The sequence below is a fragment of the Burkholderia sp. L-4 genome, from assembly GCF_056856535.1.
The window spans coordinates 1,983,046-2,040,716 of sequence record NZ_JBXEOX010000002.1 but is presented as its reverse complement, the minus strand read 5'-3'; the positions used below and the strand labels follow the sequence as shown (position 1 = coordinate 2,040,716).

The following is a 57,671-nucleotide window of genomic DNA, read 5'->3' as shown; positions in this document are numbered from 1 at the left end:
GCAGCGTCGTATCGACCCCGACCGCGACGAACAGCGCGCCCGCGTCCACATAGCGTCGCGCGGCCGCCTCATCCGCGCTCAGAATGCCCGGCGCCTTGCCGGCCGCCTTGATCATCCGGATCGCGCCGTCGATCGCGGCCTGCACGACCGGGTGGCCCGGATTGCCGAGATGCCCGAGATCGGCGGCCAGGTCAGCCGGCCCGATGAACACGCCGTCGACGCCTTCGACCCGCGCGATCGCATCGATCGCATCGAGCCCCGCGCGTGTCTCGACCTGCACGAGCACGGCCATCTCGTCGTTCGCGCGATGCAGGTAGTCGCCCACACGATTCCACCGCGACGCGCGTGCCAGCGCACTGCCGACGCCGCGCATCCCGTGCGGCGGGTAACGCGTCGCGGCCACGGCCGCGCGCGCTTCGTCGGCGCTCTGCACCATCGGCACCAGCAGCGTCTGCGCCCCGAGATCGAGCACCTGCTTGACGATCACCGGATCGTTCCACGGCACGCGCACGACCGGATGCGACGGATACGGCGCGATCGCCTGCAACTGCGCGAGGATCGTCGGCACCGTGTTCGGCGCATGCTCGCCGTCGATCAGCAACCAGTCGAATCCCGCGCCCGCGACGACCTCGGCGCTGTACGGATTCGCGAGCCCGAGCCACAGCCCGATCTGCGCGTCGCCGCGCGCGAGCGCGGCCTTGAAGACATTCGACGGAATCTGCATCGTTCGCTACCTCACTCGAAATGGCACTGGATCGTCCCGAGCGGGCCGTAGTCGACGCTGAACGTATCGCCCGGCCGCGCCGCACACGGCCGCGTGAACGACCCGCCGAGCACGATCTGCCCGGGTTCCAGCGCGACGCCGAAACGCGACAGCCGGTTCGCGAGCCACGCGACGCCGTTCGCCGGATGGTTCAGCACGCCGGCCGCGACGCCCGTTTCCTCGACCACGCCGTTGCGCGACATGATCGCCGCGACCCAGCGCAGGTCGACGTCCTGCGGCCGCACCGGCCGGCCGCCGATCACGACGCCCGCGTTCGCGGCGTTGTCGGCGATCGTGTCGAACACCTTGCGCGGCCGTTTCGTATCGGGGTCGATGGACTGGCTGCGCGCGTCGATGATCTCGAGCGCGGGCACGACGTAATCGACCGCGTCGTACACGTCGAAGATCGTGCAGTTCGGGCCCGAGAGCCGCTTGCCGAGCACGAACGCGAGTTCGACCTCGACGCGCGGCACGATGAAGCGGCCGGTCGGGATCGTGCCGCCGTCGTCGAAGAACATGTCGTCGAGCAGCGCGCCGTAATCGGGCTCGTCGATCTGGGACGTGTTCTGCATCGCCTTCGACGTGAGGCCGATCTTGTGCCCCTTCAGCGTGCGGCCTTCCGCGAGCTTGAGGGTCACCCACGCGCGCTGGATCGCATACGCGTCGTCGATCGTGATGTCGGGATGGTCGAGCGAGATCTGGCGGATCTGCGTGCGCTCGCGCTCGGCGTCGTGCAGACGCCGCGCGAGCTGGTCGATGAGGGCGGGTTCGAGCATGGTCGGATCGGGAATGGGGTTCAGCCGGCCCGCTTGTAGCGGGCGTGGATGTTGTTGTGCTTGTACGAGCCGCTTTCGCTGAACTCGGTCAGTTCCATCGACAGCGCGAGGTAGCGTTTCGCGTACAGCTCGGCGAAATGCGCCTTGATCGCATCGAACAGCGCATCGCACGCGGCCTTCTTCTGCGCGTCGGTACGCCCCGAGCCGATCTTCAGCGTCACGTGGACGAAGGCGTCGTCCTCCGTGCCGTCGGCGACGCAGTAGTCCTGCAGTTCGAGCGCGCGCGAGCGGATGCCGCCGGTCGGGAACACGCCGCCCTGCGCGATCAGCGTCGCGTTGATCGTGCGCAGCAGCGCGGGAATGCGCGCGTCGTCGCGGATGTTCGCGGTGTATTCGACGACGATGTGTGGCATGGCAAATCTCCGTTCGGATTCGATTGCTTGGCAGGCGGCAGCGCTCAGGCGAGCGGAAAGATCGCGTTGATCTGCCCGGTGCCCGAACTCGCGAAATAGTCGGTGACGATCTCGACGGGCTTGTCGTAACGATCCCAGCCGAGCAGCCCGAGCAGCATCGCCGTGTCGTGCATCCCGCCTTCGCCGTGGCAATGGAGGTTGTACTCGGGCAGCATCGCGCAGAAGGTCTTGAAATCGCCCTGCTTCCACAGCTCGACCACGCGCAGGTCGACCTGGCGGAAGAATTCGCGGCTGATCTGGTGGATCGATTCCTCGGGGCTGCCGTTGTCGTTGAAGCGGTGCGACAACGAGCCGCTCGCGAGGAACGCGACGTTCGAATCGCTCTTCTCGATCGCCTCGAGCAGCGCCTCGCCGAAGCGGCGGCTTTCGTCGAGCTGATGCCACATGCACCAGCCGGCGATCGACACGACCTTGAAATGCTGGTCGCCGTTCATGTAGCGCATCGGCACGAGCGTGCCGTATTCGAGTTCCAGGCTGTCGATCTCGTGCGCGCGCGTCGCGATGCCGCGCCCGGTGGCCGTCTCGGCGATCAGCCGGCCAAGCGCCGGGTTGCCTGGATACGCATACGCCATGTCGCGGATGAAATGCGGCAGCTCGTTGCTCGTGTACGTGCCCGAGAACCGCGCGTTGCAGTTCACGTGATAGCCGGCATTGACGAGCCAGTGCACGTCCGACACGACGATCGTGTCGACGCCGAGCGCGCGGCAGCGCTCGCCGATCAGCTGGTGGCCGCGGATCGCCGCCTCGCGGCAACCGTGATGCCTGCCGGGCAGTTCCGACAGATACATCGACGGCACGTGCGTGATCTTCGCGGCGAGGGACAGTTTGCCCATCGTTCAGTCTCCGTTTGGTTCGTTATCGCGGCGAAACGACCGTCACACGCCCCAGCGCGGGATGTGGTGCGAACCCATCGAGATGCACACGTTCTTGATCTCCGCGAACACCTCGAAACTGTACTCGCCGCCCTCGCGCCCGGTGCCCGACTCCTTCACGCCGCCGAACGGCTGGCGCAGGTCGCGCACGTTCTGACTGTTCACGAACACCATCCCGGCCTCGATCCCGCGTGCGAGACGATGCACCTTGCCGACGTCCTGCGTCCAGATATACGACGCAAGGCCATACGCGGTGTCGTTCGCGAGCCGCAGCCCTTCGTCTTCGTCCTCGAACGGAATGATGCAGGCGACCGGCCCGAAGATCTCTTCCTTCGCGATACGCATCCGGTTGTCGACGTCGGCGAACACGGTCGGGCGCACGAAGTTGCCGTTGCGCAGATGCGCGGGCAGCCCGGCCGGCTTGTCCGCGCCGCCCGCGACCACGCGCGCGCCTTCCTGCTCGCCGATGCGAATGTAGCCCGTCACCTTCTCCCAGTGCTGGCGCGTGATCATCGCGCCGAGATTCGTGCCCGGATCGGCCGGGTCGCCGACCACCAGGTTGTTCGCGCGGCGCGCGAATTCCTGCACGAAGCGGTCGTAGATCGTGCGCTGCACGAAGATCCGCGAACCGGCGGTGCACCGTTCGCCGTTGATCGAGAAGATCGTGAACAGCGACGCGTCGAGCGCGCGGTCGAAATCGGCGTCGTCGAAGATCAGCACCGGCGACTTGCCGCCGAGCTCCATCGAATACTTCTTGAGGCCCGCGCGCTCCATGATCCGCTTGCCCGTCACGGTGCCGCCGGTAAACGACACCGCGCGCACGTCGGGATGGCGCACGAGCGCGTCGCCGGCCGTCGCGCCGTAGCCCTGCACGACGTTCAGCACGCCGGGCGGAATGCCGGCTTCGAGCGCGAGCCGGCCGAGCTGGTCGGCCGTCAGCGGCGACAGTTCCGACATCTTCAGCACGGCCGTATTGCCGAGCGCGAGGCACGGCGCCGTCTTCCACGTGGCCGTCATGAACGGCACGTTCCATGGCGACACCAGCGCGCACACGCCCACCGGCTGGTACAGCGTGTAGTTCAGCATCTGGTCGTCGACCGGATACGTGCGGCCGTTCATCTGCACGCACACTTCCGCGAAGAAATTGAAGTTCTCCGAGGCGCGCGGAATCAGCTGCTTGCTCGTCTGCGCGATCGGCAGGCCGGTGTCCTGCGTCTCCAGCGCCGCGAGCATCGGCACGTTCTTCTCGATCAGCTCGCCGAGCTTGCGCATCAGCTTCGCGCGCGCCTTCGCGGGCGTGTTCGCCCATTTCGGGAACGCCGCCTTCGCCGCGCGCACGGCCGCGTCGACCTCGGCCTCGCCGCCCGACGCGACGTCGGTGATGACGTCGCCCGTCGCGGGGTTCAGCGTCGTGAAGGTCTCGCGGCTCTCGACTTCGCGGCCGTCGATCCAGTGCTTGATGGTCATGTGCTCTCCTTGGGCGACGGGCTCAGCCGGCGCGATAGTAGTCTGCTTCGCCGACGATCGTGTTCACGAGCCGGCCAATCCCTTCGATCTCGGTCACGACCTCGTCGCCCGGCTGCGTGTCCGCCAGCCCCTCGGGCGTGCCGGTCAGGATCAGGTCGCCCGGCGCGAGCGTCATGAAGCCGCTGATGTGCTCGATCAGCGCCGGCACGTCGAAGATCATGTCGCGCGTGCTGCCGCGCTGCGTCTCGTGGCCGTTCACGGTCGTGCGCAGCATCAGGTCGCCCGCGTCGCCGATCTCGTCGCGGCTGACGAACCACGGCCCGAGCGGCGTGCAGGTATCGCGGTTCTTCACGCGCAGGTTCGGGCGATAGTAGTTCTCGAGATAGTCGCGGATCGCGTAGTCGTTCGCGACCGTGTAGCCGGCCACGTAGTCGACGGCCTGCGCACGGCTCACGTTGCGCGCGGGCCGGCCGATCACGACGGCCAGTTCGCACTCGTAGTGCATGTGCGTCGCATCCGCCGGGCGCACGGTGCGCGACCGGTGGCCGATGAACGTGTTCGGTCCCTTCAGGAAGATCAGCGGCTCGCTCGGCGCCTTGAACGCGAGTTCCTTCGCGTGGTCGGCGTAGTTGAGGCCGAGCGCGAACGTCGTGCGCGGCGCGACGGGCGGCAGCCACGCCACCGCCTCCTCGGCGACCACGCGCCCCGTATCGAGGCGGATCGTGCCGTCGCCGGCCGGTTCGGCCGCATGCAGTGCGCCGTTGTAGATCACGCGCGCCGTCTTCATCGTGCTTCCTCCGCAATCAGCGTATGCCGCAGCGTGCCGATCCCGGCGGCCGAAATCTCGATCGTGCTGCCCGCGCGGGCGCGCGGTGCGCCGCCCGCGACGCCGAGCAACAGCACGTCGCCCGCGTCGAACGACATGAACGCGGTCACATCGGCGATCAGTTCGCGCACCGGGCGGATCAGCGTGGCGGTCGACGCGGACACGGCCAGTTCGCCGTCGATCCGCACCGTCAGGCCGATCGCGTCGACGTCGCCGAGCGCGGCGGCCGGCACGATGGCCGGGCCCAGCGGGCAGAAGCCGTCACGGCACTTGAAGCGCACGGCCGGGCGGTAGTAATCGGGGTGCGGCACCGACACGTCGCTCGCGAGCGTGAAGCCGTGCACGTAGTCGAGCGCCTGCGCGGCCGGCACGCGCGTCGCGGGCCGGGCGAACACGACGGCCACCGACGCGCCGATTTCCAGCGCGTCGACGCCGGCCGGCACGACGACGGCGGCGCCGTCGCCCGCATGCGTGTTCGCGGGTTTGATGTACAGGATCGGCGCCTGCGGCGGGCGGCCGTAAGGCGGCGCGTTCACGGCGTCGCCGAGCGCGTCGAGCGCGACGCGCTCGTTGAGCAGTGCGCCATAGACGGTACCGATGGCGACCGGCAACGGCGGCGCCGCGGCGGTCGTGCAAGACAGCTCCATGCGTCATTCCCCTGCCGCGCGTCGCGGCGCATCGTCAATAGTTAATATCTTAAGTAAACAATCGAACGCTGGCAACCTCGATTACCCTGATACGCGAAATCCATCTCCTTCGGCTGTTAAGATTGATACGTCCCCGTCCTTTACCCACCCCGATGAACCGTACGCTCGACCATCGCAACCTGGCCATGCTGCTGCTCGAGGCCCGCGAAACGCTGATGGGTCTGTTTCGCCCCATTCTCAAGGAATTCGCGTTGACCGAACAGCAATGGCGGATCATCCGCGTGCTCGACGGCGAACCGGCGCAGGCGCTCGAGGCGGGACAGATCGCCAGGCGCTGCTGCATCCTGAGCCCGAGCCTCACCGGCGTGCTGGAACGGATGGAGCGCGACGGCCTGATCACGCGCACGCGCGCGCAGGAAGATCAGCGCCGGCTGCTGGTCAGCCTGACGCCGCAAAGCAGGAAACTGGTGACGGAGATCGGTCCGCGCATCGACGAGCAATACCGGCAGCTCGAGTCGCGCTTCGGCGAGGACGGCCTGGAAGACATCTACCGCGCGCTCGACCGGCTCATCGAACTCGGCGGCAACGCATAAGGAAAGCGCCCGCTCCCGCCGCGCGCGGGAACGGGTGCGGTGCGGCGCGGGCAGTCAGTGCAACGCGCCGCGCATCAACTCGGTCACGGCCACGCCGCGCGACGTGCGCATGCACTCCTCGACGTAATCGATGAACGGCAACGGCTCGAAATCGATTTCGTCGCGCACGCGGCGGTTGTCGAACACGCGATCGACCGTCGCGAATTCCCCGCAGCGCTGCAATGCACGGCCGATCACGCGTTCGAGTGCCGGATCGGCCCGCCCGAGCACGTCTCGCACCACGAGCGGCAGTTCCGCCGGCGCGCACGCGGCGTAGCGCGGCGCACCCGTCATCCCCGCCGCCTCGTCCATCGCCCGCACGATCTGCGCGACCTGCGGCGCCTCGTCGCCGGCCGACACGTGATAGACGTCGTGGGCGAGCGTCGGCTTCACGGCCAGCAGCATCGTCGCGCGCGCCACGTCGTCCACCGACACGATGTCGATGCGCGTCATCGGCCGCGCGGTGAAGCGACGCGCGGCATGCGCGAGGCGGAACATCCAGAACGAATTCGGCGCGGGCCGCGTGCCGAGCACCGTATGACCGACCACATGCGACGGCCGCACGACGACGAGCGGCAGCCCGAGCGCGCGCAGGCGCTGTTCGGTTTCGGCCTTCGCGTGCAGATAATCGGCCGCGAGCACCGCACCCGGCAGGCCTTCGTCGTCGTGCGCCGGGTCGTTCGCCGCAGCGCCCGCCGCCTGTTCCTGCACGATCCCGCCGCGGCCCGCGTGCGCATAGGCCGTGCCGACGTACACGAAACGCTGCAGGCGCGGCGCGCGCGCGAAGCGTTCGGCGAAATGCACCGCATCAGCGATGTCGGCCTGCAGATGCGCGCCGTCGGCCGGCGACGCATGGCCGGCGCAGTGAATCACGTGCGTCGCCCCGGCGAGGCGTGGCGCATCGGCGCCGTGCCACACGTCGCCGAGCGCGCCGACGATCACGTTCGCATCGGTCAGGCGCGACGCCCAGTACGGCGCAAGCCCCGCGCGCAGCGCCGCCTCGCGCAGCCGCGCGACGGCGTGGCCGCGATCCTGCGCGCGCACGACGCACACGATGCGTTCGAGCAGCCCTGCATTGACGAGCGCCGTCAGCACGGTACTGCCGATAAAGCCGGTTGCGCCGGTCAGCACCAGGCGCCCGACGTTCGCCGCCGCGACCGGTGCGCTGGCCGGCGACACGAGGCTCGTCCGCCAGTTGAGCGACAACGCGGTTTTCCAGATCAGCACGATAGTCTCCTTCGAAGAATCGGCCGGGCGGCGCGGTGCCCGCGGTTGCGGGCCGCGCACGGCTCACGGCCAGGCTGGGGCTGACGCGGCCCCGGCAGTCCCGATCGGGCGTGCGGCCTGCGATCGCGTCGATCGCTCTCTGGCACGAGATGGCGGCAGCCGCCGCGGACGGGCGTCCGCGGCACAGAATCGGGACCTTCCCAGTGTGGGGCCCGACCGAATGCAAGTCCGTCCCGAAAGTTTCGTGAAAGTGTGCCGATTTGTACGCGATTGTCGGAGTGTGTCGTGCCGGACCCGCCGTCGGCACGACGAAACGTCCGCCCGGTCGGTGTCCCGACTGCGCCGTGTCGCATCCGTCGGCACCGTTTCGGTGGCCGGTCGCGCGCGACAGATCGACGTGCCCCGCGCGCGGGTCATCCCATCTCCCGACCGCCTTCGACGCGCCTCTCGACACCGCGATCCCCGCTAACGCCCGTGATGGCAAGTGCCGCCGAAACGACCATGAATCGTCAGACGTCGTTCCATCTGAAACCGGAATGAACTCAATAAGGATTGTTTGAGGATTATCACTTGCGTTTCACACCAGTCTATCTAGACTGATCAAGTCAAAACGGTCAAATGCGTCAATTTTTCAGGAGACGATCACAATGCGCCTCACCATTCGGATTAATGGCAGCGAATCGGCAACCCGGCACGCTTTCGCGGTTCTATGGGTCGATACCGACGAGGGACTGTGGTCGCGCGAGGCACATCAGGGCATCGATCTCCCGGCCTGGGGCAAGGTCCGCGACGTCGAGGGCGCGATGGCGCTCTGCGCGGCCGATGGCGGCAACGCCGTGTGCCAGCTGAAGGGGCTGTCGTTCGGCGCGACGCAGCGCGAACAGGGCCCTGCCGTCCTCGCCGGCGACCACGCCGGTGCATGGCGGCTGCAGGCGGTCGATCGCTGCACGACCCAGCCGGAATACCGGGAATTCATTTCCGTTGCCCGATAGCATTCATCGAGGTAAATCGTCTGCGGTTTTCGGGTTTATTCCGGTATCAGTGATATTCATTTCGATATTCATGATTATCGACGCCCCCTTTCGGGGCGTTTCTCATTTTCGGGCATAAAGAAATAATCGAGGCCCGGGCAATTGATCGCGCTGCGTCGGCGGTCGCGCTCGACCGGCACCCGAATCCACCTCCCCGGATCGCCCCCTGCCGAGCATCCCCCCGTTACCTGCCGTGACGTCGGCCGCCCGCTTTCGTCGTGCTTTTTTGCCGCCTTCGTTTTTCATGTCCGGCCAAGTCGCCGTTTTGACGTTTTTTCACGGGGCCGGAACACACTTTCCCCACACGACGTTTACTCATTTATTACAATCGCATTATCCAGACTGATTTGCCGCCGACGGGCGGCCCGAACCGGCCATTGCATGAGCGTGAAAAAGAAGACCCACCCCGCCGATCCGTACGCGGCCGCGACCAAGAATCCGATGCTCGCGTCGCGCCTGCCGATGTGGCGCTCGAGGTTGATCGTGATCGTCGTGTTCCTCGCGTTCGCCGCGCTGATCGCGCGGGCCTTCTGGGTGCAGGTCGCGAACCAGGATTTCTATGTCGGACAGGGCCAGAAGCGCTACCAGCGCACGATCGAGCTCGACGCGATGCGCGGTCGCATCGTCGACCGCAACGGCGCGATGCTCGCGGTCAGCCTGTCGACCTATGAAATCTGGGCGAACCCGAAACAGGTCGCCGATACCGACTACCCGCAGATCGCCAAGCTGCTCGACATGCCGCTCGTCGAGGTGAAGCGGCGTCTGGGCAACGAGAAGACCTTCGTGCTGCTCAAGCGGCAAGTGGACGCCGATACCGCGGGCCGCCTCGACAAGCTCGCGATCGACGGCATCACGCAGATCGCCGATTCGAAGCGCTTCTATCCGGAAGGCGAATCGGCCGCGCACGTGGTCGGCTTCACGAACGTCGAGGACAAGGGCCAGGAAGGCGTCGAACTCGCGGCGAATGCACGCCTGCAAGGCACGTCGGGGCAACGCGAGGTGATCCGCGACCGGCTCGGTCGCATCGTGTCGGATACGCGCCCGCTCGTCCCCGCGCAGCACGGCGCGACGATCGAGCTGACGATCGATCGCCGCATCCAGCAGCTCGCGTACAGCCAGCTCAAGGCCGCCGTGATCGAGAACAACGCGGTGGCAGGCAGCGTCGTCGTGCTCGACGCGCAGAACGGCGAGATCCTCGCGCTCGCGAACTACCCGACCTTCGACCCGAACGATCGTGCCCGCCTGACCGGCCAGCAGTTGCGCAACCGCGCGGTGATCGACACGTTCGAACCGGGCTCGACGATCAAGCCGCTCGTCGTCGCGCTGTCGATCGACGAACGCAAGGTCACGCCGAACACGATCATCAACACGTCGCCCGGCACCTACAAGATCGGCCCGGCCGTGATTCACGACACGTCGAACCACGGGTCGCTGACGGTTTCGCAGGCGCTGCAGAAGTCGAGCAACGTCGCGCTCGCGAAGCTCGCGCTGAACCTGCCCGCCGAAACGATCTGGAACAAGTACCAGGAGTACGGGATCGGCCGCGCGCCGGAACTGACGTTTCCGGGCGTGGCGTCGGGCCGGCTGCGCGGCTACAAACGCTGGCGGCCGATCGAGCAGGCGACGATGGCTTACGGCTACGGCCTGTCGATGTCGCTGCTGCAGATCGCGCAGACCTACACGGCTTATGCGGGCGACGGCACGCTGCACCCGGTGTCGCTGCTGAAGAACGGCACCGATCAGCAGACGATCGACGCGCATCGCGGCCACCGCGTGACGTCGCCGCAAACGGCCGCGTCAATCCGCTCGATGCTCGAGATGGCGGTCGGCGAAGGCGGTACGGGGCGCCGCGCGCGCGTCGAGGGCTACCGGATCGGCGGCAAGACCGGTACCGCGCGCAAGCAGGTCGGCGCGACCTATGCAAAGGGCAAGTACCGCGCGCTGTTCGCGGGGATGGCGCCGATGAGCAACCCGCGCCTGATCGTCGCCGTGATGATCGACGAGCCGCGCGGCAAGGGCTACTACGGCGGCACGGTGGCCGGCCCGGTGTTCGCGTCGGTCACGAGCGGCTCGCTGCAATTGCTCGGCGTACCGCCCGATGCGCCGGTCGAGCCCGAGAAGAATGCGCCGGCAAAAGCGGCTGCGCCGCAGAAGACGGTAGGCGCGCCGAAGGCCTCGCCGGCCCGGACGGCTGCCGCGCGGAAACCATCCGCGCCGCTCGAGACGGCCGCACGATCCGGCACGGCCGCGCCGGCGAAGGCTGCCGCAGGCTGACGATGCCGTCCGGGCGATGCCGGATGCGCGTCGCCCCTCCCCGCTTTCATCCCACGTTCCAGGAACGCCCCGCATCATTTGAGGGTTCCCGCCGCGTCCTCCTGCAATATTTGCGCGCCGCAGGCGGCCTTGCCGGTGCGCCCGACTACAACATCCGGCCTACAGCGCGGCCAAGGCCGGGCTGATCAGCGACACGAAATCGCTGGCGATCGAATAGGGCCGCGACGGCGCGCGCGCGAACATCGTGCTGCCCGGCACGGTGAAGACACCCGCGTCGGAAGCGCGCGTGCGGCGCAATCCGCAGGTGTTCGAGCAATCGAGAAAGGGGTATCCGCCCGACGATTTCGCGACGCCCGACGACGTCGCGCAGGCCGCGCCGTTCCTGAGTTCGCCGGCCGCTCGGATCATCACCGGCGTCGCGCTGCCGGTGGGCGGCGGCCTGCTGGCCGGCAATCGCGTGGTGATGGCGCGGGAACCGGCGCTCGAGACGTTCTACCGACACCGAAGCCCGCAGGGCCGGCGGCCGCCCGGGCCGCCGCGCGCTGCCCGGTGCGCGGCGCGATGCCGCGCGCCGTCAATGCGCGGCCGCGACCGGCTTCACCATCCGGCCGAGCACGTGCTCGGTCATCCCGCGCGCGAGTTCGGTCTCGCCCATGAACACGGTGCCGACACCCTCGCTGGACAGCAGCGCGGCCTCGTCGCCGCTGTTGGTGCACAGCACGACTTCGAGCGTCGGGTTGAGCGTGCGCGAGATCTCGACGATCTGCCGCACGTCGAACACGTCGGGCAGCGTGACGACCAGCATCCCGGCCCGCGCGATATGCGCCTGCACGAGCACGATCGGCTCGATCGCGTCGCCCGACACGGCCGCGATGCCGTCCGCGCGCAGCTTCTCGACGAGCTCGCGATTCTGCTCGACGACGACATAGGCGATCCCGCGCTCGTCCAGCGCATGCGCGATCCGCGTGCCGACCTTGCCGTAGCCGACGATCACGACCTGCCCCGTCAAGTGGGTCTGCGGCGTCGACATCGGCAGCGCGGCGAGCGGATCGTCGCGCGCCTCGAGCTTGCGCGCGAACGCCGAATGCTTGCGGATCCACACGAGCGCCGGGTCGATCATCGCGAACAGCAGCGTGTTCATCGCGATCGAAATCAGCGCGACCGCCAGGATCAGGCTCTGCCCCTCGGCCGACAAGAGCCCGAGCGCACGCCCGAGCCCCGCGAGAATGAACGAGAATTCGCCGATCTGCGCGAGGCCCGCGCCGACCGTCAGCGCGGTGTTCAGCGGATAGCGGAACGCGATCACGAGCGCGACGGCCGCGAGCGTCTTGCCGACCAGCACGATCGCCGCGACCTCGATCACGTGCAGCGGCTCCTCGAGCAGCACCTTCGGGTCGAACAGCATGCCGACCGAGATGAAGAACAGCACCGAGAACGCGTCGCGCAGCGGCAAGGTCTCATCGGCCGCGCGCCGACTGAATTCCGACTCGCGCATCATCATCCCGGCGAAGAACGCGCCAAGCGCGAACGACACGTCGAACAGCTTCGCCGCGCCGAACGCGATCCCGACCGCGGCCGCGATCATGCACAGCGTGAACAGCTCGCGCGAGCCGGTGCGCGCGACGAGCCACAGAATGCGCGGAAACACGCGCTTGCCGACCACCAGCATCAGCGCGATGAACGCCGCGACCTTCAGCATCGTGACGCCGAGCGTGCCCCACACGCTGCCGCCCGCCGCATGCGTATCGCCGGGCGGCGTGCCGCCGAGCAGCCCCGCGACGGGCGGCAGCAGCACCAGCACGAGCACCATGACGAGATCCTCGACGACCAGCCAGCCGACCGCGATGCGCCCGTTGACCGTCTCGACGAGCCCGCGTCCTTCCAGCGCGCGCAGCAGCACGACGGTACTCGCGACCGACAAGGCGAGCCCGAACACCAGCGCCGCGCCGAGGCTCCAGCCCCACGTGAGCGCGAGCCCGCCGCCGAGCAGCGTCGCGACGGTAATCTGGACGACCGCGCCCGGCAGCGCGATCTTGCGCACCGCGAGCAGATCGCCGAGCGAAAAATGCAGGCCGACGCCGAACATCAGCAGCATCACGCCCACTTCCGCGAGCTGCTGCGCGAGCGACAGGTCGCCGACGAAACCGGGCGTGCCGGGGCCGATCACGATCCCGGCAAGCAGATAGCCGACCAGCGGCGGCATTTTCAGCAGCGACGCGAGGTAACCGAAGATCATCGCGAGACCGAAACCGGCCGCGAGCAACGCAATCAGGCTGACGTCATGAGGCATCCCCCCTCCCAAGCTCTTGTAACTATTTAGTAAGGTTCAAGAGTGAAAGGATAAGGGATGAGGCGGAAGAATGGCGCGCGGCCGCGAAAAATTCACGCGGCCGCGCGCTTTTGCGGGGTGCAACCCCGGCGAAACGACGGGCGCCGCACGTCGCGGCCGGCGCCGTAAAACGGGTCGGACCGGCGGGGCCGGCGCCCCGCCGCCCGCGTCAGCGCGACGCTTGCGGGAACCGCGCGCCCGGCGGCGGCTCCGGCCGCGTCGACGGCACGCTCTTGCGCACCTTCGCGACCTGCGCGGCCGTCACCGGCGCCCCCGTGTTGCCCCAGCTCGTGCGCACGAAGTTCGACACGTCGGCGACTTCCTGGTCCGACAGGCGCCAGCCGAACGGCGGCATCGTGAAGGTCGACGGCGCGGTGCGCGTCCCCTCCAGCGCGCTGCCTTCCAGCACGACGTGGATCAGCGAGGTCGGATCGTCCCCCTGCACGACCGGGTTGCCGGCCAGCGCCGGGAACACGCGCGTGTAGCCGTGGCCGTCGCTGCGGTGGCAGGCCATGCAGTTGTCGCGATAGACGGCCGCGCCCGGCTTGCTCGCGTCGCCCGTCTGCAGCGCCTTCGCGGCGGCCGCGTCGTACACGTGCGGCTGCTCGCCCTGCACGCGCGGCGGCAGCGTCTTCAGGTAGCGCGCGATCGCGTTCAGGTCGTCGTCGGTCATGTGCTGCATGCTGTGGCCGACCACGTCCGTCATCCCGCCGAACGCGGCCGTGCGCAGCGTGCGGCCCGTCTTCAGGAACTGCACGATCTCGGCTTCGTTCCACGTCCCCAGGCCCGTGCGCGGCTCGCCGCGCAGGCTCGTCGGCACCCAGCCGTCGATCGCCGCGCCGCCGGCCAGGAAGTCAGGGCCGTCCGCATCGGTCAGCCCGCGCTCCTGCATCGTCGGCGCGCGCGGCGTGTGGCACGCGCCGCAGTGGCCGAGGCCCTGTACGAGATACGCGCCGCGCGCGACCACCGGATCGGTGTACGGCGCCGCATCGAACGGCTTCGGCGCCGGCGCGAACAGCTTGCGCCAGATCCCGAGCGGCCAGCGCATCGACAGCGGCCACACGATGTCGACCGCGCGGTTCTCGTGCTCGACGGGCGCGACGCCGTGCATGAAGTACGCGTACAGCGCCTTCATGTCGTCGTCGGTCAGGCGCGAATACGACGGGAACGGCATGGCCGGATACATCGTGTCGCCGTTCTTGCGCACGCCCTCGCGCACCGCGCGCGTGAAGTCCTCGTAAGTCCAGCCGCCGAGACCCGTCTTCGGGTCCGGCGTGATGTTCGTCGAGTAGATGCCGCCGATCGGCGTGTCGAACTTCAGCCCGCCGGCGAACGGCTTGCCGCCGCTCGCGGTGTGGCATGCGATACAGTCGCCGGCGCGCGCGAGGTATTCGCCGCGCTTGACCAGGCTCGCGTCGGCCGACCGGGCCACCGGTGCAGCCGCCGGGCCGGAAGCCGCGGCGGGCGCCGCCGGTTGCGCGACGGCCGTCGTGCCGCCGAGGCCGAACACGGCCCAGCTCGCCGCGGCCGCCAGGGCACGCGACCACGAGGACATGCGGCGCGTGGCGAGGGAATTCATCGTCCTCTTCATACGGTCACCAGCGGGGCAGGATTTTTCAGGTATTGCTCGCGGATCGCGCGTGCCGACCAGTAGGCCAGCGCCGCGATGATCCCGGTCGGGTTGTAGCCGATGCCCTGCGGCAGCGCGGACGCGCCCATCACGAACACGTTGTGCACGTCCCAGCACTGCAGGTAGCGGTTCAGCACGCTCGTCTTCGGGTCGGTGCCCATGATCGCGCCGCCGACGAGGTGGGTCGTCTGGTAGGCGCGCGAATCGAAGTGCTTGCCGAACTCGCGCGTCGACACGCTGATCGCCTTCGGCCCCATCGCTTCCGCGATCTTCTTCATCTGCCCGGTCACGTATTGCGCCATCTTGATGTCGTTGTCCTTCCAGTCGAACGTCATCCGCAACAGCGGCTGACCGTACGAATCGCGATAGGTCGGGTCGAGGTCGAGATACACGTCGCGGTACGACATGTTGGTGCCGTGCGCGTCCATCGAGATCGTGTGCGCGTAGTTGTCCTTGACGGCCTTCTTCCACGCGGAACCCCACTGCGGCGTGCCGGGCGGCGTCGCGATGCCGCTGATCGGCTTCACGCCGGCCTGGTTCACCCACAGCGGCGAACCGCCGACGAAGCCGAGCGGGCCGTGGTCGAAGTTGTCCGCGTTGAAATCGTCCACCGCGACGCCGTTGCCGCCCGCGCCGATGAACGGATTCGTGTAGGTATCCTTGTCGAAAAACGCCTTGATCGTCGACAGGTTCTGGTACGCGAAATTGCGGCCCACGACACCCTCGCCCGAGACCGGATCGTACGGCTTGCCGATGCCCGACAGCAGCAGCAGGTGCACGTTGTGATACTGGAACGCGGCCACGATCACGAGATCGGCCGGCTGGTGCACTTCGCGCCCGGCCGGATCGACGTAGGTCACGCCGGTCGCGCGCTTCTTCGTGTCGTCGAGGTCGACCCGCAGCACGTGGCACTTCGAGCGCAGCTCGAAGTTCGGCGCCTGCTTCAGCGCGGGCAGGATGTTCAGGTTCGGCGACGCCTTCGAGTACATGTAGCACGCGTAACCGCTGCAGTAGCCGCAGAAGTTGCACGGGCCCATCTGCACGCCGTACGGGTTCGTGTACGGGCCCGACGTGTTCGCCGACGGCAGCCGGTACGGATGCAGGCCGAGCGACTTGGCGGCGTCGAAGAAGCGCTGCGCCGAATACGTATTGAGCTGCGCGGGCAGCGGGAAGTTGTCGCTGCGGTTCGCCTCGAACACGTTGCCGTCGCCGACCACCTTGCCGCCGACCTTGTACGCCTGCCCCGACGTGCCGAACACCTTCTCGGCGAAGTCGAAATGCGGCTCGAGCTCGTCGTAGGTCACGCCCGTATCCTGGATCGTCATCCCTTCGGGGATGAACTTCCGGCCGTAGCGCTCTTCATAGTGGCTGCGCAGGCGCAGCTCTTCCGGCGTGATCCGGAAATGCACGCCCGACCAGTGCAGCCCCGCGCCGCCGACGCCTTCGCCCGGCAGGAACGCGGCGAGCTGCCGGTACGGCAGCGCGGTGTCCTGCAGGCCGTGGCGGATCGACACGGTCGTCTTCGACAGGTCGAGGAACAGCTTCTTGCGGATGTTGTACGTCAGCTCGTCGATCGTGTTCGGATACGCGCCGTCCGGGTACGTATCGCGATATTCGCCGCGCTCGAGCGCGACGACCTTCAGGCCCGCTTCGGTCAGTTCCTTCGCGAGAATCGCACCGGTCCAGCCGAAGCCGACGATCACCGCATCGACATGCGGCTTTTTCTCTGCGGCCATCAGCTGCGCTCCCCGTTGATCGAGACGGGCCCGTACGGATAGGGCTTGCCGCTCTGGTTGACGAAATCCATGAAGTCCGCGCGTGCGCCCGGAAAGCCGATCATCTTCCACGCGGCCATGTCGTGATTGCCGCCGTGCACCGGATCGCAGAAATAACCTTCGCGCGTGTTCTGCAGCAACTGGCCGAAGAACACGCCGGGCGGGACGTCGTCGATCTGCGCGGCGCCCTTCTCCAGCGCGCCGAGCACGGTGTCGCGCGTCGGTGCGTCGAGATCCGCGAACGCCTTGCCGTGCGCCTTTTCGCAATAACGGTTGACGGCCGCGATGCCGAGCCGGTAGATGTCGCGGGGCACCAGCTTCAACTGGTAACCCAGCTCGGGCACGCCCTGCTGGAACGGCCCCTGCATGTACCACGTCGCGCCGTGCGCATACGGCGTCTCCATCTGGCGGTCGATGAATTCGGGCACGCCCGATTCGAGCGCGCCGGGGCCTTCGGCGTCGGCCGGGATGAGCCGGTCGACGGCGGCCTGGACGAACGCCCACTCCTTCGCATCGAAGAAGGTCGGCTTGTACGGGGCGCGCTCGGCGCTGGACGATGCGGCGGGCGCGCTGCCGGCCGTCGTCGCGGACGGCGACGACGAGCGCAGGTCGCAGCCGGCGACCGACGCGATCGGCACGAGCGCGACCGACGTGCGCAGGAAACGGCGGCGCGAGTTGGGTTTGTCAGGTGGCGTGGACATGGTCGGATGTTGATCGTTGGGGATCGGCGCCGGCCACGCGCATTCCGCATGCCGCGTGGCCGGCCGGAAGCCGTGCCGCATGCGGCTGGCCGTCCTGTTCTTCATATGTTGCGAACAACCTCGATGCGGGCAACGGCCGCGCGATGCACGGTGACGCCTTCATGCGGCCGCGCGTCGCGCCGGCGACGGCGGCGCGCTGCACGGATCGACCTCTTAATGGGCCCTATCGTCAGACAAATAGCGGCCTTTCGACCGGCATCTGCTGCCATCGCCATGACCCTTGTTCAACTTAGGCGCCGCGTTTGCCGACGGCAAGCGCAACGTGCACGACCCTCTTTAGGGCCCGGCGACGAGTGCGGCGAATTATAGCTGGAACCGGTTCCATTGCTACAGGGTTCGATGCAATTCAATGCATCGAAAATCGCAACAATTGAAAAATCTGAAAACCGGAATGCGCAAGGATGCGCGCGATCGCAGGTGGATGAAGGGGGCAGGCAGGCGTTCGTTGCCTGGAGGACGTACCCGGAGAGCTGTCTCTTTCCAGCCACGCGGCACCACGCGACGGCGTCGGAGCGCGCCGTACCCTGGTAGCCTCCGCCGCTCATGAACACCCGGAAAAACAAATCGCTGGCGCCCGATTCGACCAGCATCAGCAAATATCTGAGCTACCTGCTACGCCACGAGCCGCAGGCGATCGGCCTGCAACTCGATGCGCAAGGCTGGGCCGATATCGGTCGGTTGATTGCCGGCGCCGCCCGTCACGGACACCGGCTCGATCGCGCGACGATCGAAAGCGTCTGTGCAACCAGCGACAAGCAGCGCTTCGCGCTTTCCGACGACGGTCAGCGCATTCGCGCGGTGCAGGGCCATTCGACGCCCGTCGTGCAACGGCGTTATCCGGCCGCGCAGCCGCCCGAGCGCCTCTATCACGGCACGGCGACGCGCTTCCTCGATTCGATTCGTGCGCAAGGACTGAAACCCGGCGCCCGGCATCACGTGCACCTGTCGGCCGACATCGGGACGGCACAGGCGGTTGGCGCGCGCTACGGCGTGCCGGTGATTCTCGAGGTCGACGCGCAGCGCATGCACCGGCAGGGCCGCACGTTCTTCATTGCCGAAAACGGCGTCTGGCTGACCGACGCTGTGCCGGCCGAATGCCTTGCGCCGATCGATGCGCCCGCGGGTTGAACCGCCCGCCGCTCACCGCGTCCAGAACATCGACGCAATGGACAGCGCCAGCGCCGCGCACAGCGGCGAGTAATACAGCGAGTCCATCCGTGCGAAACGCGACCCGCGAATGCGCTTGAAGAAGCCGACGTAGCGGAAATCGCCGACGGCGCGCACCGCGAAGATCAGTGCGAGCGCAACGACCGCGAACGCGATCGTGCCGGGATACGCGTTACGCCCCAGCCAGCCGGCACGCGCGGCCACCACGCATGCGCCGCCCAGCAGCGCCGCCGCGACGGCAAGCGTGCCGATCGCGGTCGGCCGCAGCAGCGGCACGCCATCCAGTTCCGGAATCGCCGCACGCTTGCCGCGCCGCCCGCCCAACGCCCAGTAGACGTGTACGAGCGCGATCGCGCAAAGCGTCGGCACGCTGAAATACGCGCCGGTCATGTCGTTCGTGTCCTTGTCTCGTTGTTCTGCCGGAAGGGTTCCGGCGCGCGGCCCCGGCCCGCGCCACGCATGACGATACCGAAACCCGGCGACGCGTGCATTGCGACCTGCGGTCGCAACCCGTGGCAGCACGTGGTGCGATGCAGTGCGCGTGCCGGTCGCCCGGGCCGGCCGCTTGACTTCCCTTCGCGCGCTACTACCCTGTTATTCCAGTACCGCGGTCGGCACGCCGCAGCATCGTACCGACCGCACGACAACGATAATGAAGGCCATGGAGGCGACTCATGCTGATCGGTGTGCCGAAGGAGATCAAGAACCACGAATATCGCGTCGGCCTCACGCCGGCCGGCGCGCACGAACTCACGCGGCACGGCCATCGCGTGCTCGTGCAGCGCGGCGCGGGCACCGCGATCGGCCTGCTCGACGACGACTACACCGCCGCCGGCGCATCGCTCTGCGACGGCGCCGACGAAGTCTTCGCGCGCGCCGACATGATCATCAAGGTCAAGGAGCCGCAGCCGGCCGAATGCGCGATGCTGCGACGCGGCCAGATCCTCTACGCGTACCTGCATCTCGCGCCCGATCCCGACCAGGCGGCCGCGCTCGTGAAATCCGGCGCGGTCTGCATCGCGTACGAAACCGTGACGGGCCCCGGCGGCGGCCTGCCGCTGCTCGCGCCGATGAGCGAGGTGGCCGGACGCATGTCGATCCAGGTCGCGGCAACCCACCTCGAAAGCCCGCGCGGCGGCCGCGGCCTGCTGATGGCCGGCGTGCCCGGCGTGCCGGCCGCGCACGTCGTCGTGCTCGGCGCGGGTGTCGTGGGCACCGGCGCGCTGCAGATGGCGGTCGGCCTCGGCGCACGCGTCACCGTGCTCGACAACAACGTCAACCGGTTGCGCCAGCTCGACCTCGTGTTCGCCAACCGGATTTCGACCGTCTGCTCGAACGCGCATACGGTCGACGCAGCCGTGCGCGACGCCGACGTCGTGATCGGTGCGGTGCTCGTGCCGGGCGCATCGGCGCCGCGCCTCGTCACGCGCGACATGATCGCGACGATGCGCAAGGGTGCCGTCGTCGTCGACGTCGCGATCGACCAGGGCGGCTGCTTCGAGACCTCGCATGCGACGACGCATGCCGACCCGACCTTCGTCGTCGACGGCGTCGTGCACTACTGCGTCGCGAACATGCCCGGCGCGGTCGCGCGCACGTCGACCTTCGCGCTGAACAACGCGACGCTCGGGCATGCGCTCGCGCTCGCCGACAAGGGCTGGAAGCAGGCGATGACCGACGATCCGCATCTGCGCGCGGGCCTGAACGTCTGCGACGGGCACATCACGTACGAAGCGGTCGCGCTGGCGCTCGGCCTGCCCTATGTGCCGGCGACCGGCATGCTCGCGTGACCGTGCCGGAATGACATGAACGCACGGCGGGCAGCATGCGTTGCCGCCCGCGTTCATCCCCCCTTCGACCGGCTCCGCTTCGTCCCGCCGCCCTCGCCCATCGTCCGTGCCAGCAGCGGCCGCAGTTGCGCGAGCGTGCACGTGTTCAGCACATCCCGCCGCGTGAGCCAGCCGCGTCGCGCCTGATCGATGCCGTACGCGAGATTGTCGAATTCGTCCGTGCCGTACGCATCGGAACCGATCGCGACCCGCACGCCGGCCCGCGCGGCCTCGCGGCACCAGATGTCGGGCAAATCAAGCCGCCGCGGCTGTGCATCGAGTTCGACGAAGCAGCCGCGCGCCGCGGCCTGGGCAATCACGCGCGGCACGTCGAGTTCGACTGCCTCGCGTTCGCCGAGCATGCGGCCGGTCGGGTGCGCGAGAATCGTGAAATGCGGGTGGTCCATCGCGCGCAGCAGGCGATCGGTCTGTGCCTGGCGCGGCAAGTCGAAGTGATCGCGGACGGCTCCGACCACGAGATCGAGCCGGCCGAGCATCGCGCCGGGCACCTCGAGGCTGCCGTCCTCGCGAATACCGGCCTCCACGCCCTTGAGCAGCACGAAATCGTCGAACGACGCATTGATGCGATCGATCTCGTCCAGCTGTCGCGCAAGCCACTCGAAGTCGTGGCGGCCGCCGTCGGCAGGCGGTGCGCGATCGGTGATCGCCAGATAAGCGAGCCCGCGCGCACGGGCCGCGTCGGCCATCGCGCGCAGGCCGTCGCGGCCGCCCGACGCGTCGGTATGCGCATGCAGGTCGCCGTGGAGATGCCTGCGTTCGACCAGGGCCGGCAGCGTGCCGGCGCGCGACGCATCGATCTCGCCGCGATCCTCGCGCAGCTCGGGCGGCACCTCGTGCAACCCGATGGCGGCATAGACCGAGGCCTCCGTGTCGCCGGCAATCCGCTCGTCGCCGCGAAACACGCCGTATTCGTTGATCTTCAGCCCGCCGGCCTGCGCGATCCTGCGCAGCGCAATATTGTGCGCCTTCGATCCGGTGAAGTAGACGAGCGCCGCGCCGAACGCATCGGCATCGACCACGCGCAGGTCGACCTGCAAACCGTTGGCGAGTACGACGCTCGACTTCGTCTTGCCGTGCGCGAGCACACGCGCCACATCGCCGTGGCCGACGAACGCATCGGCGACGGCGGCCGGGTCGCGTGCGGTGACGAGGATGTCGAGATCGCCGACGGTTTCGCGGCGACGACGAAAACTGCCGGCCGGCACGGCCTTGCCGACGCCCGCGACCGCGCGCAGGCGGTCGAGCAACGGCATCAGCGACCGCGCGGCGTCGGGCAGCAGGAAGCGTTGCGGCTCGCGCTGCAGGCGATCGTCGATCGCTTCGAGCAGATGGGCTTCGGTTTTCGCGCCGAAGCCCGGCAGCTCGCGCACGTGACCGTTTTTCGCTTCGGCACGCAACTGTTCGAGCGAATCGACGTGCAGCGCATCATGCAGCGCCTTCACGCGTTTCGCGCCCAGCCCCGGCACGTCGAGCAACTCGACGATCGCACCCGGCAACGCATGGCGCAGCGTTTGCTGCAGCTCGCAGGTGCCGGTCGCGGCGATCTCGCGCAGCTTCGACGCAAGATCCGGACCGATCGACGGAATCTTGCCGAGATCGTCGCCGTTCGCGATCATCGTCGGAATATCGCGACCGTAGTCGGCAATCGTCCGTGCGGCGTTGCGGTAGGCCCTCACGCGAAACGGATTGGCGCCCTGGATCTCGAGCATGTCGGCGATCTCGGCGAATACGGCCGCGCACTCGGCATTGTGGATCGGCATGATCGGCGTGGCTCCCTTCCACGTGGATGGCGCCGCGTACTGGCGCCACGGCGCCTGCCCGCCCGTCGGCATCGCAGGTCGACGCCACCGGGCGCCCGTCCTTCATCGTACGCCCGCTGCGCATCGCGTGCAGCGCCGTTGCGGCCGCGACGTCAGAGGGAAGCGCGCGGGGTCGTCGCGTAGTGCCGCTCGTAGATCGACTGGCAATGCGTGCAGCGCTCGGCGGCCGGACGCGCCAGCAGCCGCTCGTAGCCCACCGCGCCGTCGCAATCGATGCATTCGCCGTAACTGCCGTCGCGCATCCGCTGCAGGGCGCGGCCGATCGCGCGCAGTTCGGTCAGCCTCATGCCGATCAATGCGTGATCGACGTCGACGAACAGGTCCGCGTTCGCCTCGTCGCCCTCGTCCGGCGCCGCGCCGGCAAGGTCCGCGTAGGATTCCGACGCGCGCTGGTCCTCGCTCGCGCGGATCTCCGCACGCAGCGCCTGCTCGCTCTCGTTCAGCCGCTGTTTCAGCGTCTGCCGTTGTTGTGGGTCGAGCGACATGGCCGTCTCTCCTGTTCCGGGTTCCGCGCGAAAGCGTACGGCGCGCGGTGTCGCGCCGGTGCGCGGCGAAACTGCGTGACCGCCGTCGCCGCGCGTCCGGATACGCGCCCGGCAGCACGAAGCGCCGGACGCATTCGACGCAGGATAAACCCATTGAACACGCGTGTGTTGACCGGAATCAGCAGGCCGTCCGCGCGCCCGAAAATCGGGGACGGATGTGAAACGCGGCGTCGCCGGATTCGTCCGACGCAGACGCTGCCGGGATCGACCCAGCCGTTGCGTCGGACCGCGTCACCGCCCGTCAGGTATCGGCACGGACGATATCGAGCAACGCGCGCGCCGAGCGCTGCCAGCTGTACCGCCGCGCATGCTCGCGGCCCGTCGTGCGCAGCCGCGCCCGCAGTTCGGGATCGTCCATCACGCGAGCGATTGCGGCGGCGATGTCCGGCGGCGAATAGGCATCGCAGAACAGCGCCGCGCCGCCGCAGACTTCCGGCAGCGAGCCCTCGTGCGACACGATGACGGGGCAACCGCACCGCATCGCCTCGAGCGGCGGCAAGCCAAATCCTTCGTACAACGATGGGAAAACGAAGCATCCGGCGTGCTCGTACAGCGCTTTCAGTTCGCCATCGGTCACGTAACCGGCCCACGTGACGTAGGGATCGTCCTCGCGCAGGCCTGCCTCCCGTACCCCGAATATCTTCGCATTGGCGCCGCCCGCGATCACGAAGCGCAACGTCGGGTGCGACGCCCGCATCAACGCGATCGCGGCCAGTGCGCGCACGAGATTCTTGCCCGGCGCGAGCGACCCGACGAACAGCACATAGCCGTCCGTCTCGAGATTCAGGCGCGACAGCACGCCGGGATCGGCGTCGATCCGGTCGATGTGATCCACCGCGCCCGGTACGACGGACAGGCGCGCCGGCGGTACCCCGAGCCGGGCGGCCAGCCGTGCCCGCGAAAAATGCGACACCGTCACGATATGACGCGCGCGCCGCTTCAGGATCGAGAACGCGAAGCGGTACCACAGACGGAATGCGAGCGAATAACCGGCCGGCAGATCGAAGACCGCCGCATCGTGAATCATCAGCAGCTGATCGCGCTTCACCAGCGGGCCGATGTTGCACAGGCTCAACAGGGTTCGGCCGCGCGTCGTGCGCGGCAGCGTCCATTGCTCCCACAGCGCGCCGTGCCGGCGCCCGACGGTCTGCGGCCGTGCGCCGGCCGGCATGGCCGCCGGATCGTGATCGACCGGCACGACGAGCGACGGTTCGTCACCGGCATTCGCGAGGCGCGCGAGTTCGGCCGTCAGTTCGTAGGCCACGCGCTGAACGCCGGTCATGCGCTGCGCCGTGAATTTTCCGTTGATTGCGAGGCGCCGCAACCGCGCGGTTTGCGCGGCGGCGCCGACGCCCCGTTCCGCGCGCGCTTCCTGCAGTACCGGTGCGCTGCGCTCCCGAATCGACGTTGACATGATCGTGACTGTTCCGATGGCTGCGGCACGATGAGGCGCCGCCGGACACCCCGCTGAGCGGAATGCTGCTGTGCCGTCAGTGTGTCCGCCGCCGCCGATCCGGTCGGTACGTTCGACCGCACAACGCCCGGCTTTCCGGACGATTCGCCATCCTCAGAAAGCGTTGCGGCCGATGAAGCCGCGCACGACCGTCAACAGGATGATCTTCATGTCGAACCAGAAGCTCCAGTTCTGCATGTAGAAAAGATCGAATTTCACGCGCGCCGCCATCGCCTCGACCTTGCGCGTCTCGCCGCGATAGCCGTTCACCTGCGCCCATCCGGTGATGCCCGGACGCACGCGATAGCGGTACATGTAGCAGTCGATCAGTTGCCGATAGAGGTCGTCGTGTTCGATCGCGTGCGGGCGCGGCCCGACGACCGACATCTGCCCGAACAGCACGTTGAAGAACTGTGGCAGCTCGTCGAGCGACGTGCGCCGCAGGAATGCGCCGACGCGCGTGATGCGCGCGTCGTTGCGCGAGGCCTGCCGCAAGACGCCCGGCTGCGCGCGATGCACACGCATCGTCCGGAACTTCAGGATGTCGAACTCGCGGCCGTCCACGCCCTTGCGGCGCTGCCTGAACAGCACGGGCCCCGGCGACGACAGCTTGACCGCGATCGCCAGGATCGACAGCAGCGGCAGCAACGGAATCAGCACGCCGAATGCGAACAGCCGGTCGAACGCGAACTTCGCCCACAGCTCCGGCGCCGAGCTCGGCGTGGTCGCGAGATTGATCGCCGGCATGCCGAGCACGTCGGTCGCGGAGCGATCGACGACCGCCATCTGCCGCACATCGGGCAGCAGCCGCAGCTCGACGAACTCGTCGCGCAACTCGCGCACGATGCGCTGGATCCGCCATTCGTGCGACATCGGCAACGTGAGCCACACTTCGTCGATCTCGCCGTTGCGGATCATGTCGCGCAGCGTGGCCCAGTCGTCGATCACCGGCACGCCGCCGATGCCGCCCGCGGCGGCCGGTGCGTCGTCATCGAAGACGCATGCCGCCACGAACGGGCCGTTCGGCGCGAGCTGCATCCGCTCGACCGCCACGCGCCCGTATGCCGTTGCGCCGACCACGGCGACACGGCGTTGCCGCGCACGCGGGTCGTTGCGTGTCAGCACGACGGCCAGCAGCGCGGCGCGGCCGAGCAGCAACGCCGCGTCGCCGGCCAGCACCGTGTGCACGAGCCAGCGTGTCGTGACGGTGCCGCCTCGATTCATGATCCACATCGCGGCGGCCACCGTCAGCACGCTCGCGCAGACAACCGCCACCATCGTCTGCGTCAGCACGTGCGCGCCGCCCCGCACCGCCACGCCGCCACGCACGGCGCGCAGGTAGCGCGGCAGCAGCGCCACCGTCAGCACGCACAGCAGCGCGATCGCACCGCGCTGCGCATCGGACAACTCACGCCACGCGAGGCCGGACGCGGCCTGCGCCGCAAGCGCCCCCGCCAGCACGAGCACGACATCGAGCGCCGCGATCGCGGCACGCCGCATCGCATTCGTTCCACCGGACGTCGACTGCATCGTCATGCACCATGTGCCGGGAATCCGCGATGCACCTCCGGCAGGCGCGGGCGAACCGGCGCCGGCCTCGCATTCCCGCGCGCCCCGAGCAACCGGCGATAGTCGGCGCGAATCAGGTCGTAGCATTCGCACGCGTGGTGTTCGAGCCCGTCGCGGTCGAGCACCGTGATGCGGCCGCGGCGCTGCCGAATCAATCCGGCTTCCTGCAGGTTGCCGGCGGCCTCCGTCACGCCTTCGCGCCGCACGCCGAGCATGTTCGCGATCGTCTGCTGCGTGACGGCCAGCTCGTCGCCGTCGATGCGGTCGTGCGCGAGCAGCAGCCAGCGGCTCAACTGCTCGCTGACCGAGTGATGACGGTTGCACAGCGCGCTGCGCGAGATCTGCGCCATCGTCGCCTGGCAGTAGTTGAGCAGCAGCCGGTACGTCTGCGGCGATCGCTCGAATTCGGCACGCATCACGCAACTCGGCACGCGATACGCCATCCCGCCGATGCGCACCTCGACCCGGTTCGACGCCGCGATGCCGCCCACCAGCGTCCCGAGGCCGACCACGCCTTCACGGCCGACCACCGCCACCTCGACCATCGCGCCGTCCTCCATCAGGTGCTGCACCGACATCATCGCCGTCGTCGGAAAATACAGATGGCGCATCGGCTCGCCGACCCGGTCGAGCATGCCGGCCTTGATCCGGACCAGTTCGAGATGCGGTGCGATAGTGCGGATGCTGTCCTCCGGGAGTGCATCGAGGATGGCGTTCGCCGTGTAGCTCGAGTGAAGATGAAGCATGTCTGTATCCCTTTATTGTCCGCACCGCCTGCAGCCGCGTGCACGGAACTCGTTATCGCAATGCGCGTCCGGACGTTGACAACGGTTGCGGCCCACAACCCTGATTCCGACCGACCATCGACTTGTTACCGCCGAATTGAGTCGGCCGCCCCGTTTCGACACGCGAATTCGAATAAGCGATTTACGTGCCAATAGCCGCCCATCCTTAATATATGAATCACACTCGATTTGGATCGCCCGAATATTCGGCCTCGCACCATAAAAAGCGTCTCATTTCCGGACACTCTTCCGGCGACGGACACCGCAATTGATTTGACTGAACAATTCTTCTGCATCGAGCCGGGGCAAACGGATCGGGGCCGCGAAGCTTGTCGTTCAAACACTTACAGCCGATTTTCAATTGTTTCCGTGATGATCGAGACGACGCTTCCCGCCGTCACCGTGCTTCATGCGCTCGTTTGAAACTGTCTCAAAATTGAATCGGCTTACGCATTCCGCACTCTGTTACCTGTCGCACATATCGCATGCAAGCAATTGATTCTGATAGACATTCAGGCGAGCCCCGTTTATTTGTCAAATAATGTTCAACGCGCCCCCGATGATTTTCACGTACGATGCACACCGTCATCCGATTGATTCCCGAACAAGATCGAATGACGGACCAGCTCGGCATTCCATTTCCGGATGATTAATTCGACGGAAATGAACCATTAAATCCGCATGACGTTTGCACTCGACCAAAATCGTCAAACTTTGCAAGATGACGTAATGTGCAATTGATCGATTTCAATCGCGTGCTAGCCTTTTCGCAGCATCGTCATTCGATTTTCGATGAACACAAATTCGCACGATCGTGCTGAATCCCGTTTTCACGGGACCGCCACGACGACGCGAGATCGCCACCCTACGAGGATGTGCCGTGACTCTCCAGGCCAACGACGCCGTCGCCTACGCGAACGGCATGATCGAGCTTTCCCACAGCTTCGATGCCAACCGGTTTCTCGCGGCCATCGACCGCGACGAACTCGCCACGCTGGCACCCCACCTGCAGCTCGTTCACCTGAAATCGGGGCAAGTGCTGTGCGAACCCGGTGAAATGCTCACCGCGGTGTACCTGCCGGTCACGACGGCGATCTCGCTGCAGTACGTGTCGTCCGGCGGCATGACGCTGGAGGTGGCGGAGATCGGCAGCGAGAGCGTGGTCTGCGACGACGTGATCGGCGGCAGCGGCCGGATGCCCTGCCGTGCGGTGGCCTGCCGCGACGGCTTCGTCTACCGGCTCGACCGGCGCGTATTCGCCGCCGCGTTCGACGCATCGCCGGTGATCCGCCATCTCGTGTTCGTCTGCGTGCGTCTGCTGATGGCGCAGGTGTCGCAGATCACGTTCTGCAGCCGGCATCACGTGCTGAAACATCAGCTATGCAGATGGTTCCTGCTCGCGTACGACCGCACGCGCAGCATCGAGATCCAGGTGACGCACAGCATGCTCGCGCAGATGCTCGGCGTGCGGCGCGAAACGGTCACGGATGCCGCCGGCGAAATCCAGAAGCTCGGCCTGATCCGGCAATACCGCAGCTCGATCGAGCTTGCCGACCTCGACGGCCTCGAAAGGATGTCGTGTGGCTGCCGCGCGATCGTGCGCGACGAAATGAAGCGCATTCTGTCGGCCGACTCGGGCGTGCCGGCCGCATCGCGCGCGTGATCGACGGACCGGCCCGGCACCGCGAGCACGCCGGGTCAGCCGATTGTAGGGTGGCGAACAGAACGCCGTGCCTGCCAATGGTCTACTGATGCCGGACTGCCGGGGGGACGTCAGCGCACATCGCGCGTCTGCCCGAGCGGACGACACCACGCACGCCGGAGCAGCACGTGAAAAACGAAATCAGAACCATCCTCAAGCACGTCGCCCACCTCGAAGCCGCGATCGATTCGATCGGCGACGGGGACGACCTCTACGAAGCGGGCCTCTCCTCGCTCGACACGATCCAGCTGATGCTCGCGATCGAGAAGCAGTTCAACATCGAGATTCCCGACGAGATGCTGAACCGCAACCTGTTCCGCAGCATCGACGCACTCGCGGACACGATCGCCACCCTGCAACGCACCGAGCATTCCGCATGAGCGCGCCGCTTCCCGAACTCGCGGCCGACAGCGAATCGCATCGGCTCGACGAGGCCGCGCACGCCGTCGCACAGATCGCCGCGCAGCACGCGGATGCGGTCGATCGCGACGCGCGCTGCCCCGTCGAGGCGATCGAGGCAATGCGCGCGCGCCGGCTGCTCGGCGCGATGGTGCCGACCCATCTCGGCGGTGCGGGCGCGTCGCTGGAAGATATCGCGTCGGCCTGCTCGATCCTCGGCCAGGCCTGCGCGTCGTCGGCGATGGTGTTCGCGATGCACCAGATCCAGGTCGCCTGCATCGTCGACCATGCTGCCGACCAGGGCTGGCACAAGCTGTTCCTGCAGCAGCTCGTGCGCCACCAGTGGCTGCTCGCGTCGGCGACGTCGGAAGACGGCGTCGGCGGCAACCTGCGCGCGAGCCAGTGCGCGCTCGAAACCGACGGCGGCGGGTTCCGGCTGCGCAAATCCGCGCCGACGATCTCGTATGGCGACTATGCGGACGGCATCCTCGCGACCGCACGCCGCGACGCCGACGCCCCGGCGTCCGAGCAGGTGCTCGTCACGCTGCTGCGCGACGGCTATACGCTCACGCGCCGCGGCGAATGGGACACGCTCGGGATGCGCGGCACCTGCAGCAACGGCTTCGTGCTCGATGCGCAAGGCGCCGCCGTCCAGTGCCTGCCGGTCCCGTTCGCGAAGATCGCCGAAGAAACGATGGTGCCGGTGTCGCACATCCTGTGGGCCGCCGTCTGGATCGGCGTGGCCGGCGACGCGTTCCATCGCGCGCACCAGTTCTTCCGCGCACAGGCGCGCCAGACCGACGGCGCGCCGTCGCCCGCGGCGCGGCGCATCGCCGAATCGCTCGCGCTGATGCAGGCGATGCAGGCCCGTGTCGACGCCGTGCTGCGCCTCCACGCGAACGCGTCGACCAGCTCGTGGTCGGCCAGCATGGCCCGGGCCGCCGAGATCAACACGCTGAAGACCTACGTGTCGACGACCGCGCTCGAAGTCGCGCACCAGGCGATGATGATCTGCGGGATGGCCGGCTACAAGCAAGGCACGCCGTTCAGCATCGGCCGTCACATTCGCGACCTGCTCGCGGCGCCGCTGATGATCAGCAACGACCGCATTGCCGCCAACACTGCGAGCCTGCTGCTCGCGCTGCGTCCTGCGACGCTGGAGAAACATACGTGAACGATCGCCTCGCCGTGCCCTCCGCCGCCTCCACTCCCGCCGACGCGCCGCTCGACCGCGCGGGCGTCAACCCGCTGCGCGACGAACTGATCGACGCGGGCCTGCTGGTCTCGACCGGCATCCAGGGCCTGTTCGGCCGCAGCGAACGATTCGAGCGCGTCGTCGAAGCGCTCGACGCATTCGTCACGCGCGTCGGCGCCGACCAGCAAGCCGAAGTGCTGCGCTTCCCGCCGGCGATGAGCCGCATCGAGTTCGAGCGCAGCGAATACATGAAGAGCTTCCCGCAGCTGGCTGGCAGCGTGCACGCGTTCTGCGGCGACGAACACCAGCACCAGCGCGTGCTGCAGTGCCTCGATCGCGGCGACGACTGGACCGAAAGCCAGAAGCCGACCTACGTCGTGATGACGCCGGCCGCGTGCTACCCGGTCTATCCGGTCGTCGCGCGCGCGGGGGCGCTGCCCGCCGACGGCCGGATCGTCGACGTGTTCTCGTACTGCTTCCGGCACGAGCCGTCGCTCGACCCGACCCGCATGCAGCTGTTCCGGATGCGCGAGTACGTGCGCATCGGCACGCCCGAACAGATCGTCGCGTTCCGCGAAACGTGGATCGAGCGCGGCACGCGGATGATCGAGGCGCTGCGCCTGCCGAACGCGATCGATCTCGCCAACGATCCGTTCTTCGGCCGGGGCGGCAAGATCGTCGCGAACAGCCAGCGCGAGCAGAACCTGAAGTTCGAGCTGCTGATCCCGATCGAGCACGACGACCGTCAGACCGCGTGCCTGAGCTTCAACTACCACATGGACCATTTCGGCCTGCTGTGGAACATCCGCACCGCAACGGACGACGTCGCGCACACGGGCTGCGTCGGCTTCGGCCTCGAACGGCTCACGCTCGCGCTGTTCCGCCACCACGGCTTCGACATCGACGCATGGCCGGTCGAGGTGCGCGACGTACTGTGGGGCGCGCGATGAGGTTCGTCTCCCGCGACGGCGAAGACGCGTCGTTCGAGGACGTGCGCCACCGCGCACGCCACTACCGGCCGCACCCGCTGCACAGTCAGGAGATGGTCTGGAAGCAGACCAACTGCTACGTCGACATGTGGCTCGAGGTGCTCCGGTGGTGGGGCCTGAATCCGTACGCGGCGCTGCCGTTTACGATCGCGCTCGATTTCGAGGGCGACCAGTTCACGTTCTTCAAGTTTCCGCACGACGAACTGGAGCGGCTCTACGGGATCGTCGTGCAGGAACATTCGATCTACGAACCGCTCGACCAGCACATCGAGACCCAGGTCGCGCGCGGCCACCTGATGATCGTCGAGGTCGACGCGTGGTTCCTGCCCGACACGCGCGGCAGCAGCTATCGCACACAACACACGAAGACGACGATCGGCATCGACGCCATCGACCGCGTGAAGCACCAGATCGGCTATTTCCACAATAGCGGTTACTACGTGGCCGAGGATTTCGACTACAACGGGCTCGTCGGCGGCAGTTCGCCGATGACGCTGCCGCCGTACGTCGAATGCGCGAAACGGCGGTTTACGCCGCTCGACGAGCGCGCGCTCTGCGACGCATCGCTCGCCGCGCTGCAGCGTCACCTGCGGCGCCTGCCGGTCGTCAATCCGATCGCCGCCTTCCGGCGGCAGTTGCAGACCGACGCACGGACCCTCGCCGATGCACCGCTCGAGCACTTCCACGCGTACTCGTTCAATTCGGTGCGGCAGCTCGGCGCAAACTTCGAACTGTTCGGCCACTACGCACGCTGGCTGCAGGCCAGCGGCTGCGTCGGGCCGTTCGCCGAGATCCGCGCCGCGTGCGATCGCATCGCGTCGGAAGCGATGGTGCTGGAATTCCGGCTTGCGCGCGCCTGCGCGCGCGGCAAGGAAGAACGCGGCGACTCGACGCTCGAGGCGATCGAGGCCGCGTATGCCGACCTCGTCGCCTGCGCGCGGCAGATCGGCGCGCCGCTGCGACATGTCGCGCCCGTGCGCAGCGACGCGGCGCCCGTGCCGGTCATGCGGTGACGCGCGCGCGAGCCCTGCCCGCGTGGTCGATGCTCGCGACGGCCGCGGGCGCCGTGCGGGAACCGTGCGACCTTCCGGCGGATGACGCCGGCTGGATCGCGGCGCCCGTGCCCGGCACGGTCGCGCAGGCGCTCACGCTGGCCGGCCGGGTCGACGATGCGCGCTCGCTCGACGAGCGCGACCACTGGTACCGGATCGAGCTGCGCGGGCACGGGCCGCGCGTGCTGCGCTTCCACGGCCTCGCGACGCTCGCGCAGGCCTGGCTCGACGACACGCCGATCCTCCGCTCCGACAGCATGTTCGTCACGCACGACGTACCCGTGTCGCTCGACGGCACGCACCGGCTGACGCTCTGCTTTCGCGCGCTCGCGCCGCGGCTGCGCGACGCGCGCGCGCCGCGCCGGGCGCGCTGGCGCACGCGGCTCGCCGAGCCGGCCGCGTTGCGCACGGTCCGCGCATCGTTGTTCGGGCACATGCCGGGCTGGTTTCCGCCGGTGGTACCGGCCGGCCCGTGGCGGCCCGTCGAGGTGCTCGATCCGGCCCACGGCCCCGTCCTGGTCGATGCGCGCCTGCAGGCGCGCATCGAAGGCGACACGGGCTGGCTCGACGCGGAACTGGCGTTCGCCGCGCCGCTGCCCGACAGCATCGCCGCGCGGCTGTCGTGCGGCGAGCATCATGCGACGCTGGAACGCACCGGCACCGACCGCCTGCGCGCCAGCGTCGCCGTGCCCAGCGTGCGTCGCTGGTGGCCGCATACGCACGGCGAACCGGCACTCTACGAGATCACGCTGCATATCGGCGACGAACGGCGGCCGCTCGGCTCGACCGGCTTCCGCACGATCGAGGTCGACGGCGGCGCCGACGGCAAGGGCTTCGGGTTGCGCATCAACGGCGTACCGGTGTTCGCGCGCGGCGCGTGCTGGAGCAGCGCCGCCCCGCTCGCGCTGCACGCGGACGACGCGGCCTACGGCCGCCTGCTCGGGCTCGCACGCGACGCCGGCTTCAACATGATCCGCGTCGGCGGCACGATGACCTATGAGGCCGACGCGTTCCACGCATGGTGCGACCGGCTCGGGCTGCTGGTCTGGCAGGACTTCATGTTCGCGAACTTCGACTACGCGCTCGACGATCCCGCGTTCGCGGACAACGTCGATCGCGAGGCGGATCAGTTTCTCGCGCGCAGCGGCGCTTCGCCGTCGCTGGCGGTGCTGTGCGGCGGCAGCGAGATCGCACAACAGGCCGCGATGTCGGGACTCGCGCCGAAGCAGCGCTTCCTCGAGCTGACGGCCGAGCGGCTGGCCGGCCACGCGGCCGCACGCCGCCCCGACGTCCCGTACGTGCCCGATTCGCCCGACGGCGGCGTGCTGCCGTTCACGCCGCGCGAACGCGTGTCGCACTACTACGGCGTCGGCGCGTACCTGCGCCCGCTCGACGACGCGCGCCGCGCCGACGTGCGCTTCGCGAGCGAATGCCTCGCGTTCGCGAACGTGCCGTGCGATGCGACGCTCGCGGAGCTCGGCTGGCCCGGCGTGCACGAGCCGCGCTGGAAGACGGCCGTGCCGCGCGACCCCGGCACGTCGTGGGATTTCGAGGATGTCCGCGACCACTATCTGCGGACGCTGTACGACGTCGCGCCCGACCGGCTGCGGCGCGAGGATCCGGCCCGCTACTTCGAGCTGTCGCGCGCGGTGATCGCCGACCTGATGCGCGAAACGTTCTCGGAGTGGCGGCGCACCGGCTCGCGCTGCGCCGGCGCGCTCGTGTGGCAGTTCCAGGACGTGATGCCCGGAGCAGGATGGGGGGTGATCGACGCCGCGCACCGGCCGAAATCGGCGTGGTATGCGCTGCGGCAGGTGCTGCAGCCAGTCCAGGTGCTGCTCGTCGACGAAGGCTTGAACGGGCTCGACGTGCATGTGGTCAACGAGCACCCGGCGCCGCTGTCGGCGGCGATCGAGCTGGTCGCGCTGCGCGACGGCCGCACGCCGGTCGCGCGGGCCGGCTGCCCGGTGCGGATCGCCGCGCACGACGCGATGCGGATCGGCTCGGCCGACCTGCTCGGCCGTTTCTTCGACTGGACCTATGCATACCGTTTCGGGCCCTGCGAACACGACACCGTTGTCGCGACGCTGCGCACCGACGACGGCACCCTGCTGTCGCAGGCGTTCCATTTCCCGTCCCGCACCCATCCGGCCGTACTGGCGCGCCGCGAACTCGGAATCGAGGCGTGCGTATCGCGCACCGGTGGCACGTGGCATGTCGACATCGACACGCGGCACGTCGCGCGCCACGTGCAGATCGACGCACCGGGCTTCATGCCGCGCGACGACTGGTTCCACCTCGCGCCGGGCACGCCGGCGCGCGTCGCGCTCGTTCCGCTGCAATCGGCCGGGCACAACCCGGCGAGCGACGACGTGCCGCCTGCGGTGGACATCCGTGCAGTGAATGCCGCGCGCGCGGTGCGCGCGACGCACGCCGGTTGATGCGGCGCTCGCGGCCGCCGTGTGCCGCGAGCGTGTTCCATCCCCGCCCGATCGAACCGCTCAGTCGGACGAGCCCGTCCCGCGCGGCCGCTCGATGCCGTACGCCTCCATCCAGCGATACAGCGTCGCGCGCGACACGCCGAGTTCGCGCGCGGAAGCCGCGACGCGGCCGCGCGTGCGCAGCAGCGCCGTTTCGATCGCCTCGCGCTCGATCGACTTGCGGATGTCGGCCACCGACGGCGACGCCGCATCGAGACAGTATTCGAGCTCGAGATCCCGCGCGGTGATCAGCCGCCCTTCCGTCATCACGACCGCACGGCGCACGCGGTTGATCAATTCGCGGACATTACCCGGCCAATCGTGCTTGTACAGCGCGGTGATCGCATCGGTCGAGAAACCGCGCACGCGATGGCGCGCGTCGCCGCGGAAACGTTCGAGCATGTGATGCGCGAGCAGTTCGATGTCCTTGCCGCGCGCGCGCAGCGGCGGCTGGTCGATACGCATCACGCACAGACGGTGGAACAGGTCGGCACGAAAACGGCCCTCCTCCATCGCATCGCGCAGGTCGACGTGCGTGGCCGACACGATCCGGACGTCGACCGGCACCGGATCGCTGCCGCCGAGCCGGTGAATCGAACGCTCCTGCAAAAACCGCAGCAGGCTCGCCTGGCTCTCGTGCGGCAGGTCGCCGATTTCGTCGAGCAGCAGCGTGCCGCCGTTCGCGGCTTCGACATAGCCGATCTTGCGCGCGTTCGCGCCGGTAAACGCACCGCGCTCGTAGCCGAACAACTCGGACTGCAGCAGATGCGGCGGAATCGCGCCGCAGTTGACCGCGACGAACGGGCCGTTGCGTCGTTCCGAATGGCGATGGATCGCGACGGCCGTCAGTTCCTTGCCGGTACCCGTTTCGCCGAACACGAATACCGGTGCGTCGGTGCGCGCGAAACGCCGCACCGTATCGAACAGCCGCAGCATCGCGCTGCAGGTGCCGACGATGCCCTTCTCCTCAGATTCGAGCTGTTCGCGGTCGCGGGCAAACAGGCACTCCATGCCGTACGCATGGCCGACCGTATCGGCGATCCGCTGATGCGACGCGGGCAACGTGACGTAGTCGAAGCAATAGTCGCGCAACAGCGCGCGCACGTTCGGCGACGCGGTCTGGCCGACGTCGACGAGCGCGACCCACACGACGTCGCGCATCGACGCGCAGGTCGACGCGATGCTGCCGATCGCATCGGCATGGCCGCCGCTGAGATCGAGGATGCCGCAGGTGATTTCGCCGGACGTGTCGCGCAACTCGTTCGCATGCGCGACGACCGACACTTTCCAGTCGCGGCGCGACAATTCCTTTCGCAGCATCACGGAAGGCGACTGCGTCCAGTAGATCAGCGGACGCTGCCCGTTACCGCTCCCCGCGCCGGCGCTCTTATCGCGCGTTATTGGCATATTCATAACGACCCATCACTTTCTTCACTCCGTGACCCGTTCGTGTGCGCCGCGGCCGGCGGCGCATGGCCGCCTTTTCGCGCTGCGTTGCCGCAGTCTTGGCGAAGATCGAATCTGCACACGGCGAGAACCCCCGGAGGTCGAGCCGGATGTGTCACCCGGCCTCGTTGTCATCGAACTCGAACGGAACGCGCGGCTGCGGGAGCCGCGACATTCCGGCTTTGAAGCGACCCGCCGTCAGGCGGGACACGTCGGCAAACGGAACATCCGTCCGCATGTGCGTCGCGTCGTACACGACAGTCGCGCCCGATGCTGAACCGGACGGCGGCCAACCCGCTTGCGGAATGACCGCCGCATGTGATCCGTTCGTGAATTTACACCCCGTTTCGCGATGGTCTTGTTACCAAAAGATAATCCTGAATCAGGCGGTTACGCAGCCGGGTCGCCCCGCGCGACACCCCTTTGGCCACTGAGATTTGATTATCTACGAGCATTCCCGTCAATCAGTGCCAAATACTACTTTTCCGCGAGATTGGCGCCGTCGATTGGATGTGATTTTCATCGAAATCCGAGAAAAAAACCGGCACCGCATTCCATGTACCGCATAATCGTGCGTGCCGCCGGCCGGCCGGGCCGTCTCGGCGCCGCGCGCGGGTCGCCCGACCGTTACATACCGTAATCAACCGGCACGATCGCCGCCCGGGCTCACAGTGCCGTCTCGCCCTGCCGGACCGGCCGGTCGCGCATGCCGTCCACGGCCGATGCGTCGTCGCCCGGCGTGAAACCGGCGGGACCGGCCATTTCCTCCTGTAACGCAGCATAGCCGTCCATCACGAAGCGCGTAAACTCGTCCCGAAAGCGCGCCGAGCCGAAGAATTCGGCATTCGCGCGACATGCATGCGGATCGATCGACCCGCGCGGCAGCGCTTCGAAACGGGCCAGTGCGTCGAGCAGCGCGTCGACCGTCTGTGCGCGGTAGAACAGCCCCGTTGCGCCGGTGCCCGGCCATGCGCGCACCGATTCGCGCACGCCGCCCTTCCCGTACGCGATCACCGGCGTGCCGCAGGCCTGTGCCTCGACCGGCGAAATGCCGAAATCCTCTTCCGCCGCGAACACGAATGCGCGCGCGCGCTGCAGGTGGTCGTGCAGCACGTCGAACGGCTGGTAGCCGAGCAGCGTGACGTTCGGCCCGGCCAGCGCACGGATTTTCGCCATCTCCGGCCCGTCGCCGATCACGACGAGGCGGCGTTCGGGCGTACGCGAGAATGCCTCGACGATCAGGTCGATCCGCTTGTACGGCACGAGCCGCGACGCGGTCAGGTAGAACGCGTCCTTGTCCGGGCGCAGCGACAGGTGGTCGACGTCGACCGGCGGATAGATCACCGTCGCGTCGCGCCGGTAGGTCTTGCGAATGCGGCGTGCGATGAAGTGCGAATTCGCGGCCACGCGATCGACGCCGTTCGCCGAGCGCGCATCCCAGTTGCGGATGTAATGCAGGAGCGCCCGCGCGATCGCCGATTTCGGCCCGCGCGCGAGCCCGGCCTCGTTCAGGTACTGGTGCTGCAGGTCCCATGCGTAGCGCACGGGCGAATGCACGTAGCTGGCGTGAAACTGGTCCGGGCCGGTCAGCACGCCCTTCGCGACCGCATACGAGCTCGACAGCACGACGTCGTAGGCCGACAGGTCGAACTGCTCGATCGCCAGCGGAAACAACGGCAGGTAGCTGCGGTAGCGCGTGCGCGCGAACGGCAGCTTCTGGATGAAGGACGTGCGCACCGCGCGGCCGCGCAGGCAGTCACGATCCTCGAGGAAATCGACGAGGCTGTAGACGTCGGCCTGCGGAAAGCAGTCGATCATGTGCGCCAGCACGCGTTCGGCGCCGCCAGGCACGACCAGCCAGTCATGAACGATCGCAATCTTCAAGTACCGCTCCCGATTCTTCATTGACGTTCGATATGGGTCAGCCGCGCAACACGGCCCCATGTCGTGCCAATTATCGGAAAGCCCCGCCACGACCGATGTGTGCTATCGCACATTGCGCTGCTGTCGGCGCGCCGGAACCGTCGTGCTGTTCACGGTCCGGTTTGCCGGACTGCGAGCGGGACGACAAACCGGACCGTGAGTGCGCTTTCGAACAGACCGGCGCGCACGCCATCCGCATCATGGTCATCGCCACACCGCACGGAACGAACGCGTCCGTGCGGCACGGCGTGCTGAAGGTTTCACACGAGGACCGCATCATGGAATGGCATTGTTGTGAATTCGAACATCTGAGCGCCGTCGATCTCTATGCAATCCTGCGCGCACGCAACGCCGTGCTGGTCGTCGAGGATGCGCATACCCATCTCGACATCGACGGCAAGGACGCGGGCGCATTGCACGTCTATGCGACCGTGTGCAACGGCGACACGGCGGAAGTCGCGGCCTACGCACGGATCCTGCCCGGCGACGACATCGATCCGGACGTCGTGATCGACAAGGTACTGACGAGCGAAGCGTGCCGCGACGGCGATACGCTCGAGCACCTGCTCGAACGTGCCCTGACCGCCGCGCTGGCCGCGTGGCCGGACGCCGCGCTGCGCATGCACGTTCCCGAGCCGCGCCAGGCGTTCTACAAACGTTTCGGATTCCGCAAGGCATACGGACCGTATCTCGAACAGGGCGCGCCGTTCGTCGGCATGATCCGGCCGACCGACCGCGCCGCCGGCGCGTTGCGCCAGTTGCTGTCCCGGGCCGTTTCGACCGCCCGGCCCCGAACCGAAGACGCGCGCGCCGACGGCCGCGTACACAACCGGCTGCCCGCCGATACCGGAGCCAACCGATGACCCGCACCCTACGCCCGGTTCCCGAGCCTGACCTGCCACGCATCCTGCCGGTCATCCTCGCCGGCGGTTCCGGCACGCGCCTTTGGCCGCTGTCGCGCGAACAGTATCCGAAGCAGCTGATCGAACTGACGTCGAACGAATCGCCGCTGTCGGCGACCGCACGCCGCCTGAACGGCATCGCGAACGCGGCGCTGGGCGACACGCTGTTGCTGGTATGCGGCGAACAGCATCGCATCATGAGCGCCGCTCAAGTGGTCGACCGTGCGGCGCCCGCGCGCATCTTGCTCGAACCGGCCGCGCGCAATACGGCACCGGCGCTCACGCTCGCCGCGCTCGACGCCAGCGCGCTCGCGGACGATCCCGTGCTCGCCGTGATGCCGGCCGATCACGTGATCGCCGATGTCGGCGCGTTCCAGGACGCGATCGCACGCGCGGCGCGTTACGCGCAGGAAGGCGCGATCGTCACGCTCGGCGTGCTGCCGCGCCGCGCGGAAACGGGCTACGGCTATATCCGGGTGGGCGAGCCGCGGACGAGCCGCCATGGCGGTCAAGGCGGCTATTCGATCGGACGCTTCGTCGAGAAACCCGACGCGGTGCTCGCCGAGCGCTACCTGCAATCGGGCGACTACTGGTGGAACAGCGGGATTTTCGTCACGCGCGCCTCGGTCTGGCTCAACGCGATTCGCGCGCTGGCGCCCGAGATCCACACGGCCTGCGAGTCGGCATGGCGAGCGGGCGTCGCCGAGGATCCGTTCTTCCGGATCGACGCGGCGGCCTTCGACGCCTGCCCGTCCGACTCGATCGACTACGCGGTCATGGAGCGTCTCGCCGACCACAGCGAACTCGGCATCGAGGGCATCGTGGTGCCGCTTTCGGCCGGCTGGTCGGACGTCGGCACGTGGGATGCGATCTGGGAAATCATGCCGAAGGACGATCACGGCAACGTCGCCCGCGGCCCGATCGTGTTCGAGGACACGCAGGACAGCCTCGTGCGCTCCGAGGGTCGTCTCGTCGCGTGCGTCGGGATGAAGGATGTCGTCGTGATCGAAACGCCCGACGCGGTGCTCGTCGCGAACAAGCACGACGTGCAGCGCGTGAAGAACATCGTCGCGCGCCTGAAGAGCGACCGGCGCCCGCAGGCGAGCGAGCACCGCAAGGTGCAGCGTCCGTGGGGGCACTACGATTCGATCGATCTCGGCGAGCGGTTCCAGGTGAAGCGGATCGTCGTCGAACCGGGCAAGCGGCTGTCGTTGCAGATGCACTATCACCGCGCCGAGCACTGGATCGTCGTGCGCGGCACCGCGAAGGTGACGCGCGGCAACGAGACCTTTCTGCTCAGCGAGAACGAGTCGACGTACATCGCCGTCGGCGAAGTCCATCGTCTCGAGAATCCCGGCCGGATTCCGCTGGAAATCATCGAGGTGCAGTCGGGCAACTATCTCGGCGAGGACGACATCGTGCGCTTCGACGACCAGTACGGGCGCCCCGTCGTCGACACGCTGCCGGAACGGCACGCGGTGTCGAACGTGCAAGTGGTGGAGGGAGACGTCGTCCGCTAATCGCGGGCCGCGCCTGCCGGCGCGTGCATCGAGTCGTCAATCGATGCCGCGCCGCGACGGGCGCGCCTGCCTGAGCGCTTCACGCACGCGCGGCAACGCCGAGGGGTCCGCCCCGACCTTGTCGGCCAATGCTTGCTGCACAACCTGCGCCCCGCACGACCCGGCCTGCGCGCTACCCGAGGGGCAGCCTCCGCCCCCGCCTACCTGCACGGGCATGCCGCCGATCGCGGAGAAGCGGTTGTCCGCGATCCGGTACTGCGATACGTTTCCCCACACGCGAATGCCGGCGAACCGTGCGCGCGACACGCGGTTGCCGATCACGGCCACGCGCGTCACCGAGCCCGACCACGTGCTGACGTCGATCGCGGCCTGCTGCGTGAGCGGGCGCGGATCGGTACGCACGGCCGCGGTCTGGATATCCGAAATCTCGTTGTTCTCGACCAGCACGCCGGACGCGCCGTAAGTCCGGAAGCTGTCCTCCTGCGCGACGAGAATGCCCGCGCTCACCTGCACGTTGCGCACGACGTTGTTCTCGATCGTCACGTCGGCACCGCCGACCACCGTGATGCCGCGCCCCCACGCGTTGCCTTCGAGCGAGTTGCCGGTGATCAGCACGTTGCGGCTGAGCACGCCGTCGCCCTGGTAGCTCACCACGGCGATCATGTCGTCGCCGGTGCCGCGCACGAGGTTGCCCTTGACCAGCACGTTACGCGCGCCATGCGTGATGTGGATGCCGTCGGCCAGCGTCGACAGCACCTCGTTGCCGACGATCGCGACGTCCGTTCCGCCGAATACGAAGATGCCGCCACCACCACCGTCGATCGCGTTGTCGAGCACCTGCACGTCGTGCCCCGTCACTTCGATCTTGGTCGACCCGGGCGTGCCCATCCGCGTCGTACCCGTTCCCACCAGCCTGAATCCGGCGATCGTCGTGCCGGTGCCACGCATCTCGATCGTCTGGTCGTCCGGCACGGTCGCGATCAGCGTCGCGCCGTAGCCCGACAGCACGACCTGCGCCTGCCGAACGACGAGCGAGCGGTCAACGATGTAGCGCCCCGGCGCGAACACGAGTCGCTGGCCCGGCTGCAGCGCATCCAGCGCGCGTTGCAGTGCGTCGGCCTGATCGGCGCCGTCGGGCGCCGGGGCGACACGGGCATCCGGCACGGCCGAGCCGATCGACGTCTGTTCGGTTTGAAATGCCGTCCCAGCGTGGACCGTGACGGTGGGACCGGTGATCATCCACATACCAAGCATCACACAGCAAAGACGGGAACGGCATCGGCGCCCGGTCTTGTGAGTCAAGCCCACGCGTGTCATGCCGGTTGCGGACGCGCCGCCGCGCCGCGCCCAGGCCACGCCGGAAAGCCGGCGATACGCGCGGTGCCAGTGCGCAGCGCAATCAGATAAGCCATCATCGGCACCGCCACGCCGGCGAGCGTACCGAGCACGAGGTGCGTCGCGAGACTGCCGACGCCGACGCGCATCAGCACGATGCGCACGCCGGCCATCACCAGGATATGCATCAGGTAGATCGGCATCGACGCGTAGCCGATCGCCGCGAGCCAGCCGGCACGCGCGGACGACGCTGCATGGCGGTATGCAAGCTGCAGCATCAGCGTGATGCCGGCGAACGCGGCGGGAACGGCCCAAATGCTCGTCGCGCTTCCGACGCCGTGCGCGAAGGCGACTGCCGCGACAAAGGCGACCGCCGTCAGCCCGCACATCGCAGGATGGCTGTTGCGTTCGAGCCAGCCCGGCAACGCACGCGACGCGACGACGCCGGCCACGAAGAACGGCCAGTTCATCAGCGCGGTCGACACGATGCCCCATTGCGTCACCGTTCCGATCGCGAGCCCGAGCACCGCGCTTGCCAGGAGCGCACCACGGATGCGCGGCGCCATCGGCACCTGGGGGAACACCGGCACCCATCGTGCAAACAGCCACGCGGCGATCATGCATAGCATCAGCGCGTACAGGAACCAGAACTGCGCGAACGGCCGCCATCCGATCGAGAGCAGGTCTCCGAACGTGAACGGATGATTGGTGCCACGCGACGCCATCGCAATCTGCACGCCGCCTTGCAGGACCGACCACAACAGGTACGAATAGACGATCGTGCGCACTTTCGATCCGATGAACCGTTTCGGCGCGCCACGCAACGAGTGGCAGACGTGCAGCCCGGACAGGAAGAAGAACAGTGGCATGTGAAACGTGTAGATCACGTAGTCGATCCACGCAAACACGGTATCGGGCACGCCGGCCGGCACGAGCCCCGACGAAACGGCGCCGCGCAGGACGTGCCCGTATACGACAAGAATGATGCCGGCGCCGCGGGCGACATCCAGGCTGGTTTCGCGTGCAGTCGTATTCATGTAAAGGTCGATGCCGCGGCCCCGTCCGGGCCCGCTCGCGTGGCGAATGGTCGTGAGAAGCTCCACTCTATGCACGCTCGCCGCGGAATACTGTGGGCTGGACGACAGTTAACCGATGTCGGGCGTGTGCCGGATCGCTGCGCCGCGTACGGCCACGGACGATGCCCGTTCCGGCCGCTTTACGAAGTATCGGAACACGACGACCAGCAGCACGATCGGCACGAAGTCCCGGCCACTGAACAGGTTTGGAATCCGCAGTATTTCCATCAGAGACACGTACAGCACCGCGTGCGCGCAGCACCAGAATCCGCTCCCGCGACGCCACCCCGCGTAGCCGCGCCCGAACACCCAACCGGCGAACGCCGCGTTCAACAGCCCGAACCAGCCCCACTCGTAGAAGTGGACGAAGATGCCGGATGGATTGTTGAACTCGGGATCGGCATAGCTGTTCAGGAACAGGTCGACACTGTCGCCCGAGTCGAGCCACGGCTGGAGCGTCGCGCCGATCAGCGGAAAGTGCAACAGCCAGTCGAACGTGAACATCGGATGCCCGCTGCCCCAGCCGAGCACGTTGAGGATCCCGGCACCGTTGTTCAGCGACGTCGAGTAGTACAGGCCCAGGCGTTCGAGTGCGAAATCGAGGATGTTGTCGTAGATGTTGATGTAGTAGGTTTCCCACGACCGGTTGTATTCGTTCACGATGAACAGGCCGAGCAGCAGCGGGATCGCCGCGTACGGCCCAAGCGCCAGCAGTCGCAGCCGCTTGCGGCCGAGCCGGAACCGCACGACCATCAGCGCGAACGGCAGCGCAACCTCGATGATCGCGAGCCGCTCCGCGAAGATGAAACTGCGCAACAGCGTCAGTACGACCAGCACGGCCAGGTACGCCTTGTAGCGGTTGAAGCCCTTGACCGGCGTCCTGAATACGTAGAAATAGAGCGCGACGAACGGTGCCGTAGCCTGCGTGAACGAACTCAGGCCCGTGACGCGCCCTTTCAGTTCGATCAGCTCGAACGTGTTCGCCGTGCCGGTGAGGAACGACAGCAGCACGGCCGGATGTGCAAGCACGCCGCTCATCATCACGAGATAGCCGAACAGCGCGAGCGCGAACACGAAATCGAGCACGTGCGGCGACAGCTCGGCCGCTCTGTCGCCTGGCCCCTTCCGGACCTGCGCATCGGTCGTCGCGAACCACGCGGCCGCTGTCAGCACCAGCAGGAACAGGCCGCCCGCAAACGCGGAATACCCGTCGAAATAGATGCGCGCGATCGACTTCTGATCGCCGAGCAGGCTCATCGAAAGCAGCACGTACAACGGCAGGATAAAGAGCAGCACGAGCCGTGCCGGATCCTCCCACCAGTAACCTGCGTAACCGGCCGCGCGGCCGGTGTGCGCCACTCCGCCGCGCCTCGCCGGCCGCTGCAGTCGCGCTCGCGAGCCGGCCGCCACTCGTTTGTTCATGATGTCCGTTCCATTGCTTCACGCACATGCGCCTCGCCGGGCGACGCCACGCATCCGCCGCTCAGCGGGCCGGGCCGCGCGCGCCCATTACGCCTGCGTAGCCGGATGCGGCCTGATGAGTGTTCTCATGCGTGTAACCGTAGTCGTACCGCCCCGGCGAGCCCTTGAAGTCGTTCAGGATCACGCCGCGTACGGCGATTTGCGCGTGCTCGAGCCGTCGCGCGCTTTCGTCGAGTTCCGTCAGCGTCGTCACACCGCTGCGCGCGACGAGAAACACGGTTCCGGCCAGGCGCCCAAGTACCAGCGCGTCGGCCACCGGCAGCAGCGGCGGACCGTCGATCACGACCATGTCGTAATGTGACGCGGCGCGCTCGATCAGTTCGGTGAACGCGGGCTGGAGCAGCAATTCACCCGGGTCGGGCACGACGTTGCCCATCGGCATGAAATCGAGACCGGGCATCGCGTCGCGCTTGAGCGCCTGGTCGAACCCGTGCGTGCCGCCCACGACATCCGACAGGCCCGGCGCACGACTGAAGCGGAACTGCTCGTGCAGTGAACCCTTCCGCAGATCCGCGTCGATCAACAGCACGCGCCGTTTCGCGGCGCCCGCCAGCGACGCGAGATTCGCCGCGACGAACGACTTGCCGACGCCCGTCGTCGGCCCTGAGATCAGCACGATGCGATTCGGCGCGTCGGGCATCGCCAGTTGCAGCGCCGTGCGGAAATTGCGCAGGCTTTCGAGCGCCGCGCCCTCCGGTGCCGTCGGCAGTGACGGCTGGCGCCCGTTGCGCCGCCGCGCGGCCTTCGACGGCGGCGGGTTCTGTCCAGACAGCGGGCTGTGTGGCACCGCCGCGAACACCGTCAGGCCCGTCGACCATTCGATTTCCTCGGCATCACCGATCGTGCCGGCAACGCGCTGTCGCACGATCACGATCGCGGCGCCCGCCAGCAGGCCGAGAAGCAACGACGCGATCACGGCCATCCCGCGATGCGGCCCGGTGGGCGTCTCGGCGATCCTTGCCGCATCGACGATGCGCACCGTTCCTGTCTTGCTGGCCCGCGCGAGGATCATCTGCTGACGCGTGTTGAGCAGGTTCGTATAGAGCGCGGTATCGACGGCCACGTCACGCTGCAGCTGCAGCACGCCCTGCTCGACGGTCGGCAGTTGCTGGATCTGCTTGCGCACCGTGTCGAGCGAGTGTTGCGCATCGGCGAGCTGCGCATCGACGGCCACGACGGCCGGATGCTTGGGCATGAACCGCGTCAGCAATTCCTCGCGGCGCTGCTGCAGCGTCTGCACGCGCGTCTCGATGTCGACCGACTGCTGACGCAACGCGAGCCCTTCATCGCTCGTATTGACTGTGCCGTGCGATGCGCGAAACGCGTTGAAGCGGCTTTCGGCCTTTTCGAGTTGCGCCTTCAGTTGCGGCAGCTGTGCATCCATGAAGCGGATCAGCTTGTCGGCCGCTTCGGACTTGCGCTGCGTGTTCTGCGCCAGATACGCGTCGCCGACCGCATTGAGCACGCGGCTGTCGTGCACGGGATCGGGGCCGTCGAGCGTCACGCCGATCATGTTCGACTGCTTGCCGCGCTCCGAGATCAGTGCGTTCTTCTGCAGCCACGCGGTCGCCTCTTCGTCGCCGTAGCGCGTCAAGTCGAAGCGTGCGCCCGGCTCGCCCGCGACTTCGCGCACGAACACGTCGAGCGGCCCCTGCGGTGTCTCGACGTGCAGTGGTTGGCCGATCCTGCCCTGCCAGACGGGCCCGCTCCTGCCGAGCCACCCCGTGCGCTGCAGCGTATAGGTGCCGCCGTTGCCGACGACGAGTGCGAAACGCTTACCGACGAAACGCTTCGGCACGTCGAAGGTCGGGACGTCGATGCGCTCCGTGCCATACACGTAACCGCCGGGCAGCGGCGACGACAGCCCGTCGGCCGCGTTCACCAGCCGCCAGCCGATGACCGGCAGGTAATGCGGCCGCGCATCGATGGCCAGATTGGTATCGTCGACCGCACGCGCCATCACCGCTCGCGATTTCAGCACCTCGATCTCGGTCGATGCATCGGTTTTCAGGTCGAACACCGAAGACGGATCGCCGGGCGGCGAGTTCGTTTTCGACTCGGTCGGGCTCTGCTCGACCTGAAACAGGATGTCGGTCCGGTAGACCGGGCGCGCGCAGAGCGCATAGAGGGTCCCGGCCAGCGCACCGGCGAGCGCCGTGCACAGAATCAGCCGCCGCCCACCATGGAGCATGGCCCAGTAGCGGCGGTACGGATAGGACGGCCGCAACGTGGGTCCGTCGTGCGGGTCGGGGAGAGTCTGAGCGTTCATACAGGATCGGTCCCGTAGACGCGACGCATCGCGATAATGCGATCCGTCACGAGGTTCACGGCGAAATGGCCTTGGCCGTCAGCGCACCCTGCGCGGACGACGGAATCAGCAAGTTGACGACGCGGCTCCAGCGCACCAGCGACGACGCGTCGACGAACACCACATCGCGGCGCTCGAGCGGGAACCGGTCGGCCAGCGCGAACGACGCCGGCGAGCGTCCGTCGAGGTGATAGACCTGCGGCCGGTTGCCGGGCCCGCGCCGCACCACGAACACCTGCCGCGCATCCGCGGTGTACTGGCTGACGCCGCCCGTGTCGCCGAGCGCTTCGCCAAGGCTCATCCGGCCATCGGTCAGCGTCAGCGTCGCCGGACGCGACACTTCGCCTAGCACGAACACCTTGCTGTCGCTCGCCGCGCGCACGCGCACGAGATCACCGTCCCGCAGCAGGATGTTCGTCGGGTTGATGCCTGCGGCCAGCATCGCCGGAAGGCTCACCATCACGGTCTTGTCGCCGCGCGTCACTGATACCTGCGAGCGGTCGGCCGTCGCGGTAAATCCGCCTGCGCGGTCGATCGCCTCGGGCAGCGTCATCGGCATGTCGTTGACGATCTGCAGCCCCGGAGTGCGTACTTCGCCGTCGAGATAGACGCGCTTGCTGCGATACGCCTGGACGCGCACCGCGATCTGCGGATTGCGCACGTACTCGCCGAGCCGCTTGGTCAGCACCGCGCGCGCTTGCGCCTCGGTCAGCCCCGCCACGTGCACGAGGCCGGCATACGCGAATTGCACGCTGCCGCTTGCGTCCACCGTGTAGCCGGTCGCGACCGAACTCGCGCCCACGCCATCGCCGCCGCCCGTCGTCTGGGTCGTCGGCAGGTTCAGTTCGGGGTGATCCCACACGACGATGTTCAGCACGTCGCCGGGGCCAATCACGTAGGGCTTCGGCGTACCGAACAACTGGCGGATTTCGGCGTCGACGTTCGCATGCTGTGCCGCATGCTGCTGCTCGACGAATGCCGGTGTGATCTCGATCAGGTCTTCGCTCGACACGTTCTGCACGCCGTCGAGGCCGCCCGCGCCCGATGCGTCGGCGCTCACGCGCGCGTTCGCGTCGCGTTCGGCCGGCGGGTGATACGTCATGCCCGGTGAAAGCGCACACGCGCTCAGCGTGCACACGGTCGCCGCCAGCGCCACGTGCGACAGCCAGCGCGTGCGTGACTGCCGCATCGCGTATGTCGATTGCCTTTGCGTCGTCGTTGACATGGTGTCCTTCCGAAACTGTGCGGTAACCCGCCGAATGCGACAGGTTCCGGCATTACGCTTGCCTGCGCGGCTCGCATTGCGGTGCCGCGCGCCCCTCGTCACCGCACGTCTTCCGTACGATTCGTCATGAACTGCTCTTTATCGCTTTCGTCGCTCATCTGCATCCTGTCGGCCGGCATCGCCTGCGCCGCCGATGCCCAATCGTTGCACCCCGACCCGGCCGATACGTCGACCTTCATCTCGCCGAGGGCAGTCTCGCCGGCCCTGCCGATCCCCCGGCAACGTTCCGCCCAGACCGCGACGGTCAGCTCCGCGACGCCGAATTCCGATTCCGCTGCGCCCGGCCTTGCGCTTCCCGGCATCCACGCCGACGCGGAGCCGGAATCGCGTGCCCGCGGGGCGCTGCGCCGGCCGCTCGTGCCGAAGCGGCCGGGCCGCCCGAAAGAGGCCAGCGCACCCGGCGATGGCGCATGGGATACCGGCACGCTGTACGCATCGCCGTACACCGCTTCGCCCTATACGCAACGTGGTGACACGAACTGAAGCCGCCCCGTCGCGCGCCGACGCAATGGCTCGGGCGCCGATACGGGATTGGACACCAGCGCGACAGGCACGTCTGTGATCAAGCCCACCGAAAGCCGATCTTCATACGAACGAGGATCGCACCCCGCTAACCGCCCAGCGTCGCGCGACGCGCATCAGGAACTTCTGACCGACACGTTCGCATAAGGTCGATCGGCCGTGTCGGGTGCCGACGGATTGGCGTCGCGTACTACCATCCAGCCCCAGTCGCCGCTCAACGCCTGCGTGCAGAGATCGATCACGGCGGCGGTTCCCGCAATGCCATACAAGGCGTGGTCGACCTGCGGCATCAGGTGCAGGCGCACGTGGCGCGAGCGCCGAAACGCATGTTCGACCGCGCCGAAGTGACGCCGGACGTCGTCGATACCGGGATCGAGTGCACCGTAGACGAGCATCGTCCGGACGTTGCGTTGCGCAAGTTCGCGCATCACGCCGCGCGGCGTACCGGCGCGCGGCTTCCAGCCGACGCGCGCGGCCGCCGTCTTCACGGGCACGCTGACGCGCGCGATAACGTTGGCGGCCACCGCGCGCAGGATCGGGCGCACGTCGCGCCGTTCGAGGACGAGCCGCTTCCAGCGCCGCCAGTCACGCACCGACAGCCAGTAGCCGCGCACCGAATTGATCCGCTGCTTCTGCGCCGCTTCGAGCGTGAGCCCGGCCGGCCACACGAAACGCGCGAGGTTGATCGCGATCACGCCGCCGAGCGATACCGTTTTCACTGCCGCATGCAACGCCGCATAGGCGCCCGAACAGATGCCGGCCGCGACGACGTCCGGATGACCGAGCGCGCGCAACCAGTCCGCCGCTGCCGCGACGTCATCGATCGCCTGCGGCGAATACACGACGCCCGACTGGTCGTCCGGTGCATCGGGCCCGCTGTCGCCGACACCATTCACGTCGATCCGCAACGTCGTCACGCCGGCCCGCGCCAGCGTGCGGGCCAGTCGCACGCCAAAGCGCCCTTCGCCACTGCGTGGATTCGTCGACGTGTTCGCGATCACGAGCGCCGGACCGACCGGCGTGGCAGGCGGCATGTCGGCCGGGCGGCACAGCACGCCAACCAGCCGGCCCGGGCCGACCGCGACGACTTGCTCCGTCATGTCGCCCATGTCGAGCGCAACGGCCGACTCACCACTCCATGCGTGGGCGGCGCGTAGCGGAACGCCGGCAGCGACGCCCCGGCCCGGAGCACGCGCGACGACCCAGTTCACCACCGTGTCGATCGCCGCGTGTGGCAGGTGCGAGCGCGTGCCGTCCAGCATCGTCGTCGGCCATTCACGGAACGGTTCGCACGTCACGTTCACGCCGCGCGCCAGCAGTGCGTCGCGCAACGCCGGTCCGTCGCCCTGCTCCGGCTGGATCAGCAGCATCGCGCCGGGCAGCGCCAGCGCATCGCGCACGACGTCGCACAGATCGACGGCCTTCAGCGCATCGACAAATTCGGCCGGGAAGCGATGTCCGAGCACGTTCATGCACGGTTCGTCGCGATGCGCGGTGCGGGTCGCAGGCGGCATCGTATCGAGCCACTGACGATGCACGAACGACAGCTCGCGCAGGTACGCACGGCCGCGCACGACCGGCGACAGCGCGACCACCGCATCGACGCGCGGCAACGTGCACCGACCTGCAGCGGCCAGCATCGCGAACAGCGCGCCCGCCCGAATGCCGACGAGCGTCACGGTGGTGACGCCGGCTTCGTCCCGCAACAGGTCGATCGCACGATGAATGCTGTCGATGCTGGCGGCATGCCGCCCGGCATCGAGGTCGTCGCCGGGCGAATCGCCGGCGCATGGATAGTTGAACCGCAACACCGTCACGCCCGCACGGGCGAGACGCTCCGCGACGGCCCGCATGAGCTTGTGCGTCCATGCAGCTTCGTGGCCCAGCGATTCGCACAGGATCACGCCCTGCGCCGTCTGTCCTTCGTGCAGCCACCCAACGCAGCTGCCGAACGTTATCGGCTTCACTCGGTACTCCTCGGAGCAGTATTTGTTATTCCGTGCACAACCGTGCCAGCGGCGACACCGGAATACACGATGTCGCGACTCCGGCCGCTGGCCGGTGCTGGCAGGAACCGGCCGCAGTCATCCGCCGCGCCCCTGCGCGGCCCGCTTGCCGTGTTCCATGCGTGTGATTAGATCATTGGGCCCGATCGGGCTTCGGTGCGCCAGCTTACAAATGCATTCATCACCGACACGACGCAACGCCGTGCCCCTTTAGCGATTCGTTCCGTCATGCGAACGGAATCCGCGAACGGTAGGCTCGCGAACAATGCCGCGTTGCTCGCCCCGTATCATGGCCACCATCCGATGTGGCCGTGCCGGCATCGCCGGTCGAAACCGGCACCGGAACGGTTCGCGAATCCTCGCAGCCGGGTCAGCGCCGACCGGCCGCGCATCCGTACGGCTGCACGCAACCCGCCGCCATGCGATACCCAACGGCGCCGACCGAGCGAATGTCAAACCTCAAGAAGAACTTCCTGCTGCTGCTGACGCTGCAGATTTCGATGTATGCGGTGCCGCTGCTGATCGCGCCGCTGCTGACGCACGCACTGGGCCCGGAAGGCTATGGCCAGCTCGCGTTCTCGCTGGCGGTGATCGCGTATCTCACCAACTGCACGAGCTACAGCTTCGACCTGACCGCCACGCCGCGCATAGCACTCGCACGCGACGACCGCGCCGAGCGCTCACGCATCTTCTGGGCGACGCTGTATGCGCAGATCGGAATCGCGGCCATCTGCTTCGTCGTGCTGGTGCTGCTGACCCTGCTGATCGGGCGCTTCGGCGATGACCGCGACCTGCTGCTGATCGGCTTCGGCATGGTGGCCGGCGTCGCATTCACGCCCGGCTGGTATTTCCAGGGCATGGAGAAGCTGCGCGCACTCAGCGTGATCCTGTTCGTCGGCCGGGTGTTGAGCCTGCCCGCGATGTTCGCGCTCGTACACAGCCCAGAGGACATCGATCGCGCGATGATCGTCAACGCCGCCGTGCCGGTGCTATCGGCGATCGCGCTGGCCGTCTACCTGTACTTTCATCGCGAAATCGACTTCGTCCGCGTCGGCGTGGCCGACATCGCCGAATCGCTGAAAGGCGGCTGGCAAGTGTTTCTCGCGTCGACGTCGATTGCGTTCTATGCGTCGACCAACACCGTGTTGCTCGGCTTCGTGTCGGGCAACGTCGCGGCCGGCTACTTCGCGGCCGGCGACAAGCTGATCCGCGCGGCGCTCAGCCTGCTCCAGCCGCTGAAGGCCGCCACCTATCCGCGCATCAACTACCTGATGCGGCATGCGCGCAACGACGCGTTCTCGTTCCTGCGCAAACTGTTCGTCGTACAGGTCGTGATGGTGCTCGGCATCTCGCTCGTGATTTTCTTCGGGGCGCCGCTGGCCGTGCGTATCCTGTATGGCCCGTCGTACGAGCCGACGGTTCACGTACTGCGCTGGATGGCATTCATCCCGTTCATGGCCGGCATGACCGACCTGTTCGGCGTGCAGACCATGCTGCCACTCGGCATGAAGACGGCATTCACGCGTATCCTGATGTCGTCCGGCATCCTGAACATCGTGCTGCTTCCCGTCCTCGCGAAGTACTTTGCGGAACTGGGTGCCGCGGCCGCCGTTCTGCTCGCGGAGGCCGCAGTCGCCGCCGCGCTCGCGGCCGTCGTCTATCGTGCCGGCATTCCGCTGCCCGGCAGTTCCATTGCGCGCCGCTAGCACGCGGCCGCACGATGGCGTGGCACCCGTTCCCCGCGCCGAAATGCCTGAACCGAATTCACGCGGGAGCCGCTCATGGCAGACCTGACCATTGCAATCTGCAACTACAACCACGGCGTCTATCTGCGTGCCGCGATCGACTCCGCGCTTGCCCAGACCGCCAACGACATCCGCGTCCTCGTGGTCGACGACGGTTCGACCGACGACTCCCGCGACATCATCCGCTCGTACGGGGATCGCATCGTGGCAGTCTTCCAGGAGAATTGCGGCCAGGTCGCCGCCTACAACCGCGCGCTGGAGCATGTCCTGACCCCTTACGTGCTGCTGCTCGACGCGGACGACCTGCTCTACCGCGACGCGGCCGCCCGCGTGCTGGCCGCGTTCGCCTCCGGCGACTTCGTGAAGGTGCATTTCCGGCTCGACGTGATGACGCGGGAAGGCATCGCGACGGGCGTCACGGTCCCACAGTCGGGCGTGGCCACCGATTGCGGCCGCCTGCTGCGCGCGGGCTGGCTTTATCCGTCGCCGCCTGCGTCGGGTAACGCATACCGGAGCGACGCGCTCAGGCGCATCTTCCCGGTACCCGTCACGCCCGACAACCTGCACGGCGCCGATTTCTATGCGATCTACGGGATCGCGCTGCTCGGTGCCATTCACATGATCGACGCGACGCTCGGCGGCTATCGTGTTCATCGGCCGGCTACCCCTGCCGATAGCGAAGTCAACCGCGACACGGCCGATCTTGCATTTGCCAATGCGGAAGATGCGGCCACGGGTGCGTTGAAGGCGGCGCGCCGATGGTCGACGCTGCGTGCCATTGCCGGCTCGCGGCTTCACGAAGCGCTGCCGGGCGAACCGTTCGACTTCTCGATCGAAAAGGCGCACTTCGCGAGCACGCTGTACCGCGCGCCGCTCGCGCGCCGCTGGCGCTGGTTCCTGTCCGATTCGGGACGCTACTGGCATACCGTGCTGCGCAATCCGTTCTGGCGGCCGTTCAAGAAACTGGCCGTCACCGGCCTGTCTCTCGCGTGCCTGCTGCCATCGTCGACGCTCAGCGACCGCGCGATTCGCTATATCGCGAATCCGCTCGCGCGCGTTCGCCCGACGACCGAACCGCGAACCGCGGCCCGCTAGCGACGGCTGGAGTCAATTCGATGCACGCGCAACGAGACGGGTCTCCTGCACCGCTGCATTGCCGCATGAAAACACCTGTATCCAGGTACTTCTTACCCCGCCATCCGATCCCCATCGGGAACGTTGACCGCCTTTTCCTCCCACCGCTCCACCGCGTCGAAAAAAGATCGTACGTATCGGTACAAACACCGATGCTGTAGTCAAACTACATTCGTACGATTGGTCGCTGCAGAGAATCGCTACATCCGATTCGGCAGTGTCGGACGGTCCGCGTCGCCGTCCTCGATGTTCGATCGGGCCCAACCGGCCGTAACGATTCCCCGCCCGGCCTGGCATGCCGACGCGCAACCACCCTGCATCGCCAGCCGAATACGTCCGGTGCGAATCCATCGGACGTGCGCAGCTCCAGACATCATTCGAACAACCGGCAATACGATCATGGAGAGCAACATGCGGGACACCCTCTGGCCGGCCGTCGTGCTGGCAGCGACCCTCTGCACCACCGCCTACGCCGGCAACGCCGATTTCAATTCGCAGGGCGACGCGACCGACGCATTCGCGTCAGCCGCCGCGCAGCGGCGCGCCGACCTGCTCGTGCGCAAGATGACGCTCGACGAGAAGCTCCAGTTCATTCATTCGCAATACGAAATGTCCAAGGTACCGGGCGGCGGTGCCGGCTACATTCAGGGTGTGCCTCGGCTCGGCATTCCCGATCTCAACATGGTGGATTCGGCGACGGGCTCCGGCAGCACCTCGCAGGCCAGCACCACGTTCCCGGCGACGATCGCCGTCGCCGCGAGCTGGGATCGCCGGCTGTCGTACGACTATGGCAAGCAGGTCGCGATCCAGTTGCGCGCGCAAGGATTCGGCATGGGCCTCGCGGGCGGCACCAATCTCGCGCGCGAGCCGCGCGGCGGCCGCCTGTTCGAGTATCTCGGCGAAGATCCGCTGCTTGCCGGCGACCTGCTCGCCGAACGCACGCTCGCCACGCAGCGGCAGAAGGTCATCGCGACGATCAAGCACTACGCCGGCAACGAACAGGAGCACGGCCGGATGGGCGGCAACACGCAGATCGACGAACGCACGCTGCGCGAGCTTTACCTGCTGCCGTTCGAGATCGCCGCGAAGCGCGGCCGCCCCGGCAGCGTGATGTGCAGCTACAACCGCCTGAACGGCACGTATGCGTGCGAAAACCCTCACCTGCTGAACGACGTGCTGAAGAACGAATGGGGCTTCCAGGGCCAGGTGCAGTCCGACTGGGGCGCCGCGCACAGCACCGCGGCCGCGATCAACGCCGGGCTCGACGAGGAAGAAGACGTCGGGCCGACCGTCTACCTCACCCCGGCGGCCGTCAAGCAGGCGATCGCGAACGGCTCGGTGTCGACCGCGCGCCTCGACGACATGGTGCGCCGCAAGCTCGCCGTGATGATCCGCGTCGGCGTGATGGACGATCCGGCCAAGGGCGGCGGCACGATCGATTTCGCGGCCGCGAACCGGTTCGCGCAGGCAGCCGCCGAGCAGTCGATCGTGCTGCTGAAGAACGACGGCAACCAGTTGCCGCTGGCCGCGTCGGCGCTGTCGCGTATCGCCGTGATCGGCGGCCACGCGGATGCGGCCGTGCTGTCCGGCGGCGGCTCCGGCAACACGCGCGATCCGGTTTCGGGTTCGTTCGCGGGCTGCGGCGGCCTGACGTTCGGGTCGTCGACGGGCTGCAGCTGGTGGCGCAATCCGTGGCTGAAGGTCGACATGCCGATCGTCGCGGCCATTCGCGCGCTCGCGCCGGCCGCGCAGGTCACGTACGCGGGCAACAGCGATCAGCAGTCGCCGTTCCGCGCGTACACGCAGCAGGAGATCGACCAGGCCGCGGCGCTCGCGGGCCGCTCGGACGTCGCGATCGTCGTGGTCGCGCAACCGGCCGGCGAGGATTTCGGCGACCTGCAGAGCCTGAGCCTCGCGAATCCGTCGAACCAGGATGCGCTCGTCGAAGCCGTCGCGCGTGCGAATCCGCACACGATCGTCGTCGTCCAGAGCGGCAATCCGGTGCTGATGCCGTGGAAGGACAACGTATCGGCGATCGTCGAGGCGTGGTATCCGGGCGAAGCCGGCGGCAAGGCGATCGCGAACGTGCTGTTTGGCGCGGTGAATCCGTCCGGCAAGCTGCCCGTCACGTTCCCGGCGCGCGATCAGGACTCGCCGACCTGGGGGCAAAACGGCGCGTTCGACAACGATCCCGTCTACGCGGAAAAGCTGAACATGGGCTATCGCTGGTACGACGCGCGCAACATCAAGCCGATGTTCGAGTTCGGCTACGGGCTGTCCTATACGCACTTCGCGTACTCGGGACTGTCGGTGTCGAGACAATGGGACGGCTCGCTGAGCGTCGCATTCACGGTGCGCAACGACGGGCGTGTCGCCGGCGCGGAAACGCCGCAGGTCTATCTCGGCGTGCCGTACAAGGACGAGCCGCCGAAACGGCTGGTCGGCTGGGAGAAGATCCGGCTGAATCCGGGCGAAGCGCGGCGCGTGCGCGTGACCGTGTCGCCGCGGATGCAAAGCGTGTGGGACACGTCGCGTAACGGCTGGCGGGTCGTCTCGGGCGGGACGGTGTATGTCGGTGCGTCGTCGCGCGATATCCGGCTTCAAGGCAACTGATCGCCGGTGAACCCGCGGGGAGCCGCGTGCCCGGCTCCCCGTCTTTGCCGATCGTTCGAGCGGCGTTACCGGAGCAGCAGCGCCAGCACCGCCGCGAGCGCGGCCATCGCGACGATCGCCGCGGCCACACCGGCCAGATGCGCAGCAACCACCAGGCCGGCCGGCAATCGCGACCCGATGCCGGCCATCACGCACCACCCGCTTCCAGCGTATCGAGCAACGGCCGCGCCAGGTGCAGGACCTGATACACCGTACCCGCGCCACCCTCGTCCGGTTCGTGCTCCGTGACGACGGCCCGCGTCAGTCGCCAGCGCAGCGGGTCGAGACTGACGGCAGCGGCCACCACGCCCTGCCGTGCCGCCGTTTCGCGATTGCGCGCGATCTCTCCTGCAAGCGTCGCGTCGAGGTCGGCATCCGGCGGAATATCGAGGGTTTCCAGACGCGCGAAGCGTCCCGTCGACGCACGGCCCTTGCGAGCCTCGAGCACGACCTGGGTTTCGATCGGCGCGCGCCCGAAGCTGTCCGTCACGACCCGATAGCGGCCGGCCGTCACGAACCGCGCGAACGCCTGTTCGTTACGCCACAGATAAAAAGACGCATAGCCGTTTTCCGTCGCGCCGTAACGGCCGGCCTCGCGCAGCAGGAACCCCTTGAACAGCAGATCGGGCGTGTCGTCCCAGAGCGCGCCGCGTTCGCGCACGCGGTTGCGGATGATGTCGAGGTCGTAGTCCGCCGGCAGGCGGTGCACGTAGTACGCGGTCAGCATGGTCGACTCCTGGCGAAAGCAACGGGTGACATTCAGGAAAACGTGCGAACAGCGTAGAAGACCTTGAATAATTTGAAAAGACGATGGCATCATATTTCAATGATTCGATTATTAAATGGATGAGTGCGCGATGAAAACGCTCGACATCGAAGCCGTGCAAGCGTTCGTGCTGACCGCCGACCTCAAGAGCTTCACGCGAGCCGCGGAAGCGATGGACACGACGCAATCGGCCGTGAGCCTGAAGATCAAGCGGCTCGAAGAGGGGCTCGGCCGCCGCCTGCTGGAGCGCACGCCGCGGCAGGTCCGCCTGTCGGCCGACGGCACCGCGTTCCTCGAGCCGGCGCGCGAGCTGGTGGCCGCGCACCACGGCGCAATCGGCGCGTTCGGCACGGGCCAGCGGCGGCTGGTGATCGGCGTCAGCCACCATGTCGTCGGCGCCGATCTGCCGATGCTGCTGCGACGCATGAGCGAAGCGGAGCCGACACTCGTGCTGGAGATCCGCGTCGCGGCGTCGCGCGACGTGCTCGATGCATTCGACCGCGGCCAGCTCGACGCGGCCGTCGCGCTGCAGCACGACAGCCGGCGGCTCGACGGCGAGACCATCCTGTCGGAGTCGTTCGGCTGGATGGCCGCAGCCGATTTCGAGTACCATCCGCCGCAACCGCTGCGGCTGGCCACGCAGGCCGAACCTTGCAGCGTGCGGCGCATGGCCGTTGGCGCACTGGACGAGGCCGGTGTTCCGTGGACCGAGGTGTTCGTCGGCGGCGGTATCGCGACGATCGGCGCGGCGGTATCCGCGGGGCTGGCCGTCGCGGCGCTCGGGCATCGCGTGGCGCCCGCCGGCACGGTCGACGTCGGAACGCGATACGGGCTGCCGCCGTTGCCGGCGCGCGACGTGGTGCTCCATTCCAGCCTGACCGACGCGCGCGCCCGGCAGGCACTGCGCACGCTCGGCGCGGCGCTGCGGTCGTCGATCGGGGTACGTTGACGTCGCACGCACGGGTGCGTTCCGAAGCCCTCACGGGGAAAACCATGCGCCCGCTGCGCGACCGGTTCAACGAGCGCGGGGCCGCCCTTCAGCTATCCACGCGATCGACCTCGGGAGCCCATGGTTGTTCG

At 67.7% G+C, this 57,671-nt stretch carries 46 protein-coding genes and 1 pseudogene (1 of these 47 running past the window's edge); 19 read left to right on the top strand and 28 right to left on the bottom strand.

Going from position 1 to position 57,671, the window contains the following annotated elements:
• The 7 genes in view from hpaI to AC1VVG_RS25930 are tightly spaced (at most 44 nt apart) and all read right to left on the bottom strand, a layout consistent with a single transcriptional unit that may run on beyond the window.
• A protein-coding gene (gene hpaI, locus AC1VVG_RS25960) for a 4-hydroxy-2-oxoheptanedioate aldolase (RefSeq protein WP_482836650.1) crosses the window boundary here: on the bottom strand, positions 1-724 show its 5' portion. Its footprint begins 83 nt before the window's first position; the window shows 724 of its 807 coding nt (coding positions 1-724); its start codon is at positions 722-724; the stop codon falls past the left edge of the window.
• 11 nt (positions 725-735) lie between these two features.
• The gene (hpaH, locus tag AC1VVG_RS25955; protein ID WP_049036266.1) at positions 736-1,539 is read right to left on the bottom strand and encodes a 2-oxo-hept-4-ene-1,7-dioate hydratase; all 804 of its coding nucleotides are present in this window, start codon (positions 1,537-1,539) and stop codon (positions 736-738) included.
• 20 nt (positions 1,540-1,559) lie between these two features.
• On the bottom strand, positions 1,560-1,952 hold the full coding sequence (locus tag AC1VVG_RS25950; protein ID WP_034191538.1) for a 5-carboxymethyl-2-hydroxymuconate Delta-isomerase: 393 nt from the start codon (positions 1,950-1,952) through the stop codon (positions 1,560-1,562).
• 44 nt (positions 1,953-1,996) lie between these two features.
• Entirely contained in the window at positions 1,997-2,845 is an 849-nt protein-coding gene (gene hpaD, locus AC1VVG_RS25945) for a 3,4-dihydroxyphenylacetate 2,3-dioxygenase (RefSeq protein ID WP_482836648.1), read from the bottom strand.
• Positions 2,846-2,887: 42 nt separating this feature from the next.
• Entirely contained in the window at positions 2,888-4,351 is a 1,464-nt protein-coding gene (gene hpaE / locus AC1VVG_RS25940) for a 5-carboxymethyl-2-hydroxymuconate semialdehyde dehydrogenase (RefSeq protein ID WP_482836646.1), read from the bottom strand.
• A gap of 22 nt (positions 4,352-4,373) precedes the next feature.
• Positions 4,374-5,138 carry a fumarylacetoacetate hydrolase family protein gene (locus AC1VVG_RS25935; RefSeq protein ID WP_034191541.1) on the bottom strand — a complete coding sequence of 255 codons (765 nt, stop codon included), beginning with the start codon at positions 5,136-5,138 and terminating at the stop codon, positions 4,374-4,376.
• Positions 5,135-5,824 (bottom strand): fumarylacetoacetate hydrolase family protein, encoded by a 690-nt coding sequence (locus tag AC1VVG_RS25930; protein WP_482836644.1) that lies wholly within the window; start codon positions 5,822-5,824, stop codon positions 5,135-5,137. The genes AC1VVG_RS25935 and AC1VVG_RS25930 overlap by 4 nt, the downstream gene beginning before the upstream one ends.
• Before the next feature lie 152 nt (positions 5,825-5,976).
• On the opposite strand from AC1VVG_RS25930, the gene hpaR reads away from it, so the two are divergent.
• Entirely contained in the window at positions 5,977-6,417 is a 441-nt protein-coding gene (gene hpaR, locus AC1VVG_RS25925) for a homoprotocatechuate degradation operon regulator HpaR (RefSeq protein WP_034191543.1), read from the top strand.
• 54 nt (positions 6,418-6,471) lie between these two features.
• On the opposite strand, the gene AC1VVG_RS25920 is transcribed toward hpaR, so the two are convergent.
• A complete protein-coding gene (locus tag AC1VVG_RS25920; protein ID WP_059556453.1) occupies positions 6,472-7,683 on the bottom strand; it encodes an SDR family oxidoreductase in 1,212 nt (403 codons plus the stop codon).
• Positions 7,684-8,330: 647 nt separating this feature from the next.
• Here AC1VVG_RS25920 and AC1VVG_RS25915 point away from each other — a divergent pair.
• The 3 genes and pseudogenes from AC1VVG_RS25915 to AC1VVG_RS25905 form a co-directional block, all read left to right on the top strand.
• Positions 8,331-8,675: a DUF3564 family protein gene (locus tag AC1VVG_RS25915; protein WP_034191545.1), complete on the top strand. Its 345-nt coding sequence runs from the start codon at positions 8,331-8,333 to the stop codon at positions 8,673-8,675.
• A gap of 420 nt (positions 8,676-9,095) precedes the next feature.
• The gene (locus AC1VVG_RS25910) at positions 9,096-10,988 is read left to right on the top strand and encodes a peptidoglycan D,D-transpeptidase FtsI family protein (protein ID WP_482836642.1); all 1,893 of its coding nucleotides are present in this window, start codon (positions 9,096-9,098) and stop codon (positions 10,986-10,988) included.
• A gap of 139 nt (positions 10,989-11,127) precedes the next feature.
• Positions 11,128-11,484 (top strand): annotated as a pseudogene (locus AC1VVG_RS25905) (SDR family oxidoreductase); the annotation flags it as partial.
• 78 nt (positions 11,485-11,562) lie between these two features.
• Here AC1VVG_RS25905 and AC1VVG_RS25900 read toward each other — a convergent pair.
• The 4 genes from AC1VVG_RS25900 to AC1VVG_RS25885 form a co-directional block, all read right to left on the bottom strand.
• Positions 11,563-13,278 carry a cation:proton antiporter domain-containing protein gene (locus AC1VVG_RS25900; RefSeq protein ID WP_034191547.1) on the bottom strand — a complete coding sequence of 572 codons (1,716 nt, stop codon included), beginning with the start codon at positions 13,276-13,278 and terminating at the stop codon, positions 11,563-11,565.
• A 208-nt stretch (positions 13,279-13,486) separates the two neighbouring features.
• Positions 13,487-14,908 carry a c-type cytochrome gene (locus AC1VVG_RS25895; protein ID WP_482836640.1) on the bottom strand — a complete coding sequence of 474 codons (1,422 nt, stop codon included), beginning with the start codon at positions 14,906-14,908 and terminating at the stop codon, positions 13,487-13,489.
• Positions 14,905-16,683, bottom strand: coding sequence for a GMC family oxidoreductase (locus tag AC1VVG_RS25890; protein WP_034191549.1), 1,779 nt, complete (start codon positions 16,681-16,683; stop codon positions 14,905-14,907). Before AC1VVG_RS25890 ends, AC1VVG_RS25895 begins: the two co-directional genes overlap by 4 nt.
• A complete protein-coding gene (locus AC1VVG_RS25885) occupies positions 16,683-17,423 on the bottom strand; it encodes a gluconate 2-dehydrogenase subunit 3 family protein (protein WP_034191685.1) in 741 nt (246 codons plus the stop codon). Before AC1VVG_RS25885 ends, AC1VVG_RS25890 begins: the two co-directional genes overlap by 1 nt.
• A gap of 603 nt (positions 17,424-18,026) precedes the next feature.
• On the opposite strand from AC1VVG_RS25885, the gene AC1VVG_RS25880 reads away from it, so the two are divergent.
• Positions 18,027-18,611, top strand: a complete 585-nt coding sequence (locus AC1VVG_RS25880) for an RNA 2'-phosphotransferase (RefSeq protein ID WP_059556452.1) — start codon at positions 18,027-18,029, stop codon at positions 18,609-18,611.
• A 12-nt stretch (positions 18,612-18,623) separates the two neighbouring features.
• On the opposite strand, the gene AC1VVG_RS25875 is transcribed toward AC1VVG_RS25880, so the two are convergent.
• Positions 18,624-19,040, bottom strand: a complete 417-nt coding sequence (locus AC1VVG_RS25875) for a DUF3995 domain-containing protein (RefSeq protein ID WP_034191550.1) — start codon at positions 19,038-19,040, stop codon at positions 18,624-18,626.
• Between the two features lie 284 nt (positions 19,041-19,324).
• Here AC1VVG_RS25875 and ald point away from each other — a divergent pair, with 284 nt between their 5' ends.
• The gene (gene ald, locus AC1VVG_RS25870; protein WP_034191551.1) at positions 19,325-20,440 is read left to right on the top strand and encodes an alanine dehydrogenase; all 1,116 of its coding nucleotides are present in this window, start codon (positions 19,325-19,327) and stop codon (positions 20,438-20,440) included.
• A 53-nt stretch (positions 20,441-20,493) separates the two neighbouring features.
• Here ald and polX read toward each other — a convergent pair whose 3' ends face one another.
• The 5 genes from polX to AC1VVG_RS25845 form a co-directional block, all read right to left on the bottom strand.
• Positions 20,494-22,260, bottom strand: a complete 1,767-nt coding sequence (polX, locus tag AC1VVG_RS25865) for a DNA polymerase/3'-5' exonuclease PolX (protein ID WP_482836638.1) — start codon at positions 22,258-22,260, stop codon at positions 20,494-20,496.
• 152 nt (positions 22,261-22,412) lie between these two features.
• A complete protein-coding gene (locus AC1VVG_RS25860; protein ID WP_473376367.1) occupies positions 22,413-22,805 on the bottom strand; it encodes a TraR/DksA family transcriptional regulator in 393 nt (130 codons plus the stop codon).
• Positions 22,806-23,106: 301 nt separating this feature from the next.
• Positions 23,107-24,279, bottom strand: a complete 1,173-nt coding sequence (locus tag AC1VVG_RS25855) for a glycosyltransferase family 4 protein (protein WP_034191553.1) — start codon at positions 24,277-24,279, stop codon at positions 23,107-23,109.
• A gap of 153 nt (positions 24,280-24,432) precedes the next feature.
• Complete coding sequence (locus AC1VVG_RS25850; protein WP_482836636.1) at positions 24,433-25,848, bottom strand: undecaprenyl-phosphate glucose phosphotransferase; 1,416 nt, start codon at positions 25,846-25,848, stop codon at positions 24,433-24,435.
• 2 nt (positions 25,849-25,850) lie between these two features.
• Positions 25,851-26,633 carry a Crp/Fnr family transcriptional regulator gene (locus tag AC1VVG_RS25845; protein WP_034191554.1) on the bottom strand — a complete coding sequence of 261 codons (783 nt, stop codon included), beginning with the start codon at positions 26,631-26,633 and terminating at the stop codon, positions 25,851-25,853.
• A gap of 919 nt (positions 26,634-27,552) precedes the next feature.
• Here AC1VVG_RS25845 and AC1VVG_RS25840 point away from each other — a divergent pair.
• The 6 genes from AC1VVG_RS25840 to AC1VVG_RS25815 all read left to right on the top strand — a co-directional run bounded on the left by AC1VVG_RS25840 (position 27,553) and on the right by AC1VVG_RS25815 (position 34,450).
• A complete protein-coding gene (locus tag AC1VVG_RS25840) occupies positions 27,553-28,335 on the top strand; it encodes a Crp/Fnr family transcriptional regulator (protein ID WP_034191555.1) in 783 nt (260 codons plus the stop codon).
• A gap of 167 nt (positions 28,336-28,502) precedes the next feature.
• Positions 28,503-28,754: an acyl carrier protein gene (locus AC1VVG_RS25835; RefSeq protein ID WP_006490451.1), complete on the top strand. Its 252-nt coding sequence runs from the start codon at positions 28,503-28,505 to the stop codon at positions 28,752-28,754.
• The gene (locus AC1VVG_RS25830; protein WP_034191556.1) at positions 28,751-29,947 is read left to right on the top strand and encodes an acyl-CoA dehydrogenase family protein; all 1,197 of its coding nucleotides are present in this window, start codon (positions 28,751-28,753) and stop codon (positions 29,945-29,947) included. Before AC1VVG_RS25835 ends, AC1VVG_RS25830 begins: the two co-directional genes overlap by 4 nt.
• Positions 29,944-30,918, top strand: coding sequence for an amino acid--[acyl-carrier-protein] ligase (locus AC1VVG_RS25825; protein WP_034191557.1), 975 nt, complete (start codon positions 29,944-29,946; stop codon positions 30,916-30,918). The genes AC1VVG_RS25830 and AC1VVG_RS25825 overlap by 4 nt, the downstream gene beginning before the upstream one ends.
• A complete protein-coding gene (locus AC1VVG_RS25820) occupies positions 30,915-31,970 on the top strand; it encodes a DUF1839 family protein (protein WP_034191689.1) in 1,056 nt (351 codons plus the stop codon). The genes AC1VVG_RS25825 and AC1VVG_RS25820 overlap by 4 nt, the downstream gene beginning before the upstream one ends.
• 29 nt (positions 31,971-31,999) lie before the next feature.
• Positions 32,000-34,450 (top strand): glycoside hydrolase family 2 protein, encoded by a 2,451-nt coding sequence (locus AC1VVG_RS25815; RefSeq protein WP_482836634.1) that lies wholly within the window; start codon positions 32,000-32,002, stop codon positions 34,448-34,450.
• Between the two features lie 60 nt (positions 34,451-34,510).
• On the opposite strand, the gene AC1VVG_RS25810 is transcribed toward AC1VVG_RS25815, so the two are convergent.
• On the bottom strand, positions 34,511-35,902 hold the full coding sequence (locus AC1VVG_RS25810; protein WP_034191559.1) for a sigma-54 dependent transcriptional regulator: 1,392 nt from the start codon (positions 35,900-35,902) through the stop codon (positions 34,511-34,513).
• A gap of 699 nt (positions 35,903-36,601) precedes the next feature.
• Positions 36,602-37,819, bottom strand: a complete 1,218-nt coding sequence (locus AC1VVG_RS25805) for a glycosyltransferase family 4 protein (protein WP_080288016.1) — start codon at positions 37,817-37,819, stop codon at positions 36,602-36,604.
• A gap of 239 nt (positions 37,820-38,058) precedes the next feature.
• Here AC1VVG_RS25805 and AC1VVG_RS25800 point away from each other — a divergent pair, with 239 nt between their 5' ends.
• Together AC1VVG_RS25800 and AC1VVG_RS25795 are read left to right on the top strand one after the other, a co-directional pair.
• Positions 38,059-38,721, top strand: coding sequence for a GNAT family N-acetyltransferase (locus AC1VVG_RS25800; RefSeq protein WP_482837221.1), 663 nt, complete (start codon positions 38,059-38,061; stop codon positions 38,719-38,721).
• On the top strand, positions 38,718-40,280 hold the full coding sequence (locus tag AC1VVG_RS25795) for a mannose-1-phosphate guanylyltransferase/mannose-6-phosphate isomerase (RefSeq protein ID WP_034191560.1): 1,563 nt from the start codon (positions 38,718-38,720) through the stop codon (positions 40,278-40,280). Before AC1VVG_RS25800 ends, AC1VVG_RS25795 begins: the two co-directional genes overlap by 4 nt.
• Before the next feature lie 36 nt (positions 40,281-40,316).
• Here AC1VVG_RS25795 and AC1VVG_RS25790 read toward each other — a convergent pair whose 3' ends face one another.
• The 5 genes from AC1VVG_RS25790 to AC1VVG_RS25770 all read right to left on the bottom strand — a co-directional run bounded on the left by AC1VVG_RS25790 (position 40,317) and on the right by AC1VVG_RS25770 (position 47,706).
• The gene (locus tag AC1VVG_RS25790; RefSeq protein WP_473376364.1) at positions 40,317-41,519 is read right to left on the bottom strand and encodes a right-handed parallel beta-helix repeat-containing protein; all 1,203 of its coding nucleotides are present in this window, start codon (positions 41,517-41,519) and stop codon (positions 40,317-40,319) included.
• 74 nt (positions 41,520-41,593) lie between these two features.
• The gene (locus AC1VVG_RS25785; protein WP_482836632.1) at positions 41,594-42,652 is read right to left on the bottom strand and encodes an acyltransferase family protein; all 1,059 of its coding nucleotides are present in this window, start codon (positions 42,650-42,652) and stop codon (positions 41,594-41,596) included.
• Between the two features lie 108 nt (positions 42,653-42,760).
• Positions 42,761-44,113: an oligosaccharide repeat unit polymerase gene (locus AC1VVG_RS25780; protein WP_482836630.1), complete on the bottom strand. Its 1,353-nt coding sequence runs from the start codon at positions 44,111-44,113 to the stop codon at positions 42,761-42,763.
• Between the two features lie 61 nt (positions 44,114-44,174).
• On the bottom strand, positions 44,175-46,442 hold the full coding sequence (locus tag AC1VVG_RS25775; RefSeq protein WP_482836629.1) for a polysaccharide biosynthesis tyrosine autokinase: 2,268 nt from the start codon (positions 46,440-46,442) through the stop codon (positions 44,175-44,177).
• Positions 46,443-46,497: 55 nt separating this feature from the next.
• A complete protein-coding gene (locus AC1VVG_RS25770) occupies positions 46,498-47,706 on the bottom strand; it encodes a polysaccharide biosynthesis/export family protein (protein ID WP_059556445.1) in 1,209 nt (402 codons plus the stop codon).
• Positions 47,707-47,787: 81 nt separating this feature from the next.
• Between AC1VVG_RS25770 and AC1VVG_RS25765 the strand changes: the two genes are divergently transcribed.
• On the top strand, positions 47,788-48,249 hold the full coding sequence (locus tag AC1VVG_RS25765) for a hypothetical protein (protein WP_226103914.1): 462 nt from the start codon (positions 47,788-47,790) through the stop codon (positions 48,247-48,249).
• Positions 48,250-48,404: 155 nt separating this feature from the next.
• Here the strand turns inward: AC1VVG_RS25765 and AC1VVG_RS25760 are convergent, their stop codons facing one another.
• On the bottom strand, positions 48,405-50,255 hold the full coding sequence (locus tag AC1VVG_RS25760; protein ID WP_482836628.1) for a serine aminopeptidase domain-containing protein: 1,851 nt from the start codon (positions 50,253-50,255) through the stop codon (positions 48,405-48,407).
• A gap of 488 nt (positions 50,256-50,743) precedes the next feature.
• Here AC1VVG_RS25760 and AC1VVG_RS25755 point away from each other — a divergent pair, with 488 nt between their 5' ends.
• From AC1VVG_RS25755 to AC1VVG_RS25745, 3 genes are all read left to right on the top strand, one after another.
• Complete coding sequence (locus AC1VVG_RS25755; protein WP_482836627.1) at positions 50,744-52,000, top strand: oligosaccharide flippase family protein; 1,257 nt, start codon at positions 50,744-50,746, stop codon at positions 51,998-52,000.
• A 75-nt stretch (positions 52,001-52,075) separates the two neighbouring features.
• Positions 52,076-53,134: a glycosyltransferase family 2 protein gene (locus AC1VVG_RS25750; protein ID WP_034191566.1), complete on the top strand. Its 1,059-nt coding sequence runs from the start codon at positions 52,076-52,078 to the stop codon at positions 53,132-53,134.
• A gap of 450 nt (positions 53,135-53,584) precedes the next feature.
• Positions 53,585-55,786, top strand: a complete 2,202-nt coding sequence (locus AC1VVG_RS25745) for a glycoside hydrolase family 3 C-terminal domain-containing protein (RefSeq protein WP_482836626.1) — start codon at positions 53,585-53,587, stop codon at positions 55,784-55,786.
• A gap of 65 nt (positions 55,787-55,851) precedes the next feature.
• Here the strand turns inward: AC1VVG_RS25745 and AC1VVG_RS25740 are convergent, their stop codons facing one another.
• Together AC1VVG_RS25740 and AC1VVG_RS25735 are read right to left on the bottom strand one after the other, a co-directional pair.
• A complete protein-coding gene (locus AC1VVG_RS25740; protein WP_257786268.1) occupies positions 55,852-55,977 on the bottom strand; it encodes a hypothetical protein in 126 nt (41 codons plus the stop codon).
• A complete protein-coding gene (locus AC1VVG_RS25735) occupies positions 55,974-56,552 on the bottom strand; it encodes a DUF4865 family protein (protein ID WP_482837219.1) in 579 nt (192 codons plus the stop codon). Before AC1VVG_RS25735 ends, AC1VVG_RS25740 begins: the two co-directional genes overlap by 4 nt.
• Before the next feature lie 130 nt (positions 56,553-56,682).
• On the opposite strand from AC1VVG_RS25735, the gene AC1VVG_RS25730 reads away from it, so the two are divergent.
• Positions 56,683-57,540, top strand: coding sequence for a LysR family transcriptional regulator (locus AC1VVG_RS25730; protein WP_059556698.1), 858 nt, complete (start codon positions 56,683-56,685; stop codon positions 57,538-57,540).
• The last annotated feature ends 131 nt before the right edge of the window (positions 57,541-57,671 follow it).

Coding starts and splice junctions, on each gene's coding strand:
- AC1VVG_RS25815 (WP_482836634.1), top strand. CDS start 32,000: ATGCTCGCGACGGCCGCGGGCGCCGTGCGGGAACCGTGCGACCTTCCG.
- AC1VVG_RS25820 (WP_034191689.1), top strand. CDS start 30,915: ATGAGGTTCGTCTCCCGCGACGGCGAAGACGCGTCGTTCGAGGACGTG.
- AC1VVG_RS25900 (WP_034191547.1), bottom strand. CDS start 13,278: ATGCCTCATGACGTCAGCCTGATTGCGTTGCTCGCGGCCGGTTTCGGT.
- AC1VVG_RS25775 (WP_482836629.1), bottom strand. CDS start 46,442: ATGAACGCTCAGACTCTCCCCGACCCGCACGACGGACCCACGTTGCGG.
- hpaH (WP_049036266.1), bottom strand. CDS start 1,539: ATGCTCGAACCCGCCCTCATCGACCAGCTCGCGCGGCGTCTGCACGAC.
- AC1VVG_RS25770 (WP_059556445.1), bottom strand. CDS start 47,706: ATGTCAACGACGACGCAAAGGCAATCGACATACGCGATGCGGCAGTCA.
- AC1VVG_RS25730 (WP_059556698.1), top strand. CDS start 56,683: ATGAAAACGCTCGACATCGAAGCCGTGCAAGCGTTCGTGCTGACCGCC.
- AC1VVG_RS25935 (WP_034191541.1), bottom strand. CDS start 5,138: ATGAAGACGGCGCGCGTGATCTACAACGGCGCACTGCATGCGGCCGAA.
- AC1VVG_RS25810 (WP_034191559.1), bottom strand. CDS start 35,902: ATGAATATGCCAATAACGCGCGATAAGAGCGCCGGCGCGGGGAGCGGT.
- AC1VVG_RS25735 (WP_482837219.1), bottom strand. CDS start 56,552: ATGCTGACCGCGTACTACGTGCACCGCCTGCCGGCGGACTACGACCTC.
- AC1VVG_RS25850 (WP_482836636.1), bottom strand. CDS start 25,848: ATGCAGTCGACGTCCGGTGGAACGAATGCGATGCGGCGTGCCGCGATC.
- AC1VVG_RS25785 (WP_482836632.1), bottom strand. CDS start 42,652: ATGAATACGACTGCACGCGAAACCAGCCTGGATGTCGCCCGCGGCGCC.
- AC1VVG_RS25930 (WP_482836644.1), bottom strand. CDS start 5,824: ATGGAGCTGTCTTGCACGACCGCCGCGGCGCCGCCGTTGCCGGTCGCC.
- AC1VVG_RS25800 (WP_482837221.1), top strand. CDS start 38,059: ATGGTCATCGCCACACCGCACGGAACGAACGCGTCCGTGCGGCACGGC.
- AC1VVG_RS25885 (WP_034191685.1), bottom strand. CDS start 17,423: ATGTCCACGCCACCTGACAAACCCAACTCGCGCCGCCGTTTCCTGCGC.
- AC1VVG_RS25890 (WP_034191549.1), bottom strand. CDS start 16,683: ATGGCCGCAGAGAAAAAGCCGCATGTCGATGCGGTGATCGTCGGCTTC.
- AC1VVG_RS25855 (WP_034191553.1), bottom strand. CDS start 24,279: ATGTCAACGTCGATTCGGGAGCGCAGCGCACCGGTACTGCAGGAAGCG.
- AC1VVG_RS25790 (WP_473376364.1), bottom strand. CDS start 41,519: ATGATCACCGGTCCCACCGTCACGGTCCACGCTGGGACGGCATTTCAA.
- AC1VVG_RS25915 (WP_034191545.1), top strand. CDS start 8,331: ATGCGCCTCACCATTCGGATTAATGGCAGCGAATCGGCAACCCGGCAC.
- AC1VVG_RS25910 (WP_482836642.1), top strand. CDS start 9,096: ATGAGCGTGAAAAAGAAGACCCACCCCGCCGATCCGTACGCGGCCGCG.
- AC1VVG_RS25950 (WP_034191538.1), bottom strand. CDS start 1,952: ATGCCACACATCGTCGTCGAATACACCGCGAACATCCGCGACGACGCG.
- AC1VVG_RS25895 (WP_482836640.1), bottom strand. CDS start 14,908: ATGAAGAGGACGATGAATTCCCTCGCCACGCGCCGCATGTCCTCGTGG.
- AC1VVG_RS25795 (WP_034191560.1), top strand. CDS start 38,718: ATGACCCGCACCCTACGCCCGGTTCCCGAGCCTGACCTGCCACGCATC.
- AC1VVG_RS25745 (WP_482836626.1), top strand. CDS start 53,585: ATGCGGGACACCCTCTGGCCGGCCGTCGTGCTGGCAGCGACCCTCTGC.
- AC1VVG_RS25750 (WP_034191566.1), top strand. CDS start 52,076: ATGGCAGACCTGACCATTGCAATCTGCAACTACAACCACGGCGTCTAT.
- AC1VVG_RS25875 (WP_034191550.1), bottom strand. CDS start 19,040: ATGACCGGCGCGTATTTCAGCGTGCCGACGCTTTGCGCGATCGCGCTC.
- hpaR (WP_034191543.1), top strand. CDS start 5,977: ATGAACCGTACGCTCGACCATCGCAACCTGGCCATGCTGCTGCTCGAG.
- hpaD (WP_482836648.1), bottom strand. CDS start 2,845: ATGGGCAAACTGTCCCTCGCCGCGAAGATCACGCACGTGCCGTCGATG.
- polX (WP_482836638.1), bottom strand. CDS start 22,260: ATGCCGATCCACAATGCCGAGTGCGCGGCCGTATTCGCCGAGATCGCC.
- AC1VVG_RS25860 (WP_473376367.1), bottom strand. CDS start 22,805: ATGTCGCTCGACCCACAACAACGGCAGACGCTGAAACAGCGGCTGAAC.
- AC1VVG_RS25755 (WP_482836627.1), top strand. CDS start 50,744: ATGTCAAACCTCAAGAAGAACTTCCTGCTGCTGCTGACGCTGCAGATT.
- ald (WP_034191551.1), top strand. CDS start 19,325: ATGCTGATCGGTGTGCCGAAGGAGATCAAGAACCACGAATATCGCGTC.
- AC1VVG_RS25845 (WP_034191554.1), bottom strand. CDS start 26,633: ATGCTTCATCTTCACTCGAGCTACACGGCGAACGCCATCCTCGATGCA.
- hpaE (WP_482836646.1), bottom strand. CDS start 4,351: ATGACCATCAAGCACTGGATCGACGGCCGCGAAGTCGAGAGCCGCGAG.
- AC1VVG_RS25780 (WP_482836630.1), bottom strand. CDS start 44,113: ATGAACAAACGAGTGGCGGCCGGCTCGCGAGCGCGACTGCAGCGGCCG.
- AC1VVG_RS25880 (WP_059556452.1), top strand. CDS start 18,027: ATGAACACCCGGAAAAACAAATCGCTGGCGCCCGATTCGACCAGCATC.
- AC1VVG_RS25830 (WP_034191556.1), top strand. CDS start 28,751: ATGAGCGCGCCGCTTCCCGAACTCGCGGCCGACAGCGAATCGCATCGG.